This window comes from Aquaspirillum sp. LM1 (genome assembly GCF_002002905.1).
Classification (GTDB): Bacteria; Pseudomonadota; Gammaproteobacteria; order Burkholderiales; family Aquaspirillaceae; genus Rivihabitans.
Window position 1 is genome coordinate 3,100,993 of sequence record NZ_CP019509.1, and the last position, 57,504, is coordinate 3,158,496.

Sequence of the window (57,504 nt, forward strand, 5' to 3'; positions counted from 1 at the left end):
ACACGCGTGGGCTGGCGCTGAACGCCGCGCAAAAGCTCAATCATTTTCCCGCCACCCCGCTGGTGTGTTTGTCGTGGTTTCAGGGCATGGACATCGGCTTGATCGAATCCACCGAGGGCGGCACGCGCTGGCGGCCACTGGATGCTGCGCTGACCTGGTCGGGCAGCCAGTCCCACCCACTGGTCAGTTGGTCGCCCAGCGTGGGGCGCGCCGGCATGGCGTGTTTTCCGGTGGATGTTGCCCACGCGCTATTTGGCGTGGACCCGCACAACCTGCTGGACCGCTTTGCCCCGGCGCAGGCAGTGCTGGACGCCTCGTGGCAAGGCTTGCTGGACGATTTACTGGCCAGCGCCGACGAGTACGCTGCGCTGGCGGCGCTGGAGCGCCATCTGGCCCCACGCTGGCAAGCCCTGCGCCAGCGCGCCGATCCGGCTCCATCGCTGGCGCAGATTGGTCGCCACTGGGTGCAGCGGCTGGCCTGGCAGGCCATGCAATGGCGCGACAGCCACGGCGAACGCCAGATCGAACGGCGCATCAAGCGCTACAGTGGCCGCTCGCTGCGGGAATGGCGCATGCTGGTAAAAACCGAAGGCGCGCTACTTGCCGGCCTGCAACGCCACCACGCCGGCCTGCCGCTGGACCTGGCCGCGCTGGCGCACGACCAAGGTTTTGCCGACCAGGCCCACCTGAGCCGCGCCACCAAGCGCATCACCGGGTTTTCCCCGGCGGAATTCGCCCGGCGGTTTATCGAAGATGAATCGTTCTGGGTGTATCGGTTGTGGGTGTGAGCAAGGCTCAGCGGTAGATTTCGCTGCGCTTGCCCAGGCGCAGCACCAGCACACGCAATACCTGGTCTTCGATTTGGCATATCACCCGCATATCGCCCACCCGATAGCGCCATAGCCCATTCAGCGGCCCTTGCAAGCGCTTGCCCGTGGCGCACGGCGCGTCCTGGCCGACAATATGCGCATCCAGAGAGTCCATGATCCGTCTGGCCACTGGCTTGTCGAGCTTGCGCAAGGCGGTTAACGCGGTCTCGGTGTATTCAACCTTCCTGTCCGAGCTCACGCCGCACCGCCTCTGCGCTGTACACGCGCTCTTGCCCTTGCTGAACGCGCTTGAGCACTTCGGCGGACAGATAATAGTCCTCCATGTCCTCCACGCCCTGGGCGATGATGTCCTGTAACTGCTCGCGCTTGCTGCGCCCGGTGCGCGCCGCCAGCGCTTCGAGACGTTGCTCGATGTCGGGGGTGAGCTCCACTACGGTGCTCATGTGTGCGTTCTCCTGCGGGATTGTGCCGCGCCATCAAGAACATGGAGCGGTTTCTGGCAGTGTATCGCAGTGGGGAGCGAAGGCAAGGAAACAGAGAGGATGGCGCTTCTGTCCAATGAGCGGCTAACTTTAAGAAAAAGGCCGGAAAAAAAGCGCTACGTAAAAAGTGTTGCTGAAAAAGTGCTGACAATCTTGCGCCGTTCTGTTTACAGATGTAAACTGTTTGTATCTTATACCCCGTATATACTGCGTGGTAAGCCTAGTAACGATCTCTCGCAAAAGTACATCGTTACTAGGGTGGTGATTAGTTAAAGAACCTGACTGATCAAGCTATGGCAAAGTTGAGCCAACTGCACATACACTTCAGCGCTTACCAGCTGCTCCAACAGCTGGGCCAATGCACTGATCAGTTGCCAGATTTCATAGATTGAATCGATGGTTCGAAAAAATGCATCGACTTTCGGGCTGAATAAAAACTTGAGTGTCAAATCTACTCCTTAATAGGGGGCTGATGCTAAGGGTTAATGTACCCCTCTGGGACCTAGATTTCAGAGGGATTTTGCGCTTTTTTGAGCACATACCCCAAGTATACTGAGCTTCGCATGTGTCCGACAATCTGCGAGTAGCGCAGATGCCTGACAAATTTTTTGGTAAAGGTCACTGCACTCCCTCTGCGCAACGTTCCAAATCTCGTTTTTTTCCTCTCTTAGCGTAAGTATTTGTAGGTTGTGCTTTATCCTTTCGGTCAGCTCTGCCTTTGTGGCATCGGCGCAACAAGAGTCTTCTTGTGCCATGTATGTCGGCATTCCTTCAAGCATCTTGCGATCCTACTGCTGACTTAACAGCGAGGGTGCCAAACCTCCGCTTCTCGCCTTCCTCCCCCCTCAACACTCAATCCAATTCACCGCCAATCCCCCGCGCGCCGTTTCCTTGTATTTGCTGCTCATGTCCCGGCCCGTGTCGCGCATGGTGCGGATCACCCGATCCAGCGACACATGGTGCTGGCCGTCGCCGCGCAGGGCCATGCGGGCGGCGTTGATGGCCTTGATCGAGGCCATGGCGTTGCGTTCGATGCAGGGCACTTGCACCAGGCCGCCAATCGGGTCGCAGGTCAGGCCCAGATTGTGTTCCATGCCGATTTCGGCGGCGTTTTCCACTTGTTCCGGCGTGCCACCCAGCACTTCGGCCAGCGCGCCGGCGGCCATTGAGCAGGCCGAGCCCACTTCGCCCTGGCAGCCCACTTCGGCACCGGAGATCGAGGCGTTGAGCTTGAACAGGATGCCAATCGCCCCGGCGGTGAGCAGAAAGCGCACCACGCCGTCGGCGTTGGCCCCGGGCACAAAGCGGGTGTAGTAGTGCAGTACGGCAGGGATGATGCCGGCGGCACCGTTGGTGGGGGCGGTGACCACCCGGCCGCCGGCGGCGTTTTCTTCGTTGACTGCCAGCGCGTATAGATTCACCCAGTCCAGCACGGTCAGCGGGTCGCGCAGCGCGGCTTCGGGCGCGGCGCATAGCGTGCGGTAGAGTTCGGCGGCGCGGCGGCGCACATGCATGCCACCGGGCAGCACGCCTTCGCGCTGGCAGCCGCGCGCCACACAGGCTTGCATCACTTCCCATAGCGTCAGCAGGCCGGCGCGCACGCTGGCTTCGTCGCGCCAGGCCAGTTCGTTGGCCAGCATGATCTGGCTGATCGGTTGCTGATGCTCGCGGCACAGCGCCAGCAGTTCGCGCGCGCTGGCAAACGGGTGGCGCAGTTGTTGTGGGCCGGGCGGGGCAAAGCCGCTGGTCAGCGCGGTATCGTCCACCACAAAGCCGCCGCCCACCGAGTAATAGGTGCGCGCGTCCAGCAGCGTGCCGCTGGCGTCGCTGGCTTCGCAGCGCATGGCGTTGGGGTGGTAGGGCAGGCTTTTGCGCTTGTGCAGAATCAGGTGTTCGCGCTCGATAAAGGCAATCGGGTGCTGGCCCAGCAGGCTGAGCTGGCCGCTGGCGCGGATGGCGTCCAGGATGGCCGGGGCGTGGTCGGGGTCGATCAGGTCGGGGCTTTCGCCATGCAGGCCCAGCATCACCGCTGTGTCGCTGCCGTGGCCCTTGCCGGTGGCACCCAGCGAGCCAAACAGCTCGACGCGCACTTGCGCCACGGCGCTCAGGCGGCCATCACGCGCCAGCCGGCTGACAAACTGGCGCGCGGCGCGCATCGGGCCGACGGTGTGCGAGCTGGAGGGGCCGATGCCGATTTTGAACAGGTCGAATACGCTGAGGGCCATGGGGGTGTCCTTGGGGCGGGGATAACGGTTGTTTCGGGGGGGGCTCCGGGGAGCAAAAACCCGTCGGCAGTGGAGTGGCCGGCGTCTGTCCGCCAGTGTAGCGGCTTGGGTGCGGGCTGGGCGCGTGGGGGCGACATGCAGGGTTGGCGATGCGACATGGCTGGCAGAAGGATTGGTGAGCGGCGCTTGGGAAAACGCTGAAAAAATCGTCATTTCCGCGCCGGTTTGAATGCAGGTTATTGATTTTGCTGGGTTTTACTTTTGGCGAAAACGGTTTTTCTGAATCAATCAGCGCGCCCTTAGTATTCCTGCTGCGGTTGCGGGCCGGCCATATTGGCTTGCACCCAGCCATTGCGGCCATTTTGCTTGGCCTGATACATGGCCAGGTCGGCGGCCTTGAGCAGTTCGGCGGGTGCCCGGCCATCGCTGGGCAGGTAGGCAATGCCGATGCTGGCGCTGATCTGATGCTGTCCGGCGGGGGTTTCCACCGGCTGTTGCAGCTGGCTGAGCACCTGCTCGGCCACGGCCACCGCCCGGTGGGCGGTCAGCGGCGGAGCCAGCAGCAGCACAAATTCATCACCGCCCAGCCGGGCCACGGTGTCGTGTGGACCAACGCAGTGGCACAGGCGCAGGGCCACTTCCTGCAGCAGGCGGTCGCCAATTTCGTGGCCGTAGCCGTCGTTGACCGGCTTGAAGCGGTCCAGGTCGATCAGCAGCAGCGCGCCTTCGCCGGGGTGTTCCTGGGTGTGGTTCAGCGCTTCGTACAGCGCGTCGGTCAGCCGGCGGCGGTTGGCCAGGCCGGTCAGCGGGTCGTGCTGGGCCAGCTCGGTCAGCTGGGCTTCGCTGATTTGCAGCCGGGCGTTGGCGTCGGCCAGCTCGCGGGTGCGTTCGGCCACCCGTTGCTCAAGCAATTGCTCAGACTGGCGCAGCGCCGCCACCATGGCTTCTTTGGCGGCCAGGGTTTCGCTTTGCGCCGATTCTTTGTCGGCGCGGGCCAGGTGAATGCGGTCGGCCAGGGCAAACGACAGCAGCAGCATTTCCAGCGCCGAGCCAATCTGGATGGCGTTGGTGGTGAGCATATTGGTGGGCACCCAGCCCAGGTTGCGCATGCCCATCACCACAATGCCAGCCAGCAGCAGCGACCAGGCGATCAAGAACCAGCGCGCCCCCCGGTTGCCGGCGCTCAGGCCAAACAGCGCGGCAAAAATGGTCACCACTGAAAACACAATGCCCTGCAGCGACACCAGAATGGCCACCCACTGATACGGCAGCACCAGCGGGGCCAGCGCCAGCAGGCCAAACATCCAGCCCAGCCCGCTGATGATCCGGTGGTAGCGGGGCGCGGTTTGCCGGGTGTGCAGGAACAGCCGGGTAAACCAGGCCCCAAACAGCCCGCACAGGGCAAAGCCGCTGGGCAGCGCCACATTGCCCCACGCTGGCCAGTCGGGCCACAGATACTGGTTGCCCAGGCCGTTGAGCGAAATCTGGCCAATGGCCATGCACACGGTAAACAGCACATAGGCCAGATAGGCCGGGTCGCGCAGCGACAGGTAAAGCAGCAGGTTGTACAAGGCCAGCGCCAGCAGCATGCCGTAGTACAGTGCCAGCAGGCCATACGCCGACTGGCTGAACACCAGCAGCGAGGGTTCGCTCCACACCATCACCGGCAGGGTGAGGGTGCCTTCGGAACGGACTTGCAGATAGACGGTGGTGGACTGGCCAGGGGCCAGGCGCAAGGGAAACAGAAAGTGCCGGTGCGGATAGGGGCGGTGGGCAAATGGCAGCAGATCACCAGTCTGGTACACCTGCTGGCCGTGCTGGTCGTGCAGATAGGCGGTGACCTGGTCCAGCGCGGGAAACCCCAGCTCCACCAGCCAGGTCTGGGCGCTGCCCTGCGCCGGAGCCTGCAGCGGAATGCGCAGCCAATAGGTGCTGCGCGAATAACCCAGATTAATGTCGTTATTGGCCCCCTCAGCCGGTTTGAAGCGGGCGGCCAGTTCCGGGCGCTGGATATCGCTTAGCCGATATTGGTGTTGTGGGTCTTCCAGCAGGTCGATATGTGCGGTGGCGCGCTGCCCTGGCGCTTGTGCCTCCAGTTGCAGCACACCGCCCGCCGTGGCGGACAGGCTGAACAAAATGGCAAGGCAGAATAACGCTACGCGCAGCAGGCAGGGCATGACGGCTGTTCCAGGTGGGATACCCGCGAGTATCGCGTAATCCTGGCCGGATGGCGACGGGAAAGGGCGCGTTGCGCAGAAGGGTTTGTTGCAGCGTTTTGAATTTAAAGGGGTTTTTGGTGCGGCGGCAGGCTGGGGCTGCGCGGTAAAACAGGCGGTGATGCAGGGGATGGCGCACCCGAGTGGGATCGAACCACTGACCTTCAGCTTCGGAAACTGACACTCTATCCAACTGAGCTACGGGTGCTTGCAAGCAAAAAGCCTGCGAATCATAGCCGATTTATTGCAATCAGTCCAGTTAGCGTCTTTGCCAATCGCCGGGGTTTCCGTATAATTCCCCTATTCTGATTGTCATTATTCTTTCTTTACTTTTTTTATGGGGCAGTAGCCAATGAGTAGCGCAAATAAGGGTAGCTCGTCGGGAGAGATGATTCGCGTCATCCTTTCCGTGCTTGTCTTGGTTGTTCTGAGTGTTTGGCTGCTGGCCAAACTGTTTACCAGCGGCATGGTGGTGGACGCGGAAACCATGTCCAAGGAAGCCATTTCCGCCCGACTGAAGCCGGTGGGTGTGTCGGTGGCCTCCGAAGGTGGCGCGCCGGGCAGCCGCAATGGCGAAACCGTGTACAAGGCCATTTGCGCGTCCTGTCACGCTGCCGGTCTGGCCGGTTCGCCGAAATTTGGCGATGCCGGTGCCTGGGCTGGCCGTATTTCCCAGGGCTTTGACCTGCTGGTCAAGCACGCGGTGGAAGGCATTCGCGGCATGCCGGCCAAGGGCGGTGCCACTGACCTGACCAACGACGAAGTGGCACGCGCCGTGGCCTATATGGGCAACGCAGCAGGCGGCAAGTTCACCGAACCGAAGGTGGAAGGTGCGGCTGGCGGCGACGCCAAGGTGGACCCGGCAGTCAAGGGCAAGGAAATCTACGGCAGCGTCTGCATGGCCTGCCATGACACCGGCGCGGCTGGCGCACCGAAAATGGGTGACAAGGCCGCCTGGGCTCCGCGTATCGGCAAGGGGCTGGATGGTCTGGTGGCTTCCGCCACCAAGGGCCTGAACGCCATGCCGCCCAAGGGTGGCTACTCTGGCAGCGATGCCGAGTTCCGCGCTGCCGTGGAATACATCGTTGGCAACTCCAAGTAATCTTTCCCTGGCCTGCTGACCGGCCAGCCAGATATAACGGATGCCCCACCACACCCCCGTGCCTGCTGGCCGGGGGTGTGGCGTTTTCAGCGTTCAGCCAACCGGCAAAGCCAACAAAAAAACGGCGTGCCCCAGGCACGCCGTTCAATGCAACACCCACACACGGTGGATTTAGCGGTCGAGACCGCCCACCAGCAGATACTTCACTTCCAGGTAGTCATCCATGCCAAAGTGCGAGCCTTCGCGGCCCAGGCCGGATTGCTTCACCCCGCCAAACGGCGCGGCTTCGTTGGAGATAATCCCGGTGTTGATGCCGATCATGCCGTATTCCAGCTGTTCGGCCACCCGCCAGATGCGGCCAATATCGCGGCTGTAGAAGTAGCTGGCCAGGCCAAATTCGGTGTCGTTGGCCATGGCCACCACGTCGGCTTCGCTGTCAAACTTGAACAGCGGGGCCAGCGGGCCAAAGGTTTCTTCCTTGGCCACTTTCATCGCCTGGGTCACCCCGGTGATGATGGTCGGCTCAAAGAAGCTGCCGCCCAGTGCATGGCGCTTGCCACCCGCCACCAGCGTGCCGCCCTTGGCCAGTGCATCGGCAATGTGTTCTTCCACCTTGCTCACAGCCTTGCTGTCGATCATCGGGCCTTGGGTAATGCCAGCCTCCAGGCCATTGCCCACCTTCAGCTGGGCCACGGCGGCGGCAAATTTCTCGGCAAAGGCGTCGTACACGCCCGCCTGCACGTACAGGCGGTTGGCGCACACGCAGGTTTGCCCGGCGTTGCGATATTTGGAAATCATCGCGCCTTCGACTGCTGCGTCGAGGTCGGCGTCGTCAAACACGATGAATGGCGCGTTGCCGCCCAGCTCCATCGACACTTTTTTCACCGTCTGCGCGCATTGGGCAATCAGTTCGCGGCCAATTTCGGTCGAGCCGGTAAACGAAAACTTGCGCACGATCGGGCTGGCGGTCAGCTCGCCGCCAATGGCGGCTGCCGAGCCGGTGACCACGCTGAACACGCCAGCCGGCACGCCGGCGCGTTCGGCCAGCACAGCAATGGCCAGTGCCGACAGCGGGGTTTGCGATGCCGGCTTGACCACAATCGGGCAGCCTGCCGCCATGGCCGGACCGGCCTTGCGGGTGATCATCGCGTTGGGGAAATTCCACGGGGTGACGGCGGCGCACACACCGATCGGTTCTTTCAGCACCACCACGCGCTTGTCGGCCTGGTGGGTGGGGATGGTGTCGCCGTACACGCGCTTGCCTTCTTCGGCGTACCATTCCAGATAACTGGCCCCGTAGGCAATTTCGCCCTTGGCTTCGGCCAGCGGCTTGCCCTGTTCGGCGGTCAGAATCACCGCCAGGTCTTCCTGGGCGGCCATCATCAGCTCAAACCAGCGGCGCAGAATCACGCTGCGTTCTTTGGCCGGCTTGCGCTTCCAGGCTGGCCAGGCGCGTTCGGCGGCTTCGATGGCGCGGCGGGTTTCCGCTGCGCCCATTTTCGGCACGCGTGCCACCAGCTCGCCGGTGGCCGGATTGGTGACGTCCAGGGTGGCACCGTTGTCGGCATCCACCCAGGCACCGTCGATATAACACTGCTGGCGCAGCAGTTCAGGGTCTTTCAGATTCAGCATGGCGGGGTTTCCGGTCAGGACAGACAAGCGGCCCGCCACAGGGCGGGCCGTCAGGCAGCAACAATCAGGCGGCGGCGTGGCGCAGGGCGGCTTCCATGATGCCCAGTGCTTCGTCGAACACGGCGTCTTCGATGGTCAGCGGGAACAGGAAGCGCATCACGTTATAGTACATGCCGCAGGTCAGCAGGATCAGGCCGTGCTGCAGCGCGTACTGCTGGGCTTTCTTGGTAAAGTCGGCGTCCGGGGTGTGGGCGCCCGGCTGCATGAATTCCACTGCCACCATCGCGCCCTGGCCGCGAGCTTCGACGATGTGCGGAATATCGGCCTTCAGGCTGTTCAGCTTGGCTTTCAGCTTGTCGCCCAGCAGCTGTGCGCGTTCGCACAGTTTTTCTTCGGTAATCAGGTCGATCACCGCTTCGGCTGCCGCCAGCGCCAGCGGGCTGCCGGCGTAGGTGCCGCCCAGGCCGCCAGGGGCCGGGGCGTCCATGATTTCGGCGCGGCCAGTCACTGCCGACAGCGGATAGCCGCCCGCCAGCGATTTGGCCATGGTCATCAGGTCCGGAATCACCCCGGTGTGGTCCATGGCAAACATTTTGCCAGTACGGGCAAAACCGGATTGCACTTCGTCGGCCACCAGCAGGATGCCGTGTTCGTCGCACACCTTGCGCAGCGCGGCCAGGAAGCTGTTCGGGGTGACATTGAAGCCACCTTCACCCTGCACCGGCTCGATGACAATGGCTGCCACGCGTTTCGGGTCGATATCACACTTGAACAGCTTTTCCAGGCCCTTCAGCGCGTCTTCTTCGCTCACACCATGCAGCGGGTTCGGGTACGGCGCGTGAAACACGTCGGACGGGAACGGGCCAAAGCCCAGTTTGTACGGAGCCACCTTGCCGGTCAGCGCCAGGGTCATGTTGGTACGGCCATGGTAGCCGCCAAAGAAGGTGATGATGCCCGGACGGCCCGTGTAGCTGCGGGCAATTTTCACCGCGTTTTCCACGGCTTCGGCACCGGTGGTGAAAAAAGCGGTTTTCTTGGCGTGGCTGCCCGGGGTGATGGCGTTGAGTTTTTCCGCCACCGACACATACAGCTCATAGGGCACCACCTGGTAGCAGGTGTGGCTGAACTTTTCCGCCTGGGCGGCCACGGCAGCGGCCACTTTTTCATTCAGGTGGCCGGTGTTCAATACCCCGATGCCGCCGGCAAAGTCGATGTAACGACGGCCTTCGATATCCCAGACTTCGGCGTTCTTGGCATGGTCGGCGTAAAAGCCGCACATCACGCCCACGCCACGCGGGGTGGCGGCGTCTTTGCGTTGTTGCAGGCTGGCGTTGGTGGTGGTGCTCATTGTGTGGGTTCTCCCGTGTGGCGGCGTTGCCGCCCCATGACATACGTTAATGGATGGTTGCCCGGAGCCTTGACATGCAAAAAGGCTCATGCCGCCTGAGGCGGTCTGCGGATAGTCTGCCGGCAACTGCCAGCGATTCCCTCTTCAAAACGGTGCTGCTTGCCGGGGCGGCGCTGATCTGCCTGCACCCTCCCGGCCATTTCATCCTGTGGTGGCGCTAGCGTCCACTGACAATCTGCGCATAATCCCTGGCCCAGCTGCTATACGGCATGCAGCGCGGCTGGCTGCGGCAATTGGCCTGCGGCGTGCGCCAGAAATGCAGCTCGGCAAAGCGGCCATAGTCGTTGTTGCGGCATACCGGGCTGCCTGCCGGGGCCGGGTGCCGGCACGCGGCTGGCGTGGCCGGGTTGGCCCCAAACCACTCGGCAACCGCAATCTGCACCGCTGGCCGCAGCGCGTAATTCATCCACTGATAAGCGCACACCGGGTGCGCCGCCTGACGGTGCAGCATCAGCGAATCGGCCCAACCAGTGGCCCCTTCCCTGGGCAGCACGGCCCTGACTGGCGCGCCCTGGCTGCGCAAGGCATTGGCGGTATAGCTCCAGCCGCTGCTGACTGCCAGGCCGCCCTGGCGAAAATCTTTGACTTGCTGTTCGGGGTCCGACCAGTAGCGCTGCACCCGCTCGCGTTGCCGGCGCAACAGCTGCAGCACGTCGGCGTATTGCTCGGGCGACAGCTCATAAGGGTCGACAATGCCCAATGCCGGGCGCTGCTTCATCAAGTACAGCGCTGCTTCGGCAATCGCCATCGGCCCGTGATACATCTGCACCCGACCCTGATTGCTCTGGCCGTCGGCCAAGGTCTGTGCTTCAAACAGCGCCGCCCAGCTATTGGGCGGCTGCGGATACAGCCGGGTGTCGTAGAGCAGCACATTCGGCCCCCACAGAAACGGCACCCCGTATACCTTGTCGGCCACATTCAGCCACGGCCCCTGGCGCAAGCGGGCGTCGATGCTTTCCCAGCCGATAATCCGGATCGGGTTGATTGCGGCCACCTTGTTGGCGAACACCAGCCGCAGGCTGGCATCGCCAGACGCGGTAACCAGATCGTGGCCGCCCTGCATCATCAGGTTGACCATCTCGTCCGAGTTCAGCGCCGTGCGCACGCTCACCTTGCAGCCGGTTTCCTGCTCGAACGGCGTCACCCAATCGTAGCGGGCGTCATTCTGGCCGCGCTCCATATAGCCCGGCCAGGCGATGATCTTCAATACGCCTTCGCCTGCCTGTGCGCTGCCCAATGCCCCCAGCAGCCCAATACCCAGCCAGCCGAGCATCTGCCTGATCCTGCGCATGGTTTTTGCTCCGTGATTCGCTTGATCTGGCTACTATCACGGAATTCCCGCTGGCTGCCAAGCGGCAATCCGGCCGGATTTGATTCATGCCAGATGCCCCCGCCGGCCAGGCCGGCACAGGCCAGTCAGTGGGTCAAGCGTGCTGACCCGAATGCTCCTGATTGTAGGCGTGCGTTTAAGAAAACGCCACAGTAAATCATAAAAATTTAAACACTCGGTGCAGCAGGTGTTCAAACCACGCGACAGAACGCCAGCCCAGATTCCGCCCCGGCTTTTTTTGCCATATTCCCGCACGCATAGTGCTTATCCACCGCCGCCACTGCCAGACGCCAGCAGGCTTGTGCTACCTTGATTTCATGCCTTGTTCCGAGTATTTGCACCATGATAGCCCGACCGATCCACTTCTATTTTCGCGGCAGCCTGCACCAGATCGCCGGCCCTTCGCCCACCCGCACTGTGCTGCAATACCTGCGTGAAGACCTGCGCCAGACCGGCAGCAAGGAAGGCTGCGCCGAGGGCGATTGCGGTGCCTGCACCGTGGCGCTGGGCGAGCTGGACGCCCATGGCACGCTGCGCCTGCGCGCAGTAAACGCCTGCATCCAGTTTTTGCCGGCGCTGGACGGTAAGGCATTGTTCACCGTCGAAGACCTGGCCGACGCCGACGGCCTGCATCCGCTGCAACAGGCGCTGATCGACCACCACGGCGCGCAGTGCGGCTTTTGCACGCCGGGCTTTGCCATGTCGCTGTTTGCCCACTATCAGCAACAGCCGGCCTGCCCCAGCCGCGCCGAGCTGGAAGACTGCCTGTCGGGCAATCTGTGCCGCTGCACCGGCTACCGGCCCATTATCGACGCCGCTCAGGCCGCCTGGCAGGTGCCGCGCCGCGCATGGGACAGCGCACCAATAGAAGCTGCCCTGCGCCAGCTGGCAGCGCTGCCACCACTGCATTACCGCGCCACCGACGGCAGCGAAAGCTTCAGCCCGCGCAGCCTGGCCGAGCTGGCGGCGCTGCGGCTGGCGCGGCCCGAGGCGCGGCTGGTGGCCGGTGGCACCGACGTGGGCCTGTGGGTGACCAAGCAGGGCCGCGCGCTGGGCGCGCTGATTCAATTGGGCGCGGTGACTGAACTGAAACAGATTGCCGAGGTGGACGGCCAGCTGGAAATCGGCGCCGCCGCGCCGCTGCACGACGCCTTTGCCGCGCTCAGCCAGTGGACGCCGCACTGGGCCGAGCTGGCGCGCCGCTTTGCTTCCACCCCGGTCAAGCACGCCGGCACGCTGGGCGGCAATATTGCCAATGGCTCGCCGATTGGTGACAGCATGCCGGCACTGATTGCCCTGGGTGCCACGCTGCGCCTGCAACGCGGCGACGTGTGCCGCGAGCTGGCGCTGGAAGATTTTTACCTGGCGTATCAGCGCACCGCGCTGGCCGAGGGTGAATTTGTCCGCGCCGTGCGCGTGCCGCGCCCGCTGGGCGAGTTCCGCAGCTATAAAGTGGCCAAGCGCCACGACCAGGATATTTCCGCCGTGGCCGCCGGCATGCAGCTGCACACCAACGCCACTGGCCAAGTGACCTTGGCGCGGCTGGCCTACGGCGGCATGGCCGCCACCCCGCGCCGCGCCGCGCAGGCCGAGGCCGCCTTGCTGGGCGCGCCGTGGAATGCCGCCAGCGTGCGCGCCGCCATGGCTGCGCTGGAGGGTGATTTTCAGCCGCTGAGCGACGCCCGCGCCAGCGCCGACTACCGCCGCCATGTCGCCGCGCAATTGCTGTGGCGCTTCTGGCTGGACAGCCAGGGCCAGCGCGAGCACCGGCTGGATGCGCTGGCCCCGATTGGCCTGGAGGGCTGCTGACATGCGCGCCGACACCCGACCCACGCCAGTAGGCCATGCCCTGCCGCACGAAAGCGCCGCGCTGCACGTCAGCGGTGCCGCCCAGTATCTGGACGACCAGCCCGAGCTGGCCGGCACCCTGCACGCCGCCATTGGCCAAGCCCCGTGTGCGCATGGCCGCCTGCGCGCCTTGCAGCTGGACGCAGTGCGCGCCGCGCCTGGCGTGCGCGCCGTGCTCACCGCGGCGGACATTCCCGGCGAGAACAATTGCGGCCCCATCCTGCACGACGACCCGCTGCTGGCCGGCGAGGAAGTACAGTTTTATGGCCAGCCGCTGTTTGTGGTGGCCGCCGACAGCCGCGAGCAGGCGCGTCAGGCGGCGCGGCTGGCGCAGATCGACATCGAGCCCTTGCCAGCGCTGCTCGACATCGACAGCGCAGTGGCCGCCGAATCCTGGGTGCTGCCGCCGTTTGACATGCGCCGGGGCGAGGTGGATGCCGCCTTTGCCGCCGCGCCGCACCAGCTTTCTGGCCGGGCGCGGCTGGGTGGGCAGGAGCATTTTTATCTGGAAGGGCAGATTTCCTACGCCCAGCCAGGCGACGACGACAGCCTGCACGTCTGGTGCTCCACCCAGCACCCCAGCGAGATGCAACAGCTGATTGCCCACGCGCTGGGCTGGCGCGCGCATCAGGTGACGGTCAGCTGCCGGCGCATGGGCGGGGCGTTTGGCGGCAAAGAATCGCAATCGGCGCAATGGGCCTGCCTGGCGGCGCTGCTGGCGGTGCGCACTGGCCGGCCAGTCAAGCTGCGGCTGGACCGCGACGAGGACATGAGCGCCACCGGCAAGCGCCATGGCTTTCAGTATCAATGGCAGGCGGCGTTTGCCGACGATGGCCGGCTGGCCGGGCTGAAGCTGGAGATGGCCTCGCACTGCGGGTTTTCGGCGGATTTGTCTGGCCCGGTCAACGACCGCGCCATCTGTCATCTGGACAATGCCTATTATCTGGATGCGCTGGCGCTGCGCAGCCTGCGCTGCAAAACCCACACCGTGTCCAACACCGCGTTTCGCGGCTTTGGCGGCCCGCAGGGCATGTTTTTGATTGAAACCGTGCTGGACGACATCGCCCGCCATTTGCAGCTCGACCCGCTGGCGGTGCGTCAGGCCAATTTTTACGACAGCGAGCCGGGCGGCGCGCGCAGCATCACCCACTACGGCATGCCAGTCACCGACAATATCGCCCCGGCGCTGGTGGCCGAGCTGGCCGAGCGCTGCCAGTATGCCCAGCGTCGCCAGGCGATTGCCGAATTCAACGCCGGCAGCGCCACGCTCAAGCGCGGCCTGGCGCTGACCCCGGTGAAGTTTGGCATTTCGTTTAACGCCACCCACTTCAACCAGGCCGGCGCGCTGGTGCATGTGTACACCGACGGCACCGTGCTGGCCTCACACGGCGGCACCGAAATGGGTCAGGGCTTGTACACCAAGATTCGCCAGATCGTCGCTGGCGAATTTGGCCTGCCGCTGGCCGATGTGCGGCTGGCCGCCACCGACACCAGCCGGGTGTCCAACACCTCGGCCACCGCCGCCTCCAGCGGCACCGACCTCAACGGCAAGGCGGCGCAGGCGGCGTGCCAGCAAATTAAGGCGCGGCTGGCGGCGCTGATGGTCGAGCTGGCTGGCGGCGGCAGCGCTGATTCGGTGATTTTTGCCGATGGCCAGGTGCGGCTGGCGGACTTCAGCCTGCCGTTTGCCGAGCTGGCCATGCGCGCCTACCGCGCACGGGTGCAGCTGTGGGACAGCGGGTTTTACCGCACGCCGGACATTCATTTTGACCCGGTCAGCAAGCTGGGCCGACCATTTTATTACTTTGCCTACGGCGCCGCCGCCTGCGAAGTGGCCATCGACACGCTGACCGGCGAAAGCCGGGTGCTGCGCGCCGACCTGCTGCACGACGTGGGGCAATCCATTAATCCGGCGCTGGACATCGGCCAGATTGAAGGCGGCTTTGTGCAGGGCCTGGGCTGGCTGACCAGCGAAGAACTGCACTGGCGCGCCGACGGCAAGCTGATGACCCACGCGCCGTCCACCTACAAAATCCCCACTGCGGCGGATGTGCCGGCGGTGTTCAATGTGGCGCTGTACGCCAACGCCAACCGCGAAGACAGCATTCACCGCAGCAAGGCGGTGGGCGAGCCGCCGTTCATGCTGGCGCTGGCGGTGTTTTTTGCCCTGCGCGACGCGGTGGCCGCCGCCCTGCCAGTGGGCGCGTCGGTGCAGCTGGATGCGCCGGCCACGCCAGAAGCCATTGTGCGTGCGCTGCGCGCCGGGAGCGGCGCATGCGCTGGCTGAACGCGCTGCTGGATGGCCTGGCCGCCGGCGAAGCCATGGTGTGGATCAGCGTGGCGCGCGTGCGCGGCTCCGGCCCGCGCGAGGTGGGCGCCAGCATGGTGGTCAGCGCACACAGCCAGGCCGACACCATTGGCGGCGGCCATCTGGAATGGCAGGCCATCGCCCAGGCGCGCCAACTGCTGGGCCAGCCGCGCCCGGCTGCCCGCGTCAGCCGCTACAATCTGGGCGCGCGGCTGGGTCAGTGCTGCTGCGGCGTGGTGTGGCTGCTGTTTGAAGTGATTCCCGCCGGTGCGCTGGCCGACTGGCAGGCGCGCGCCGCCCAATTGGCCACCGGCCAGGCGCTGTGGCGCGAACTGCACGCCGGCGAAGCCGCCTCGCGCTGGCGCTTGGCTGCGCCCACTGAGGCCAGCAGCGCGCTGGATGGCGATGAGCACCACTGGCGCTGGCACCAGCGGCTGGCGCGCGCGCCGTTTCCGGTGTGGCTGTTTGGTGCCGGCCATGTGGCGCAGGCGCTGGTGACGCAACTGCGCCTGCTACAGGCGCAAGTGCGCTGGATCGACCCGCGCGACGACGCCTTTGCCGGGCTGGATCTTACCGGGGTGGACGCGCGGGTGTGCGACGACCCGGCCAGCGAGGTGGCCGAAGCGCCGCCGGGGTGTTTTTATCTGGTGATGACCCACAGCCACGCGCTGGATTTTGCCCTGTGCCAGGCCATCTTTGCCCGCCGCGACGCGGCGTATTTTGGCCTGATCGGCTCGAGCAGCAAACGCGCCAGTTTTGAGCAAAAGCTGCTGGCGCGCGGGCTGGATGCCGCCCGGCTAGACGAGCTGACTTGCCCGATTGGCATTGCCGGCATCACCGACAAACAGCCGGCGGCGATTGCGCTGGCCGTTGCCGCGCAGATGGTGCAGCTGCACAATGCACGCCAATGGCTGAATCAGGCACATCCGCTGAGTCAGCCGACTGTTTCTTATCCGGAGTAAGCATGTCGCAGACCCCACCCCGTCTGACCCTGACCGGGATCAGCAAGCGTTACCCCAGCGTGGTCGCCAATGATGGCGTCAGCCTGTCGGTGGCACCCGGCGAGATCCACGCCATTCTTGGCGAAAATGGCGCGGGCAAAAGCACGCTGATGAAAATCATCTACGGCGCGGTGAAAGCCGACGCCGGCGAAATCCGCTGGAACGGCCAGCCGGTGACCATCGCCAACCCGGCGCAGGCGCGCAAGCTGGGCATTGGCATGGTGTTTCAGCATTTTTCCCTGTTCGAGACACTGACCGTGGTCGAGAACATCGCGCTGGCGCTGGATGCGCCCTTCGACCCGGCCGCGCTGGCGCTGCGGGTGCGCGAAGTGTCCGAGCGCTACGGCCTGCCGCTGGACCCGCACCGGCTGGTGCACAGCCTGTCGGTGGGCGAGCGCCAGCGGGTGGAAATCGTGCGCTGCCTGCTGCAAGACCCCAAGCTGTTGATCCTGGACGAACCCACCTCGGTGCTCACCCCGCAGGCGGTGCAAAAGCTGTTCGACACCCTGCGCCGGCTGGCCAGCGAGGGCGTGTCGATTGTCTACATCAGCCACAAGCTGCATGAAATTCAAACCCTGTGCGACAGCGCCACCATCCTGCGCGGCGGCAAGGTAACCGGCGAGGCGATTCCGCGTGAAGAAACCCCGGCCAGCCTGGCGCGGATGATGATTGGCCGCGAACTGCCGGTGTGCGAAGCGCCGCCCTACAGCGGCCCCAGCCGACCCATGCTGGAAATCCGCCAGCTCAGCCAGCGCAGCGACGACCCGTTCGGCACCTCGTTGACCGATGTCTCGCTGACGGTGAACGCCGGCGAAATCGTCGGCATTGCCGGGATTTCTGGCAATGGCCAGGCCGAGCTGCTGGCGGCGCTGTCCGGCGAAGCGCCCAGCGGCAAAAACACCGTCTGGCTGGATGGCGATGCCATCGGCCACTGGCATCCGGGCCGGCGGCGCGCCCACGGGCTGGCCTTTGTGCCGGAAGAGCGCCTGGGGCGCGGCGCGGTGCCGTCGCAATCGCTGGCGCACAACGCCCTGCTCACTGGCCATCGTCACGGCGGCATGCGCCGCTTTGGCCTGGTCAGCTATGCGCGCGCGCGCCAGTTTGCCCAGGAGTGCATTGCCCGCTTTGACGTGCGCTGCGGTGGCCCGCTGGCGGCGGCGCGCTCGCTGTCCGGCGGCAATTTGCAAAAATTCATTGTCGGGCGGGAAATCATGCTCAACCCGAAAGCCATGATCGTCGCCCAGCCCACCTGGGGGGTGGACGTGGGTGCGGCGGCATTCTTGCGCCAGACCCTGCTGGATTTGTCCCGCTCGGGCGTGGCGATTCTGGTGATTTCCGAGGAGTTGGAAGAATTGTTTGAAATCAGCGACCGCATTGCCGTGCTGGCCCAGGGCCGGCTGTCGGCAGCCGTGCCCAAGGCCGAGGCCGACGCCGAGTCGGTGGGCCTGCAAATGGCCGGCCTGTTCAACGCGGAGGCCAGCCATGCATCTGCTTGAACCCCGCCCGCAACCGTCGCAGCTGATGCGCTGGACCGCGCCGCTGATCGCCATCATCGCCACCCTGCTGGTGGGCTCGGGGCTGTTTCTGGCGCTGGGCAAAGACCCCGTGCAGTCGTTCAAGGTGTTCTTTGTCGAGCCGCTGGCCAGCAGCTACGGCTGGAGCGAGCTGCTGATCAAGGCCTGCCCGTTGATCCTGATCGCCCAGGGGCTGGCCATTGGCTTTAAGGCACGCATCTACAATATCGGCGCCGAAGGCCAACTGATTGCCGGCGCGCTGGCTGGCGGTGGCATTGGCATTTATGTGGGCGACAGCGGCGTGGCCTGGGCTCTGCCGGCCATGGTGCTGGCCGGCGCATTGGGCGGCGCGCTGTGGGGGGCGATTCCTGCCCTGCTGAAAACCCGCTTCAACGCCGAAGAAACCCTCACCACGCTGATGCTCAGCTATGTGGCCAGTTTTCTGCTGTCGTATATGGTCAACGGCCCGTGGCGCGACCCGGAGGGGATGAATTTTCCGCAATCGGTGATGTTTGCCGACGGCGCGCTGTTTCCCATCCTGCTGGAAGGCTCGCGGGTGAATGGCTCGGTGTTCATCACCCTGTTTGCCGTGCTGGGCTTCTGGCTGTTCAACGCCAGGAGCTTTCTGGCCTACCAGCTGGAAGTGGGCGGCCAGGCCCCGGCGGCGGCGCGCTATGCCGGGTTTTCCGCCCAGCGCACGGTGTGGTTCAGCCTGGTGCTGTCCGGCCTCACCGCCGGCCTGGCCGGCGTGGGCGAAGTGGCCGGCCCGGTGGGCCAGCTTAACCTGAACATCTCGCCCGGTTACGGCTTTGCCGCCATCATCGTCGCCTATCTGGGCCGCCTGCACGCGCTGGGCATCGTGCTGGCCGGCGCGCTGATGGCGCTGATCTACCTGGGCGGCGAAGCCGCGCAAGTGGCGCTGCAACTGCCGGCGGCGATTACCGGGATTTTTCAGGGCATGCTGCTGTTCTTCCTGCTTGGCGCAGACGCCTTTATCGACAACCGCCTGCGTCGGCGCAAGTAAGGGCGGGGCAGCATCAAGCGCCAGCGTGGCACGCCGTGGCCCGCCCTGGATTCCCGCCTGCGCGGGAATGACGCTATGGAGAGGGCGGCGGGTGAAATCGGCGGGGTGAAGTAGCCCGCAGCGGTAGCACAAACACACCACCGCCGGATTGACCCCCCTCACCGCGTCATCCCCGCGCAAACGGGGATCCAGAAGCATCCACAACGTGCCGCCCTTGGCAGGATCATCCGACCAGGGCAGGGCGTGAAGAGAAACACTGCACGCCGTGGCCCGCCCTGGATTCCCGCCTGCGCGGGAATGACGGTATGGGGAGGGCAGCGGGTGAAATCGGCGGGGTGAAGTAGCCCGCAGCGGTAGCACACCGCCCCGGATTGCCCCCCTCACCGCGTCATCCCCGCGCAGGCGGGGATCCAGAAGTATCCACAGCGCCCTGCCCTTGGCTGGATCACCCGACCAGGGCGGGGCGTGAAGAGAAACACTGCACGCCGTGGCACGCTCTGGATTCCCGCCTGCGCGGGAATGACGGTATGGAACGGGCAGCGGGTGAAATCGGCGGGGTGAAGTAGCCCGCAGCGGTAGCACACCGCCACCGGATTGACCCCCCTCACCGCGTCATCCCCGCGCAGGCGGGGATCCAGGAGTATCCACAACGTGCCGCCCTTGGCAGGATCACCCGACCAGGGCAAGGCGTGAAGAGAAACACTGCACGCCGTGGCACGCTCTGGATTCCCGCCTGCGCGGGAATGACGGTATGGAGAGGGCAGCGGGTGAAGTCGGCAGGGTGAAGTAGCCCACAGCGGTAGCACACCGCTGCCGGATTGACCCCCTCACTGCGTCATCCCCGCGCAGGCGGGGATCCAGGAGTATCCACAACGTGCCGCCCTTGGCAGGATCACCCGACCAGGGCGGGGCGTGAAGAGAAACACTGCACGCCGTGGCACGCTCTGGATTCCCGCCTGCGCGGGAATGACGGTATGGAGAGGGCGGCGGGTGAAATCGGCGGGGTGAAGTAGCCCGCAGCGGTAGCACACCGTCACCGGATTGATCCCCCTCACCGCGTCATCCCCGCGCAGGCGGGGATCCAGAAGTATCCACAACGCACGCCCGTGGCGCTGCCACAGACTGAACTGAAACCGTTTTACCCGGCTGCGACAGCAGCCGGACACAGACGCGCGCCGCTGGCTTGAGGCGGCGCGCCAGGAGACTCAAGCAATGATGGATTCGATGATTCCAGTGCTGGCTGGCACGCTGGCGGCGGCCACGCCGCTGATTTTTGCCGGGCTGGGCGAGCTGGTGGCCGAGCGCAGCGGGGTGATCAACCTTGGTGTGGAAGGCATGATTTTAATCGGCGCGATTGCCGGTTTTGCCGCCGCCGCCGAAACCGGGCTGGGCCCGGCGGCTGGCCTGCCGGCGGGCGCGCTGGCCGGTATGGGCGCGGCGCTGGTGTTTGCCGTATTCGCCCTGTCGCTGGCCGCCAATCAGGCCGCCTGTGGGCTGGCACTGACCATTTTTGGTATTGGCCTGTCGGCGTTTATTGGCCAGCACTATGTCAGCTACAGCCTGCCGGGGCTCAAGCCGCTGTCGATTCCGCTACTGTCCGACATTCCGGTGATCGGCCCAGTGCTGTTTCATCAGGATGCCGTGGTGTATCTGTCGCTGGCGGCGTTTGCCCTGGTGGCGTGGACCTTGGCCAAAACCCGGCTGGGCCTGCTGCTCAAAGCCGTGGGTGAATCGCCCGAGGCGGCACACGCCATTGGTTACCCAGTGCTGGCCATCCGCTATGGCGCGGTGCTGTTTGGCGGGGCGATGGCCGGGCTGGCCGGCGCGTATCTGTCCACCGTGTACACCCCGCTGTGGGTGCAGAACATGAGCGCTGGGCGCGGCTGGATTGCCGTGGCGCTGGTGGTGTTTGCCGCCTGGAAGCCGGGCCGCCTGCTGCTGGGCGCGTATCTGTTTGGCGCGGTGACCATTCTGCAATTTCACGCCCAGGGCCTGGGTATTGCCCTGCCGGTGCAACTGCTGGCGGCGCTGCCCTACCTGGCCACCATTGTGGTGCTGGTGCTGATCTCGCGTGACCGCCGGCTGTTGCAACTGAACCTGCCGGCTTCGCTGGGCAAGCCCTACCTGCCTTAATTCCGCCATGGGCCAGCGGTGCGCCGTTGGCCCGGTTTTTCCCTTTACTCGCGCTTGTGCCGCACGCCGCTTGGCGTGCGGCGGGCCGGCGCGTGCGCTGCTGACGAGAACGCCATGACCTCTGCCTTTGCCACCCAGCTGATTCGCGGCCACATCCTGCATTTTCTGGCCGACCCTGGCGAACACGACGCCGCCGACAGCTACCAAAGCCTGCCCGACGGCGCGTTGTGGATTGTCGATGGCCGCGTGGCCGACCTTGGCCCCTGGCCCGAACTGCGCGCACGGCGCACGCCCGACGAGCTGGCCAGCGCCGAATGCTTTGACTACGGCGACCACCTAGTGCTGCCCGGCCTGGTGGACACCCACTGCCATTATCCGCAATCCGGGGTGATCGCCTCATTTGGCCGCCAGCTGCTGGACTGGCTGAACGACTACACCTTTCCCGCCGAAGCCGCCTTTGCCGACCTGCAAGTGGCTGAAGCCGCTGCCGACTATTTTGTCGAACGCCTGCTGGCACACGGCACCACCACCGCCTCAGTATTCGCCACCGTCCACCCGCAATCGGTAGACGCCTTTATGGCCGCCGCCGAACGCCGCCAGCTGCGCATGCTGTGCGGCAAAGTGATGATGGACCGCCACGCCCCGCCGGAACTGTGCGACACCGTGGCCTCCGCCGAGCGCGACAGCCTGGCGCTGATCGAGCGCTGGCACCGCCGTGGCCGGCTGCGCTACACCCTGACCCCGCGCTTTGCCCCCACCTCCACCCCCGAGCAGCTGGCGCTGGCCGGCGCGCTCTACCGCAGCCAGCCTGACCTGCATGTGCAATCGCATCTGGCGGAAAACCCCAACGAAATCGCCTGGGTGGGCCAGTTGTTTCCGCAGCGCCGCGACTACCTGGACGTCTACGCTCACTACGGCCTGCTTGGCCCGCGCACCATTTACGGCCACTGCATCCACCTGGCCCCGGTGGAAATCAGCGACATGGCCACCACCGGCACCGCCGCCGCCTTCTGCCCCACCTCCAACCTGTTTCTCGGCAGCGGCTTGTTCAACCACGCCGCCGCGCTGGACGCCGGCATCCGCGTGGGCCTGGCCACCGACGTGGGCGGCGGCACCTCGTTCAGCCTGATCCGCACCCTGGGCGAAGCCTATAAAGTCTCGCAAATGCTCGGCCGCCCCCTGCCGCCGCTGCGCGCCTGGTGGCTGGCCACCCTGGCCGGCGCCCGCGCGCTTTATCTGGATGAACACATCGGCAACTTCCTGCCCGGCAAAGAAGCCGATTGCGTGGTGCTGAACCCGATGGCGACACCGGAACTGGCGTATCGGTTGCAACATGGCGGGAGCTTGAGCGAGCAGTTGTTTGCGCTGATGGTGTTGGGGGATGAACGGTGCGTGGTGGCGACGCATGTGTTGGGGAGGGTGGGCGAACTAGCTAAAACTCAATTTGAATTAAAAGCAAAATAGAGGTATAGTTGCATAAATATACAATTACACCTATTAATCAACGAAAAGCAAGGCTGCAAGAAAGCAGACTTTATGCCAACAAACCAAATGGGCATGAAATGAATAAGTTTCACTTAAACATACCAGACAATTTAAATGACAAATCTTTAATTAAGTTCTTCTGTGGCTGGAGGTGGCACGCAGACCCAGTAGCCCCAATAGAAGTTAATTTTAAAGGCTGTAATTTTATCGCCCCATATGCTGTAACACTTTTTGCTATCTATCTTTTGTGGCTAAAAGAAGCGAAAAGAAAATCTGTGAGAATTCATGTTACCGAGAGCAGTGTCGCAGGAAATTACCTTGTTGAAACAGGCTTTCTTGAGATTATAAACAAAAAACCAAACTTGGAGAACGTTGAACAGTCAAATAGAACAGTTAAGCTAACAAGAATTAAAAGCAGTGCAGAAATCCCAGCCTTTGCTGCAAAAGTCATGGAAATTCTTCATATAGAAGACGAAGAGCTAGAAGGCGCAGTTAAATATTCATTAATTGAGCTTTTGCGTAACATTGTTCAGCATTCTGGTAGCTCGGTAGGCGGCATTGCAATGGCGCAATACTATCCAAACAGCGGTTTGGTTAACATATGCGTGGCAGATATGGGGGTAGGCCTTAAAGACAGCTTGACAGAAGCCTACCCAGAGCTCAATACAGATTTACAAGCACTCAAGCTAGCTACCATGCCCCATGTCTCCAGAACATTTGGCCCTGAAACATATTCAACCATGCGAGATAATGCAGGTCTTGGGCTTTTCTTTATTAAGCAAATTGCATCACTTGCTAACGGCAGTTTCTTTCTTGGTTCAAAAAATGCGCTTATGGATTTATGGGGCGATGAAAAAGGCACTCAAAAAAAGACATACCAGACAGCGAAAAATGGTGGATGGCCAGGAACTTTTGCATACCTCCAATTAAGAAGAGATTCAATCGCAGAATTTAACGAAATTCTTACTGTTTGCCGGAACATGGCAGCAGAGGCCAGAAAATACCCAGCAGAGTTAGCCCTAGACTTTATTGAGGAGGTACCAGATGAACCAGGGTTGATAGTAGTCAATGTAGTAGATTTTGAGGAGAATGTTGAAGAAGCATCAAAATTTCGAGAAACAATCATATTGCCCAGTATTAACAGTGGAGCTATGGTTGTTCTAAACTTTAATAAAGTGCGTTTTGCCACTCAATCTTTTGTTCATGCTTTAATGTATAAAGTAATTCGTGATGGGCAGCAAATTGGTTCGACCTTATCAATTGCGAACTGCACCAATGCAACTCGTGAAGCTATTATGGCAGTGGCCGCGTATGCAAAAACCACTCCTCACGAATTAGCATAACGCCCCCAAAGCTGGAGCTCTGTATTTACTGAACCACAGTACCTTCTAGAGCATGCTCTGAAATATCCCATGATAGTAAAAACATAAGCCCCATGGAGAACCGCAAACCTTACCTATCCGATGTCAGCGACGAAGAATGGGCGTTCGTCGCGCCGTACTTGACCCTGTTTCCCCTGGACGCAGGGCAGCGCAAACACTCACTGCGCGAGGTGTTCAACGCTGTGCGCTACGTGGTGCGCTGTGGTTGCCCATGGCGCATGCTGCCCAATGACCTGCACCTGCCGCCATGGTCATTGGTTTATCAGCAAATGCAGCGTTGGCTGAAAGCCGGTTGCTTTGAAGAGATGGTGCATGACTTGCGTGTGTTGCTGCGCCTGGCCGATGGCCGCAAAGCCCATCCGTCCGCCGTTATCATCGATTGCTGCACCATTCAGTCCACGCCCAGCAGCACAGGCACAGGCTACGATGGTGCCAGTGAGGCAGTGCATACGGTGTCGAACTGCACGTAGTCAAGCTGTCAGAAGCCAAGCGGGGCTGTGTGCTGCTGCCGCGCCGCTGGGTAGTTGAGCGCAGCTTTGGCTGGGCCGCTCGCTTCCGGCGTTTGGCCAGAGACTACGAGAAGCTGCCGCAGACTCTGGCTGGATTACATTACGTGGCGTTTGCCATGTTGATGCTGCCGCACCTGTCTAATGTTATTGGCATGGTTCAGAGCATGCTCTAGAACGGATTAAAATGCACTCTAAACAGAGGATAGACTTATCTCGAAACCTCAAATAAAAACCTCCGGAAAACAGTTTTACTTACTTCTTTTTCTTGGATTAATCGCCATCTTGAGCTGGGGGGCTTGGCGGCTATTGATTGTCGCAGAGTCTAGTGTTGGCTTTACCAATCATGGTACAAGCCGGGTCAGCATTTATAAAATCACCCTCAATGGGCAATCTATCTATGCAGGCCCATCACGACACCATGATCCTGGTGTCAAGACGTCTGAGCATGGCCATTATTTTGGCTTTTTTAAGCCACGGGGCAAGTTGGGTATGAGGATCTACTTCACCGATGATGAGGGGCATAGGCGCACTGCCACACATGAATTAGACCATGGCACTGGGCGATATATATTTTGGTGTGCGATAGACAACCATTACGTACTCAGTTGTGTTCATGATGATATTTTTGATTTTGGTCATTAATTCGCAAGCCCAGAAAGTTCTGTGTCGTCTTGTTGGATTATTCTGTCCAATATTCCTGCTCATGCCAAGTTGTACTCACTGTAGTGAAATAAAACCATGTGGACTCATGCTTCAAAAACAAAAATACTGAAAACCATTTTACATCAGTCAATCACTTGGTTTGTGTCCATAATGTGCTCGCTTGCCTTTGTGGCCGGATGGGTTTTCCTGGTGATGACCCTGGCTGCTCATTACTACGAGCTGCGCCACCCCATTCCCATTGGTGAAGATGATTTAGGCCTTGGCCTCATGGTTGTTTTATGGGGTGCGATGGCGCTTTTGCTGGCGATTCCATTCATGTTCTGGCTGAGCTGCCGGATATATCGATTCATCTCGAAAGCGTTCAGGAAAACTGGGTGCCGCACAAAATAATCACAAGCAATGGCCTGTTTATACAATATCCATTTCGAGTGAATTTGCCTTGGCGGCCTACTGGGGGCGCACTGATTTATTCAGAAAAATCGTTTCTGCCAAAATAAAACCAAGCAAAATCAACATCCTGGATTCCCGCCTTCGCGGGAATGACGGTTTTTTCAGTGTATCCTTTAATGCGGCGCATTCGGGTTCCGATGCGCCCACCCCGTCAGCCGCCGCTCCACCAGCGCAAACAGTTCATACATCACCACCCCCATCACGCCGATCACCATCAGCCCGGCAAACACCAGCGGCATGTTCATCGACGAGCTGGCCGACATCATCAGGTAGCCGATGCCCAGGTTGGAGGCCACCGTTTCGGAGATCACCGAGCCGACAAAGGCCAGGGTGATGGCCACTTTCAGCGAGGCGAAGAAATACGGCAGCGAGCGTGGCAGGCCCACTTTGAACAGGATGTCCAGCCGGCGGGCACCCAGTGAGCGCAGCACGTCTTCCAGCTCGGGTTCCAGCGTGGCCAGGCCGGTGGCGACATTGACCACCACCGGAAAAAACGAAATCAAAAACGCGGTGAGGATGGCCGGTACGGTGCCGATGCCAAACCACACCACCAGCACCGGCACAAAAGCCACTTTCGGGATGCTGTTAAAGCCCACCAGCAGTGGGTAGCAAGCTTTGTACACCAGCGGCGAGGCCCCCACCGCCAGGCCCAGCGCCAGGCCAACGGCCACCGCCAGACCAAAGCCGGCCAGAGTGGTAAGCAGGGTTTGCGTGGCGTGCTGCATGATGGCCCCGGCGTACTCGTGGCCGCTGGCCCATACCGCACTGGGGGCGGGCAGCAGGTAGTCGGGCAGTTTGAAACCGATGCAGATCAGCTCCCACAGTACAAACAGCAAGGTGGTCAGCGCCCAGGGCGCGAGCTTGACCAGGGTGGAGGATTTCATGCTCATGAACAAAACATCCTTGTGTGGCGCTCAGTGGCGCTGTTGGCCGATATGCTCGCGCAGGGCGTGCACATGGTGGGCAAAGGCGTCGGTGTAAGTCAGGTCGAGGTCGCGCGGGCGTGGCAGGTCGATGGGCTGGCGCAGCAGCACGCGGCCTGGTCGGGTGCTCATCACATACACGGTGTCGGCCAGAAACACCGCTTCGCGCAGGTCGTGGGTGACCAGAATCACGGTGAAGGGTTTTTCCTGCCACAGGTCGCGCAGCATGCACCACAGCTCTTCGCGGGTGAAGGCGTCCAGCGCGCCAAATGGCTCGTCCAGCATCAACAGGCGCGGCTGGTGAATCAGCGCCCGGCAGATGGACGCACGCTGCTGCATGCCGCCGGACAATTCCCACGGATATTTGTCGGCGTAGCCGTCCAGCCCCACCCGCGCCAGCAGCGCGCGCGCCTGCGCTTCGTACTCGGCGCGCTGTTTGCGCAGCAGGCGGCGATGCGGCTCGACGATTTCCAGCGGCAGCATCACATTGTCCAGCGTGGTGCGCCACGGCAGCAGGTTGGATGCCTGAAACGCCATGCCGACAATTTTCAGCGGGCCGCTGACTTCGCGGTCATCGACAAACACATAGCCGTTGCTGGGTGGGCGCAGGCCCGACGCCAGCTTCATCAGCGTGGATTTGCCGCAGCCGGACGGACCGACCACGGCCACAAATTCGCCTTCGGCAATCGACAGGTTGACCCCTTCAATGGCCGGCGCGCCGCCTGCGGCATACGCCAGGCTGACCTCTTCAAACCGCACAAACGACATGCCGATTCCCCTTATTTCACCATCCGCTCGGCGCGTGCCGGCAGGAAGGCTGGGTTGAACAGTTCGGCGGCGGCAGGCACCCGTGTCAGGCCGTAAGCGTCGGCGGTTTCTGCCAGCGAGCGCTGCATGCGATCGGCGGTGACTGCGCCCAGGCCGTTGGCGCGCACTTCGGCAGTCAGCACGCTGTGGTCCAGCGCCAGTTTCAGCCGGCGGGTTTCCAGCGCCACATTGATCAACGGGTCACGCTCTTTCACATAGGCAATGGCGGCAGCCGGGTTGGCCAGGGTGTCTTTCAGTGCGCGGTTAAAGCCGCGCAGCACCGCGCTGACCGCCTTGGGATTCTCGGCCAGCAGCTTGGGGCTGGCGATGATGGCGTTGCCGTACAGCTCGACGCCGTGGTCCGGGTATTTCAGCGCGACGATGTCTTCTGGCTTTACCCCGCGTGCTTCCAGGTTGAGCACGCTGGTGAAGTAAAAGCCGGTGATGCCATCCACATCGCCGCGCGCCAGCAGGGTTTCCCGCAATGCGGGTTCGACGGTTTGCCATTTCACGCTGGCCGGGTCCAGCTTGTTGGATTTGGCAAACGCTGGCCAGGCTTTGCGCCCGGCGTCGAATACCGGCGCGGCCAGGGTTTTGCCCACCAGATCCGCCGGCTTGCTGATGCCGGTTTTTTTCAGGGTCAGCACCGCTGCCGGGGTGGCGTTGTACACCATATACACCGCCTGGATTTTCGAGCCGGGGGTTTTTGCGTCGTATTCCACCAGGGCATTAAAGTCGGCAAAACCCATGTCGTAAGCGCCAGTGGCCACGCGGGTGACTGCGCCCGCCGAGCCCGAGCCGGAATCAATTTCCACGTCCACGCCTTCGGCCTGGAAATACCCTTTGGCCTTGGCCAGTAAAAACGGTGCCGACGGGCCTTCAAATCGCCAGTCCAGGGTGAATTTTACCTTGGGCAAAGGGTCGGCCAGGCTGGGGGCGGCAATCAGCGCCAGGCTGGCGGCCAGAAACCAACGGCGGCAGACATTCAGACGGGTGAGCATGGAAATCTCCAGAAGGGTGCGGAAAGCCCTTGCTGGTGCAAGTGGTGTGCCAGTGGCTATGGTGCTGTTTTTATTGAATAAAATTGGCTATTGAATTCACTTGTCAATTTATTGGCTTGAATTGACTGCTAAATGGCCGGGGTATGCATTAAAACCGTGCCTTGCCATGGTGCATGGGTGGTTTTTTTGCGCCATTCGGGTGCGTTAATCCGGGGTATTTTAAATCAGGCAGGCTGGGTATATTCAATTGCCCATACTGAGGGGATTATCTGTTTTTGCTTATGCCGGCTATATCTGCGCCTGGGCAGAAAATCCGGTTAAATGCGTCACATCGACCGCATGTTGCCGCGCAGCATGGTGTGCCGAGCACACATTGCCCACCCCATCACGGCAGCGCCTTCTGTCTGCCTTACCAGGAGAATTCCATCATGGCTTTCCGTTCCGCCCCGCTGCTTGCCTTATCCCTGCTGGCTGCTGCTTCGTCTGCCCTGGCGGCTGACTGGAGCGATACGTCCATTGGCTATCGCTACGGCAAGCAGTTTGCCGAGCCGTTCAACCAGAAAGACATCAGCAAGAGCATCATCAACCTCACCCACGCCAGCGGTTACCAGTATGGCAGCAACTTCTTCAACGCCGACCTGCTGCTGGCCGACAAAAACGACCCGGCCAGCGTGGGCTCGAATACCGGTTCGCAAGAAGTGTATGTGGTGTACCGCCACACCCTGGATCTGGGCAAGGTGACGGGCGCTAACCTGAAATTCGGCCCGGTGCGCGGCCTGGGCTTGACCGCTGGCTTTGACATCAACACCAAGGACGACGCCGGCTACAACTCGAAAAAACGCATGTGGATGGCTGGCCCGACGGTGATGTTTGACGTGCCGGGCTTTTTGAACATGAGCCTGCTGCAGCTGTGGGAAAGCAACGCGCCGTACAATGGCTATAGCAAAACCAGCGTGGAGCGCTACAGCTACGATGCCCACCCGATGCTGAACCTGGCCTGGGGCATTCCGTTCTCCATTGGATCGCTGCCGCTGTCGTTTGAAGGCTACGCCAACTTTATCGCCGCCAAGGGCAAAAACGAATTTGGCGTGGGCACCAAACCCGAAACCAATATCGACATGATGCTGATGTACGACCTCAGCCCGCTGGTCAACGCCCAGAAAAAAACCTTCCGCGTTGGCCTGGAATACCAATACTGGCGCAACAAGTTTGGCAACGACCACAAGGGTACCGCCGGTAAGGGGGCCTTTGCCAAAACCCCGATGATCCGGGCGGAATATCACTTCTGAGCCCGCGCGGGGCGTGTCTGGCCATGTGCTGGCCACGCCCCGCCAGTGTTACCGGCAAAAAGACCACAGCGCCGACCACGCCAGCACATGCTCCGGCTGCAAGTAAGCCAGAAACCCCTGGTAACACCCATACAGCAGCGCCATTCCGCCCAGCACTTTCAGCACCCGGCTCATGCACATGGGCGCAGGCTCAGGGCGGCTGGCCGGGATACGGGCTGGTCGTTGATCGGCCAGTGCAGCAGCGCTGCCACGCCGCCCAGGCCGATGCCGACCAGCCACACCAGGTCATACGAACGGGTGGTGTCGTATAAATACCCGCCCAGCCATACCCCAAAAAACGCGCCTAACTGGTGGCCAAAAAACACCAGGCCAAACAGGGTGGTGAGGTATTTCACCCCAAAAATTTGCGCAATCACGCCATTGGTCAGCGGCACTGTGCCCAGCCAGACAAAGCCCATCGCCAGGCAAAACAGATACAGGCTGGCGTGGCTCAGTGGCAGCACAAAAAACAGCGCCATCACCCCGGCCCGCAGCACATAGATGGCCGCCAGCAGATAGGTGCGGCGAAACATCCCGCCCAGCCAGCCACAGCAATAAGTGCCCAGCACATTGCTTAGCGCAATCAGCGCCAGCCCCACCACCGCCGCATTGCCCGACAAGCCTTTGCCCAGCAGATACGCCGGCAGGTGCAGGGCAATGAATGCCAGCTGAAAGCCACAGGCAAAAAAGCCCAGGCTGAGCAACCAGAACCCGCGATGCTGAAAGGCCTCGCGCAGGGCGGTGCGCAGGCTGTGCTCCGGCCCGGCACGCGGGCCATCATCCGGCAGCGCATCACGCAGTGGCCAGGCCAGTGGCAGAGCCAGCGCGCAGCATAGCGCCAGCGCCAGCAGCGCACCCGACCACGACAGCTGGTCAATCAAGCCTTGCACCAGCGGCACCATGGCAAACTGACCCAGTCCGCCCAGCGCACCCGCCACACCCAGCGCCCAGCCGCGACGGCTGGGGGGCACCATGCGGCTGAGCGCGCCGTACACCACGCCAAACGACGTGCCGGACAGGGCAATGCCAATGCACAGCCCGGCAGACAGGGTCAGCTCAAGCGGTGTGGCCGCCAGGCGCATGCCGGCCAGGCCCAGTGCGTACAGCAGCAGGCCCGGCACAATCACCCGGCGCGCGCCAAACCGGTCTGCCAGCATGCCGGTAAACGGCTGGGCCAGCCCCCAGACCAGATTCTGCACGGCGATGGCAAAGCCAAACACCTCCCGGCTCCACTGGTGATCCAGGGTCATGGGCAACTGAAACATGCCGCCCGCGTGGCGAACGCCCAACGCCAGCCCCATGATCACGCCGCCCGCCAGCACCCACACCCAGGGCTGGTCATGCCATCTGCCGGGGGGATGGCTGGCGCGGGAGGGGGTGGGGTCTGCATGTGTGCTGTGCATGTTTATCTCTGCTATGGCGGGAGGTAAAAGCCCATTAGAATGGAGTTTCCCGGCAGGCTCAATTGAGTTTTTTGCCCTTATCCATGAGGTTTGATCATGTCAGTCAGCCTGTCGAAAATCCCGTCCATCGACCTGTTGCGCGGCTTTGTCGCCGTGGGGCGGCGCATGAGCATTACCCAGGCCGCCACCGATCTGTTTCTCACCCAGTCGGCGGTCAGCCGGCAAGTGCATGGTCTGGAAACCGCGCTGGGGGTGAAGTTGTTTGACCGCGTGCATCGGGCCATCCGCTTCACGCCGGAAGGCGAGCGGCTGTTTCTGGTGGCCGACAGCGTGATGCAGCAATTGCAGGACGCCATCGGCGCGCTGGAAGACCGCCAGCGCCAGCGGCCCGTCACGCTGACCGCCAGTGTGGGGTTTGTCGGTTTGTGGCTGCTGCCGCGCCTGGGGCGTTTTCAGCAGCTGCACCCCGAGGTGGAAGTGCGCCTGTCCGCCAGCAACCAGATCATCGACCTGCGCAAGGAAGGGCTGGACATCGCCATCCGCTACTGCCCGCAAGCCAGCCTGCCCGCCGGGGCCATCCGGCTGTTTGGCGAAACGATTTTCCCGGTGGCGCACCCCAGCCTGGGGCTGAGCGCGCTGGATACGCCGGCACTGATTGCCGAATCGACCCTGCTGGAATTTGAAGGCGACCCCTCACCCTGCTGGCAATGGTTTTGCTGGCTGGAAGCGCAAGGCTGGGCTGGCGTCCGGCCCAAGAGCATTGTCCGCTTCAACCTGTACGATCAAGTGATTCACGCCGCCGTGGCCGGGCAGGGCATTGCGCTGGGGCGCGGCCAGCTGATCCAGCCGATGCTGGATGATGGCCGGCTGGTGGCACTGAGCACCCCGCAGCCGGGGCCGGCGTCGAGCAAGGTGTATTGTCTGATCGAGCGCGACGATGCGCCCACCCGGCAGGCGCAGGCGCTGAGAGACTGGATTTGCGCCGAAGCGCGGGTCACCGATGCGCTGTAACGGCGCACTGAACAGGGGAAGGTTACGCTTTAGCCAGCCCCGCTGGAGAATGTCACCTGGGCAATCCAGTGCTGTTGCCGTCTGGCCAGCCTGGCCGACAGGCTTTCGCCATCAAAATGGCTGACGCTGTATCGAAGCCGCGCGGGGTCGAGGTGTTGCAGCGTGTTCACATTGACCACGGCAAACAGCTGGCCATCAATCAGGCTGGTGGCCACCGGCACATCGCTGCATTCGCTGCAGGTATGGAACTGTGTGGTGTGGCTGGCAAAGGTATGCTGGAACACCCTGGACGGGCGCTGGATGGTGACATGGAGTGTGGCTGATGGGTGCGATGTCCACACCGCCGCGTGCGCGGAGCAGAACGTACAACGGCACACCCGTGCCGGGATTTCCGCTGGATCGGGCGTCCATTCCAGCGTGAATGTCATATTGCCGCATTGGCAGCTGCCGTTAAGTTGCATGCAAGTCTCCCCGGTTTTTGTGCGCATCATCACGGTTCTTGCGCCCATCCGGGCTAAAATGGCCGGCCTTATCCCCCCTGATGGAGTTGGCCATGCGCCCTGAATCTGTCAAAACCTGGCTGCAAGCCCTGCAGGCCAGGATTGTCACCCAACTTGAAGCGGTTGATGGCCAGGCGTTTCGCCGCGATGGCTGGGAGCGTCCCACGGGCGGCGGTGGCCTGTCCTGTGTGATCGAAGAAGGCGGCGTGTTCGAGCGCGGCGGGGTGAATTTCTCGCACGTCACCGGCCCGTCGCTGCCGCCCTCGGCCACCGCCGCCCGCCCCGAGCTGGCTGGCCGCGCCTTTGAAGCCATGGGCGTGTCGCTGGTGTTGCACCCGCGCAACCCCCATGTGCCGACGGTGCATATGAATGTGCGTTATTTTGTCGCCACAGCCGAAGGCCAGGAGCCAGTGTGGTGGTTTGGCGGCGGCATGGATCTCACCCCGTATTACGGCGAGGTGGACGACGCGGTGCATTTTCATCGCACCTGCCAGCAGGCGCTGCAGCCATTTGGCGAGCACTATCATCCGCAGTTCAAAGCCTGGTGCGACCGCTATTTTTTCCTCAAGCACCGTAACGAACCGCGCGGCGTGGGCGGGATTTTCTTTGACGACCTCAACGAAGGCGGTTTTGACCACTGCTTTGCCCTGACCCAGTCGGTGGGGGAACACTTCGTCAACGCCTACCTGCCCATCGTCGAACGCCAGCGCGGTCAGGCCTACAGCGAGCAACAGCGCGACTGGCAAGCTTACCGCCGTGGCCGTTATGTCGAGTTCAATCTGGTGTTTGACCGAGGCACCCTGTTTGGCCTGCAATCCGGCGGGCGCACCGAATCCATTTTGATGTCGATGCCACCCATCGTCAAATGGCGCTACGACTGGCAGCCAGAGGCCGGCAGCGTGGAAGCGCAGCTGATGAGCGAGTTTCTGATTGGGCGAGACTGGGTGTAAGCATTGGGGCGATGCCTGGCCTGTCGGGGCAGCCTGGATGTGATCCCCGACTGCACGCCGCCAGCCCGATACGACATGGGGGCTTAGCGCGCCACTTCCACCCGGTTGCGCCCGCCGCCCTTGGCGCGATACAAGGCGGCGTCGGCGTGCTGGTAGGCCTCGTGCACGTCGGCCAGCAGCACCGCCACGCCGGCGCTGATGCTGACCATCAGGCAGTGGCCGCCGTCCTCAAACGGCTGGCTGGCAATGCGTTCGCGCAGGTTTTCCGCCAGAATCGCCGCCTCGCTCAGCCGCATGGCCGGGCACAGCACCATGAACTCCTCGCCGCCGAGGCGGCCCAGCATGGCTTCTTCCGGCAGGTTGCGCAGAATGCGCTGGGTCAGCTCCACCAGCGTGGCGTCGCCACAGGGGTGGCCATAGTGGTCGTTGATGCGCTTGAAGTGGTCGATGTCCAGCAGAATCACCGCACCCATGGCGTGTTCGGCCCGCACGGTGATGGCCGCCCGGTTGAGTACGCCGGTCAGCGCGTCGTGGGTGGCTTCGTATTCCAGCCGGCGGGCCAGCTCGCCCAGCCGGCTGTTGAGCTGGTTCATTTCTGCTTCGCGGCGGTCAGACTGGCTGATCATCCGCCGGGTTTCCCGCACCATTCGCTCAAAGTGGGTAAGCAGCGTCAACAGCGCCTGCCGATAATCGGCGGCGCTGGCGTGGGGATTGGCCAACACCTGGCGGCTGGCATCGGCCACCAGGGTTTCCATGGCAAAGAGATCAAAGTCGGACATGGCAGATTGCCAGCTTAGTGGCTGATGATGACGATTTGATGACGTGTCATCTGCCACGCTCGCGCAGACCGCTTGCCAGGCGCGGTGCCTGAGCGCAGACCCGCCCGGTTTTGCTCAGAAGATGTTTAATATTCTAAACTCTCTGCGGCCATTCACCTGGCTATGGTAGCCTGTCAGGCCCATTTTGCCGGCTTTGGCCGCTTGCTGTTTAACAAGCTATTGCATGTTTTCGGTATCTGACCGAAGGCGCCGCACCAGCAAACCGCAGGGCCGGCTGTTCTGGAGTATTGATTGATGGAATCCCGTTCGCCCCGCCTGTGGGGCACTGTGTGCGTGCTGGTGTCGGCAACCGCGTTTGGCAGCATGGCCATTTTTGCCAAGCTGGCCTACGCCGCTGGCCTGACAACCTCTTCGCTGCTGTTTTTGCGCTTTACCCTGGCCGGGCTGTGCCTGCTGCCCATTGTGCTGATTGGCCGGCTGCCCTGGCCGCGTGGCAGCGCCTTGCTGGCGCTGCTGGTGATGGGCGGTGTGTGCTACACCGGCAATTCACAAACCTTTTTCATGGCGCTGAACTACGCGCCGGCGGGCACGGTGGCGCTGCTGCTGTATTTGTATCCGGTGCTGGTGATGCTGCTGTCGGCAGCGCTGTTCGGGGAAACGCTCACGGCACGCAAATGGCTGGCTGCCGGGCTGACTTTTTCCGGGCTGGTGGTCACCCTGGGGCTGGAATTGTCCGGCCAGCCACTGGGCATTGCCCTGGGGGTGGCGTCGGCGCTGATTTATTCCTGCTATATCCTGCTGGGCGGGCGCTTCACCACCGGCAGCCACCCGATTTCTTCGGCCTGCGTGGTGTTTCTGGCCGCCAGCGTCAGCAATGGGCTGATTGTGCTGGCGCAAGGCGATGGGCTGGTGTGGCCGCATAATGCCGCCGGCTGGCTGGCGCTGCTGGCGATTGCGTTGATTTGCACCGTGCTGGCGATTGTCGGGTTTTTAATTGGCATCAAGCGCATTGGTGCTACCCAGGCGTCGATGATTTCCACCTTCGAGCCGGTGGTTACCGTGCTGCTGGCCGCCGCCTGGCTGGGCGAAGCGGTCACCTTGTCGCAACTGCTGGGTGGCGTGCTGATTCTGGCTGGAGTGTGGCTGCTGTCGCGCCCGGCAGCCGAGGTGGCGGTCAGCGATATTCATGAGTGATGCCATGGCGCTGGCCGGATCTCGCGCCAGCGCAAAAACCTCCACGCCTGGCGCGTTGCGCCCTACGCCAGCAGGGCCTGCAATTCGCTGAAAAAGCGCTTGTCGCGCGCGTACTGTCCTTCGGCCAGGAAGGCTTTCTGCTGTTCCAGCGCCGCCAGAAAATTGCTGACAATGCGGCGATAGCTGTCGATTTCCTGCACCGGATAATTCGACCCGACGCTCTGGCCGTCAATCTGTAGGCCGTACACGGCACCGTGCATTGTCAGGCTGTAAGTCATCATCTCGCCGTCGTCCATATTGGCCGTGGCCTGAAACCAGGCTTCCTTGAAGCCAACCGGCGCATCTCGGGGCGGAAAGTGCATGGTGCGCGCTGCGCCGACTTCATCCACGCCGTCGTGGTTCAGGTCCACGCTATAGCCTTCCGGCAACAGCAGGTTCTGCGCGCCTTCTTCGCTCAGTTGAGTCGGGTCGATGGGGTCGGCCAGACAGTGGTTCTGCCGCACGGCCTCCAGCTCATCGGCAGACAGGCTTTGCAAAAACTGCCGGGCCTGGCTGATGCCACCGCTGCTATACGCCTTGTTCAGCACGCCCGCGTAGGTGGCTTGTATCTGTGTGCTGACGCCACGCAAGGCCGAGAGTTCGGTATGGGTCACGCCCAGAATGGCTTCCAGCGAAGCCGCTTTGGCCGGCGGGGCGCTGGCGCTCGGGTTGGTGGCAGGCGCTGCGGCGCTGGCAGTGTTCAGCGCCTGATAGGCCGACTGATAATTCTGGTAAAAACGGCTGTCTGGGGTGTCACGGTAACCGCGACGCTGGCTGGCCGTTATGGGGGTGCCGGTAGGTCGAATCTGCATGATGGGGCCTTTCTCACGGTAAATTTTGCCGCTGTCCCCGGCGATTTGCCGGTTTTTGCGGGGGTATCCCATGGGGGTGAGCCTAAACAGCAGAAAGCATGCCCGCAGCCCTGACCTGCCGTCGGCGGTCAGCTGGGCGAACAAGACGAAGCCGCGCATACTGCAGGTTTCTCTGAAGTGGGCCTGGATCTCGCCGTGACGTTGCGCAAAATCATCCATATCGACTGTGACTGCTTTTTTGCGGCGGTGGAAATGCGCGACCACCCGGCCTGGCGGAACATTCCGCTGGCAGTAGGGGGTGCCGCCGATGCGCGTGGGGTGATTGCCACCTGCAATTACCCGGCCCGCCAGTTTGGTGTGCATTCGGCCATGCCGTCAGCGCAGGCGCTCAAGCGTTGCCCACAGCTGAAAATCGTGCCCGGCGACATGCCGCGCTACCGTGAGGCGTCGCTGGCGGTGCGGGCAATCTTTGCCCGCTATACCGATCTGGTTGAACCGGTGTCGCTGGATGAAGCGTATCTGGATGTCACCGGCCAGCCGCATTGCCAGGGCAGCGCCACGCGCATGGCCGAGGCAATCCGGGCGGCCATTCGCCATGAAGTGGGCATTACCGCATCAGCCGGCATTGGCCCGAACAAGATGCTGGCCAAGATTGCCAGCGACTGGAACAAGCCGGACGGCCAGTGGCTGATTCGCCCGCAGGAGGTGGCGGCATTCATGCCCGGCCTGCCCGTGCAGCGGCTCAACGGCGTGGGCCCGGCCACCGCCGCCCGACTGGCGGCGCTGGGGGTAAGCGACTGCGCCGGACTGCAAACCCTGACGCGCGATGCGCTGATCCAGCAGTTTGGCCGCTTTGGCGAGCGGCTTTACCACATGGCGCGCGGCGAAGACGACCGCCCGGTGCGCAGCGAACGCGTGCGCCAGTCGCTCAGCGTGGAGCGCACCTATCCGCAGGATCTGCCTGACCTGGCTGCCTGTCAGGCGCGCCTGCCCGACCTGCTGGACGCCCTGCAGGCGCGCCTGAGCAACTGGCTGGCCAGTGGTGGCCAGTTTCGCGGCGCGTGGGTGAAAGTGCGGTTTGCCGATTTTCGCCAGACTACCGTCGAAGATGCACAGGCCATGCTCAGCCTGTCCGCGCTGTCCGGCCTGTTGCAGCAGGCGCTGGCGCGCGGTGCTCAGCCGGTGCGCTTGCTTGGCGTGGGCGTGCGCCTGAGCGCCCCCACGACGCATCCTCAGCAGCTGGAATTGTTTGCTGTGCAGGGCTGACCCCGCCTACCCACGTGTCACCCTGCGTAAAAACGCCCCACCTGGCCGTTGGCCGTCCACTTTCTGCGTGATTCAGCCATCGTTGGCTTGTCGGAACAGCATGCGTCTGCTAATACGTATAAATACGGTATTGTATTTATCCATTTTCTTCTACGTGCATGCCATAAACCCCGGCATCCTCCTGCCATCAGGCGTGATGCCAAACAATGTGAGTCCTGTAATGAATATCGCCAAGCGCATGATTTTGCTGATTTGTCTTTCTGCGGCTGGCTTGCTGGCCATTGGGCTGGTGGGCCTGTTTCAGATGAATACCATCCATGAACAGCTGGATGAAACCGGCACAAATGTGGTGCCCAGCCTGATCAAACTGGCTGAAGCTGAAAACACCTTCATGTCCTTGCGCACCCAGGTGCTGTATCACCTGCTGATGGAAGACACCGCCAGCCTGGCCGAACAGGATCGCACGCTGGAACACACCCGGCAGCAGCTGGAAACGACACTGAATGGCTACCAGGCCTTTGTTTCCGACACCAAGGATCAGCAGTATCTGAACGACAGCAAGGCATTGCTGGCCAAGTACCTGGCCGAGACAGCGCCGTTTCTGGCCAAATCCCGGCTGAACCACAAGCAGGAAGCCGTCAGCCAGATGCGTGCCAGTCAGGCAATGCAGTTGGCCTTGCAGCTGAGCAAAAACCTGAAAAACCACATCGACTACAATAACAGCCTGGCCCAACAGCAGATGCAAGTGGCCAGGCGGGCTTACCAGCAGGCCATCATCGAAGTGATCGTGCTGATGCTGGTCACGGGTCTGGGCACGATACTGCTGGGCTGGCAAACCTACCGTTACACATTAAATCATCTGCATAAACTGATTGATGCATTTACCCACATTGAAAAAAACCTGGATTTCACCCACCGACTGCAACAACTGGGCAACGATGAAGTTTCCACCGTGGGTAGCGCATTCAACCGCTTGCTGGACAAGCTGCAAAACAGCTTTCGCTCGATTACCACTCAAGTACAGTCGGTTTCCAGCGTAGCAGAAAAAATGTCGGCTGCCTCGGCACAGATGAGCAGTGCCTCCAGAATGCAAAGCGAATCCGCCGCCAGCATGGCGGCCACCATGGAGCAGATGACGGTCAGCATCAACCATGTGGCCGATCGTGCCAGCGAAGCCGATCAGTTGTCCTGTCAGTCTGGCTCGCTGGCCAGCGCCGGCACCCAGGGGATTGAAACCACGGTAAAAAGCATTAACCACATTGCCCAGACCGTGCGTGAGGCGTCCAGCCATATCAGCCAGCTGGAACACAATAGCGAGCGGGTCAGCAGTGTGGTGGCGGTGATCAAGGATGTGGCCGAGCAGACCAATCTGCTGGCGCTGAACGCGGCGATTGAAGCCGCCCGCGCTGGCGAGCAAGGCCGTGGCTTTGCCGTGGTGGCCGATGAAGTGCGCAAGCTGGCCGAACGCACCAGCCAGTCCACCCGGGAAATTTCGCAAACCATCAGCGACATGCAGCAAGGCGCGCAACTGGCAGTGTCCAGCATCCGCACCGTGGTAGGCCAGGTGGAAAGCGGCGTTTCGCATGCCGAACAGGCCAACCAGACCATCCAGGCCATGGGCGACAGCGCGGGTGAGACGGTCTCCATGGTGGCCGATATCAGCAAGGCCATCCGCGAACAAAGCAGCGCCAGCACCAGCATTGCCCAGCAGGTGGAAACCATTGCGCAGATGGCCGAAGAAAACAGTGCCGCGTCGCAATCCACCACCAACACCGCCCAGCAACTGGCCCGGCTGTCGGCGGTGATGTTCCAGGAAGTCAGTCAGTATCGGGTGTAGGGGGTGGGGGTCATGGTTTCAAGGCGGGTGGCCGCATCATGCGGGTCGTGGTGACACCGCCTGCGGCTACATCCTGAAACGCTCCACCTGGTTTTTCAGTGCCACGGCAATGCCATTCAGGTGCGCGGCGTTGATGGCGGACTGGCGGATGGTTTCACTGGTTTCTTCCACCATGCCAGCCACTCGCTGCACCTGGCCGGCAATGGCGTGGCTGGTGCTGGTTTGCGCCTGAGTGGCGGCGGCAATGTCTTCCACCCGCTGCACGGTGCGCGCGGCACCGTCGCGGATGGCTTGCAGGGCGTCGGCAGCCTGGTTGGCCAGGGTTTCGCCGTCGCTCACTTCTGGCAGGGCGGCATCCATGGCCGACACAGCAGCGTCGGTGTCGTGCTGAATGGCGCTGATCAGGCTTTCGATTTCCACCGTGGCCCCGGCGGTGCGTTCGGCCAGCTTGCGCACTTCATCGGCCACCACGGCAAACCCCCGTCCTTGCTCGCCAGCGCGGGCGGCTTCAATCGCGGCGTTCAGCGCCAGCAGGTTGGTCTGGTCGGCAATGTCCTTGATGGCCGAGGTCATGGCGGCAATCTTGTCGGCGCGGGCGTCAAGCACGCGAATTTTGGCCGAGGCGTCGCTCACCGTGGTGGAAATGCCCACCATGCGGGCGGCGGCGCTTTGCACCAGCTGAACGCCCTGCTGCGACAGGCGCAGCGCCTGGTCGGCGTCGTCGCGGCTGGCCTGGGCGGTGCGGGCAATCTGGCCGGCGCTGTCGATAAAGGCGTTGACGCTGTCGGTCAGCGCGCTGGCGGCATGGGCTTCCTGCTGGGCGGCGTCGGCCATGCTGGCCGAGGCGCGGCTGGTTTCGTCACCGTCCAGCGCCAGTTCCACCGCCTGTTTGTCGATGGCTTCCAGCAGCGCGCGCAGCGCCTGCACCATATCATTGAGCGTGGCCAGCAGGCTGCCGGCAGGTGCTTGGATATGCACGGTCAGATCGCCATCGGCTACCCGGCGCATCATTTGCCGGGCAGCACGCGGCTCGCCACCCAGCTCGCGCGACAGGCTGGCCAGCAGGCGCTGAATCAGCACCATGGCCACCAGCAGGCTGACGGCACCCAGTGCCAGCACCACTTTGACGGCGTGGTCGGCGTCGGCCAGGGTGCGGGTTTTCACCTGTTCGGCCAGCTTGCGTTGCTCGCCCAGCGCCGCCAGCAGCTGCTTGCGCAAGGCCCGCCAGGCCGGGGTTTCGCTGCTGTTGAGCAGCTGGATGGCAGCGGCGCTGTCCTGTCCGGCCAGCTTGCGCACCTGGTCCAGCGCCAGTCGGCGCTGCTGCTGTTGCTGGGCCAGGCTTTGCCACAGCTTGTCCTGTTCCGGGCTGGTGCGGCGGGCGCTGTCCAGCGCCTGGTCAAACGCGGCCAGCGCGGCGTCCAGATTGCTGTGGCCCTGCGGGTTGCCGTGGTCAAGAATCACATTGCGCAAGGCCTGGCCAGACTGCAGCCCCTGGGCGTACATATCGTCCAGCGCCTGCAGGGTTTTCAGGTCGCGGTCAACAAACTGGCTGGTGTTGTGCTGGGTGGCCAGCAGGGCAAACGAGGCGTAGCCCAAGCCAATAAAGGCCAGCACCAGCGCGCCGGCCACCATCAGCATGATGCGAAGGCGAAAGGTCATGAAGAAGTTCCGTTGGTGAGCGAAGCCATCACGTGCGCCAACAGCCTGGCACCGTAAAATTAAGGAAAAGTGATAGTGTACGTGAACTGTCTTAGCCACATGATGAAGATGGGTATTTCTACGGTAAAAAGCCACACCGGCCAGCAAGGCGGGGTGTGGCCATGGCACCAGACAGATGAAGATCAGTGTGCTGAACGCACCACCAGCACCGGCAGGTAGCTTTCCCGCATCACATACTCTGCCACGCTGCCCAGTAGCGCATGGCGCAGGCCATGGCGGCCATGGGTGCCCATCACAATCAGGTCGGCATCAATTTCTTTGGCATGCACCAGCAAGGCGTGGGCAATGTCCTTGCCGCCTTCCCAGCAATGGCGCACTGCCGGATGTACCGGCCCGGTGTGGCTGGCCGCTTGCGCCAGCGCCGGGGCCAGAATGGCCTCACCCTGGGCATCGGCCTGGGTGGTCAGCCGGCTGGTGTCGTGGCTGCGTGGCTCGTCCACTGCCACTTCCAGCAGGTTGATCACGGTCACCAGATGCAGCTCGGCCTGGTGAATGCCGGCCAGTTTCAGGGCTTCGTCCAGCGCACGCGGGGTGCTGTGGCTGTTATCGATGGCCACCAGAATGCGTTGATACATAAGAACAACTCCTGTGCGGACGGGCCAGGGCCGGCGTCCGCAAAATCACGGCAAAAGGGGCAGGCAGCACAACGGAGTGCCTCAGGCAAACGTTTCATCCGGGGCCAGATAGCGCCATTGCCCCGGTGGCAGGTCTCCCAGCATCACCTTGCCAATGCGGATGCGCTTGAGGCCCACCACGCGCAGGCCCACCAGGTCGCACATGCGGCGAATCTGGCGCTTTTTGCCTTCGCGCAAGATAAAACGCAGCTGGTCTTCGTTCTGCCACCAGACCTTGGCCGGGCGCAGGCGCTGGCCATCCAGCACCAGGCCATGGTTCAACCGGGCCAGGTCTTGTGCCGACAAGCTGCCGCTGACCCGCACCAGATATTCTTTTTCGACATCGGAATGCTCGCCGATCAGGGTTTTGGCCACCCGGCCATCCTGGGTCAGCACCAAGAGGCCGGTGGAGTCGATGTCCAGCCGCCCGGCGGGTGCCAGCCCGCGCAGGTGTTCACGCTGAAAGCGCTGTGGCGCGTGATCGCCGGCCCAGCGCCGTTCCGGCACCACCAGCGTGACCGCCGGTGCATAGCCTTTTTCGGCCTGGCCAGACACATACCCCATGGGCTTGTGCAGCAGAATCGTCACCCGGTCATCCTGTGCACCGCTGGCCTGACGCGACAGCTCGATGCGGGCGTCAGGCGTCACCTTCATGCCCAGCACGGCCAGCTCGCCATCCACCTTGACCCAGCCTCGTTCAATATAGCTGTCGGCCTCGCGGCGGGAACACAGGCCACGATCAGCCATCAGTTTGGACAAACGCAACACAGTGGGCTCGGACATACACGGGTCTTTCAGGCAAAACGCCATTGTAACGCAGCCGGGCCAGCATACCGATGGGCGCAGCACCGCCCTGGCCACCGCACGGGGTGAAAAATTTCTGCTGGCCCGCACAATCACACTGGCAAGGTGCTTCACCATGACATACCATGCAAAGCGTGTATGCAAAACACCAAAAAAATCAAACGATTATTTTATTTGTCCTTCCCTTCCGGAGCACTTGCCATGCTGAATCGACTGAGTATCCGTGTGCGCCTGGCCATTCTGGCTGTCATGGCATCGCTGGCGCTGGTGGCGCTGGGCGGCATCAATTACTGGCAAACCCGGCAGCTCACCCATGCACTGGAACAGGCCACCCTTGGCCAGGGCAAGATCCGCAATCAGGGCGAAGCCGACATGATGCACGACGCCATACGTGGCGATGTGCTGGAAATGTACTACCAGGCCAACCAGCCAGACGCCACCCCCGCTGCCCTGCAGGAAGTGCGTCAGTCGCTAAGCGAACACAGCAAAACCCTGCGCGAGCGGGTGGCCAGCACCGCCAGCCTGCCGATGAGCGCGCAGGAGCGCAAGGAGCTGGATGCCCTGCGCCCCGACCTGGACGCCTATGTGCGCGAAGCCGAGCACACCCTGGACATTCTGGCGCGCAAGGGCGACGCCAAGGCAGCGTTTGTCGCATTCTCGCAGCGCTTTGACGCGCTGGAAAAAAGCATGGGCGCATTCAGCACCACACTGGAGCGCACCAGCCAGGTGGAGCAGGACGCCGCCCGTGAAGTGGCCGAACATACCGGGCAAAGCCTGCTGCTGGCGCTGCTGGCGTGCATGGCCAGCCTGATTTGTCTGGATATCCTGATTGGCCGCAGCATCACCCGCTCGCTGGATGGCATCCGCCAGTTTCTGGCCGGGCTGGGCAATCGTCTGGATCAGCGCCTGCACAGCCAGGGCAAGGATGAAGTGGCCGACATTGCCCATGCCATCGACCATATGCTCGACAAGCAGGCTGACACCATCCGCCTGATCCAGCATGCCGCCGACACCCTGCGCCAGGCCTCTGGGGCGGTGTCCAGCCAGTCACAAACCGCCAATGCCCGTGGCCGCGACATCGGCCAGACCATGGCCGGGCTGACCGCTGCCACCGAGCAGATGCGCGCCGGCATTGCCGCCATGGCCCACGCCATTGCCGGCCATGCCCAGGTGGTGGCCCAGGCCAACCAGGCCAACCACAGCGCCGAAGCCGCCATGCTGGCCTCGCGCGATTCCGGCAGCGAGCTGGTCAGCGCCACCCGCAATCTGGCGGGGATGATGACCGAGCTGAATCAGGCGGTGGGGCGGATTGGCGAAGTGGCCAGGGTCATCAGCGACATTGCCGATCAGACCAACCTGCTGGCGCTGAATGCCGCGATTGAAGCCGCCCGCGCTGGCGAGCAAGGCCGGGGCTTTGCCGTGGTGGCCGACGAGGTCCGCAAGCTGGCCGAGCGCACCACCAGCAGCACCGGCGATATCACCCAGATCATCCAGACCATCCGGGTGTCCACCGACCATGCTGCCCAGTCGATGTCGGCGCTGTCCGGGCAGGTGGAAGACGGCATGAGCGCGCTGGACCAGGCGCGTCAGGCGCAGGAAACCATCACCTGCCATATGCGCGACATTCATCAGGTGGCCGATGAAGTGGCCGGTACCACCCGCCAGCAGGCCGCCGCCATGGACGACACCGCCCAGGGCATGAGCCAGATTCAGAGCAGCCTGGCGGTGTTGCAGCAAGTGGTGGAGCAGCTTGACCAATCCGCCGGGGTGCTGGCCGGTGAAGCCAGCCAGCTGGCCAGCCATGCCGGCACCTTCCAGACCGGGCGTACCGAACGCGGCAGCGCACCGGCCAGCTTGCGCCCAGCCAGCGTGCGTATCTGAAGCCGGGGGGTCAGGCGGGTATAATGGCCAGCGTCTGTTAACCTGCCGTGAGCCGCCATGACCCTGCCCGCCCCCCATCCCCGCGTGGAAATCCGCTATTGCACCCAGTGCCGCTGGCTGCTGCGTGCTGCCTGGATGGCGCAGGAATTGCTCACCACCTTTGACGGCGACCTGGGCGAGGTGGCGTTGATTCCCGCCACCGGCGGGCTGTTCAGCGTGCATCTGGATGGTGTGCTGCTGTGGGACCGCAAAACCGAAGACGGTTTTCCCGACATCAAGCTGCTGAAACAAAAGGTGCGCGACCAGATCGACCCGGCGCGTTCGCTTGGGCACAGCGACCGGCCAGGGCATCCACCGGCCTGATTCGGCCCGCTCGCCCATTGCCGGCACCGCTCATATGAAAACCCCCAACCCGGCAGATCCCGCTGCGGTGTTGGGGGGTTGGTTTTTGTCGCCCAAGGCGGCAACAGCTGGCTGGCGTGAGCGTTACACCACAAAGCGGCTGGCGGTGTCGCGCAGCGAGCTGGCCAGTTCTTCCAGGCGCTGGGCCGAGCTGGCGCTTTCGCGGGTAGCGGCGCTGTTTTCTTCGGCCATGCGCGCAATCAGCTCAACATTGCCCGACAGCACATTGGTGGCGTCGCGCTGCTGGTTGAGCACTTCGGCAATGCTGCCCACCGAATCGGTGGCGGCGGCCAGGCCGTTGTAGATTTCACCCATGGCCTGGCTGGCACCATTGGCCTGCTCCACCCCGCGTCCCACCTGGCTGGCCGCACTGGCCATGCCGCTGACCGCGCCGGAAGCGCTGTCCTGCACTTGCTGGATCATGCCGGCAATTTCGCTGGTGGCCACGGCGGTACGTTCGGCCAGCTTGCGCACTTCATCGGCCACCACGGCAAAGCCGCGCCCTTGCTCACCGGCTCGGGCAGCTTCAATGGCGGCGTTGAGCGCCAGCAGATTGGTCTGGTCGGCAATTTCACGAATCACCGCCACAATGCCGGAAATCTGCTGTGATTTCTCGGCCATGGCATGAATGCCGGACGACGCTTCCTGCACCAGCGAGGCAATCGACTGCATTTCATCGGCGGTGCTGCTGATGGCTTCGCGGCCAGCGTGCGAGCGGGTACTGGCGTCGCGGGCAATCTGCTTGGTGGTGGTGGCGTTTTCGCTGACGCCAGAAATGCCCGTGGACAGGGTTTCCACCGCCAGCGCCATCGACGAGGCCGATTCGGCCTGTTCCATCGAGCGCGACGCCACTTGCGACGAGGCGACTGACACCTGCTGGGCGGCAGCGGCCACTTCCAGCGAGTTTTGCTGGATATTGCCAATCACTTCACGCAGGCCGTCGCGCATTTGCGCCAGGTCGGCCAGCAGGCTGTTACGGTCGCCGGGTTTGACTGGCACATGCGCCGACAGGTCGCCCTTGGCAATCTTGCGCATCACTTCGCTGGCGGTGTGCGGCTCGCCACCCAGTGGCACGGTCACGCTGCGCACAATCCAGAAACCGGTAAAGCACGCCACCACGCACGAGCCCAGGGTCACGCTGAACAGCAGCACGCGCAGGGTGTTGGCAGCGGTTTCAGCGGTGGAGGCATTGGCGTCAAAATGCTGGTTTTGCTGGTCGACCAGGTCTTCCAGTTTTTTCATGTACGCCACCAGCGGGCCGGGTGCTTCGGTCTTGAAAATGGTGTGGCCTTCTTCAAACTTGCCTTCTTCAAACAGTTTGAAGGCTTTGAAGTACACATCGGTATAGGCCTTGCGCTTGGCCACCAGGTCAGCCAGAAATTCCTTTTCGGCAGGCTCGGTCATCAGGGTGGCCAGTTTTTCAAAATTCTTGGTGATACGGCCACGCTGTCCCGGAAACTTGGCCTTGACCTCGGGCAGCAGCGCCGGATTGTCAAACATCAGGAACATGCCGTTGTTGAACTGGTTGGCAATGTAGATGATGTCGGCGGCGGCGCGGGCACGCTCCCAGTCTTTATCCACCATTTGTTTCATGGTGCTCTGGCTTTGTGTCAGCCCGTAAACGCCCAACGCGGCGGTAACCAGCAATGAAAGCACCATCATGCCAATACCAAGCATTAGCCTGGCAGATAGAGTCATGCGTCCCATGGTGAGAATCTCCGGTAAAGTCTCAAAGAAATAGGCGTGAAATCGTAGGTATATATACGTAGTTCCTGTGCTGGCAGGTCTACTTTTTTCATTTTTGTGGGGATTGTAACATCACCATAGCACATGTTGCGTTGCAACAAAAGCGGCTTAAGCCCTGTGCGCCACAGAAAAAATCCAGTGAATTTACAGATGCTTGCGCGCCAGGATAAAGAACTCGCGGTTACCATCACCACCGGCAATCGGACTATGCATCCATCCTGTACAGTGCAAGCCCAATTCGGAAACGAGCGCACGCATGCGTTTTTCCACATCGGCATACAAGGCAGGATTCTTGACCAGGCCACCCCGGCCAATGCCCGCCCGGCCCACTTCAAACTGGGGTTTGACCAGGTGCAGCAGATGCCCCCCCGGCTGCAACAACGGCACCAGCGGCGGCAGCGTCAGCGTCAGGGAAATAAACGACACATCGCCCACAATCAGGGAAAATGCTTCGCCCTGATTGGCCGCCCGCAGCGCGGCCTCATCCGGTGCTCGCGCATTCACGCCTTCAAACAGGGTGACTCTCGGGTCGGCCTGCAAACGCGGATGCAACTGGCCATGGCCCACGTCGATTCCCACCACCCGGGCCACGCCGGCCTGCAGCAGGCAATCGGTAAAGCCGCCAGTGGAAATCCCCACGTCCAGCGCGCAAAGCCCCTCTACGGCCAGCCCGCTTTCTGCCAGCGCACCCGCCAGCTTGAGCCCGCCACGTGAGACAAAGCGATCGTCGGCATGCGCTTCCACGTACAAGGGGGTGTCGTCATCCAGCCGGGCGCTGGGCTTGCTGACACGCTGGCGCGGCTCGCCCTGATACACCCGCCCGGCATCGATCAGGTGTTGCGCTACCGTTCGGGACGCCGCCAGCCCACGGCTGACCAGCAGGAGATCCACCCGCGCCATAAAAACCTTACCAAATGAGAATTGTTTCAAACCACGCCAGACCCGGCAGCCTTGTGCCCAGAAGCAAGGCCTGCGCATGGCCAATCAGCCACAAAGCCATGGCCACTGGGGCCAGAAGGCCGGACAAGACACGCAGCCTGACTGCGTGGGGGGAAGGCGAAAACGCCGTTATTGGAGCATGCTACGTAGATTTACGCAAGGTAAAACCGGGCCAAATGGGCCTGGGTTTGCGCCACTGCCACAGCCAGGCCACACCGGGCGGGCTGTGGTGTGGCAATCCTGCCACGCTCAGGTTACAAATGCGCACGCACGGCAGCATCCAGCTGGGCTTCGCTGACTTTTCCGCTCAAGCGGGCAACAATATTGCCGTTTTTGTCCAGAATCAAGGTAAACGGCAGGCCGCCCAGCTGATTGCCCGCTGCGCGCATCAGGTTCAGCGCACCACTGTCGGCCAGCAGCACCGGGTAGCGGATATTGAACTGCTGAACAAAATTGCGCACCGCCACCTTGTCGTCAATGGCGACACCCACCACCGCCAGCGGCGCGGCACCATAGCGGTCGGCGTACTGGTTGAGCAGAGGCATTTCTTCGCGGCATGGCGCGCACCAGGTGGCCCAAAAATTCATCACCACCACCTTGCCGCTCCAGGCCTTGCTCAGCGCCCGGGGTTTGCCGCTCATATCCGGGTAGCTCACCCCGTCCAGCGCCGAGGCGGCCTGGGCGGCACCCGCCAGCGTCAGCAGCATGGCGCTGCCCAGCGCCAACAGGCTGCGGCGATTGATTGTGTATGACATTCCTGCTCCTTCCAGTCAAAATCCCGGCATTGCGCATGACCTGCCTGGCTGGCGGTGGCCGCGCGACGCTATATATAAGGAAAACCCATGTCCGTTCTTGTTTGCGGCTCACTGGCCTACGACACCCTGCTGCACTTTGAGGGCGCGTTCAGCGACCATCTGCTGCCCGACCAGCTGCACAAACTGTCGGTGTGTTTCAAGGTGCCACGCCTGCGCCGCGAGTTTGGCGGCTGCGCCGGCAATATTGCCTACACCCTGCAGGCGCTGGGTACCCCGCTACGCATTCTGGCCAGCGTGGGCGAAGACTTCGCCCCGTACCAGGCCCATCTGGACGCCCTGGGGGTGGACACCGGGCTGGTGCGCACAGTTCCGGGCCAGTATACCGCGCAATGTTTCATCACCTCCGACCAGGCGGATAACCAGATTACCGCCTTCCATCCGGGGGCCATGGACAATCCCCCCGCTGCGCACCCGGCAGACGCCGGCCCGCTTCAACTGGCCATCCTCGCGCCTGGCGGCCCGGCGACCACCTGCCAGCTGGCGGCAGAACTGAGCGCATTGGGCGTGCCGTTCATGTTCGACCCCGGCCAGGAGCTGCCGCTGTTCGAGCAAGATGCCCTGCTGGCGCTGATTGCGCAGGCACGCTGGCTGGCACTGAATGACTACGAATCCGAACTTCTCTGCCAGCGCACCGGTCTGAGCGTGGCCGAACTGGCCAGCCAGGTGGCCGGGCTGGTGATTACCCGGGGCGGCCAGGGGTCGGATCTGTACGCCGACGGCCAGCATTGGCACGTGCCGGTGGCGCAGGCCGATGCCATTGTCGATCCCACGGGCTGTGGTGATGCCTACCGTGCCGGGCTGTTGTATGGCCTGGCGCAGGGCTGGTGCTGGCTGGATTGTGGCCGGCTGGCCAGTGTGCTGGGTGCCATCAAGATTGCCAGCCGGGGTGGGCAGAACCACCCGCTGGCCCCAGACGCCATCCGGCAGCGCTATGTCGCCGCGTTTGGCGTGGCATGCCCGCTGTAATCGCCATGGCGGGTGATCAACACCGGGCAGTGGATTTTCTGTCTGCTGCTTGAAAAACCCGCCGGACTCCGCCATCTAGCCAAGATGTTTCCTGCAGTCAGGCCGGCGATCCCGTGCGCTGCCGGAAAAATCGCAAACTTTGTGTGCTAGAACGGCTGGGCCGGGCCGCCTGTATGGGCGTCCGGCCAACTGTTTTTTTGCCGCCACCGAGAAAGGCACATCATGCCCGTTCCTTGCCTGACCACCGCCCTGACCGGCCCGCTTAAAGATCTGGAAACCCGTATCCTGTCGGCCCAGCCGCAGATCGAGCACTGGTTTCGCAGCCAGTGGACACAGTACACCCCGCCGTTTTACGGCTCGGTGGATTTGCGCAACAGCGGCTTCAAGCTGGCGCCGGTGGACATGAACCTGTTTCCCGGCGGCTTTAATAATCTGAGCACGGATTTTCTGCCGCTGGCGGTGCAGGCCACGCAAAGCGCGCTGGAAAAAATCTGCCCCGAGGCACGCAGCGTGCTGCTGGTGCCGGAAAACCACACCCGCAACACGTTTTATCTGCGCAATGTGGCCGCGCTCAAGCAGATTCTGGAGCTGGCCGGGCTGAAAGTGCGCCTGGGCAGCCTGTCGCCTGATATCACTGCCCCCACCGTGCTGGAACTGGGCGATGGTGAAACCCTGACGGTGGAGCCGATTGTCCGCCACGGCCACCGGGTCAGCCTGGGTGATGATTTCAACCCCTGCGTGGTGCTGCTGAACAACGACCTGTCCGCCGGCCTGCCCGATCTGCTGAAACACCTGGACCAAGCAGTGCTGCCGCCGCTGCATGGCGGCTGGGCCGTGCGCCGCAAGAGCAACCACTTTGCCGCCTATGACCAGGTGGCCGACGATTTTGCCCAGCTGATCGGGATTGATCCGTGGTTTATCAACCCGCTGTTCCGCTCGTGCAAGGGGCTGGACTTCCACGAGCGCCAGGGCGAAGAACAACTGGCCGACGTGGTGGATAGCCTGCTGACCCGGATTGGCGAGAAATATCGTGAACACAAGATTGACGCCAAACCGTTTGTGATTGTCAAAGCGGACGCAGGCACTTATGGTATGGGCATCATGAGCGTCAAGGACGCCCGCGAGGTGATCGGGCTGAACCGCAAGCAGCGCAACAAGATGGCGGTAATCAAGGAAGGCCAGGAAGTCAGCGAGGTGATCGTGCAGGAAGGGGTGTACACCTTCGAGCAGGTCAATGAAGCGGTGGCCGAACCGGTGGTGTACATGATTGACCGCTACGTGGTGGGCGGTTTTTACCGGGTACACACCGGGCGTGGCGTGGACGAAAACCTTAATGCACCTGGTATGCACTTTGTGCCGCTGTCGTTTGAAACTGCCTGCCTGCCCGACCGCAAAGGTGAGCCAGACTGCCCGCCCAACCGCTTTTACGCCTATGGCGTGGTGTCGCGGCTGGCGCTGCTGGCGGGTGCGGTTGAACTGGATGCCACTGACCCCTTGCGCGACTGACGCGCTGGAGCCCTGCTATGCGAATTGCCTTTATTGCCGACCCGCTGGCGTCGTTCAAAATCTACAAAGACTCAACCTTTGCCATGATGGAAGAGGCCAGCCGGCGCGGCCACGCGCTGTACGCGCTGCAAGCCGACGACCTCTACGTGGCCGCCGGCCAGGTCCGCGCCCAGGTCAGCCCGATCACGCTGACCGGCCAGGCCGACGCCTGGTTTGTCCGTGGCGCACCCAGCGACTGCGCCTTGAACGAATTCGACGCCGTGCTGATGCGCAAGGACCCGCCGTTTGACGCGCAATACCTGTACGCCACCCACTTGCTGTCGCTGGCCGAAAGCCAGGGCGCGCGCGTGTTCAACCGTGGCCAGGCCCTGCGCGACTACAACGAAAAACTGGCCATCCTGAAGTTTCCTGAATGGACCGCGCCCACGCTGGTCAGCCAGCAGCCAGCCATCTTGCGCGCCTTTGTCGCCGAGCAGGGCGACACCATCCTCAAGCCGCTGGACAGCATGGGCGGCGACGGGATTTTCCGCGTCAGCCCGCACGACCCCAATCTGTCGGTGATTCTGGAAACCATGACCGAGCGCGGCCAGCGCACCATCATGGCCCAGCGCTACCTGCCGGAAATTGTCGATGGCGACAAGCGTGTGCTGCTGATTGACGGCGAGCCGGTGCCGTACTGCCTGGCGCGCATTCCGCAGCCAGGCGAAACCCGTGGCAACCTGGCGGCAGGGGGCCGTGGCGAAGCCCGCCCGCTGACCGCACGCGACCGCGCCATTGCCGAGGCACTGGGCCCGCGCCTGAAGGCCGAAGGGCTGCTGCTGGTGGGGCTGGATGTGATTGGCGAGCGGCTGACCGAAGTGAATGTCACCAGCCCGACCTGCTTTCGGGAAATCATGGACCAAACCGGCTGCAATGTGGCCGGCCTGCTGCTGGATGCGCTGGAGCGCCAATGTGTTGCTTGAAGATATCGGGAATGATGGCGGCACTGGCCTTGCTGGGCAGCCTGTTGCTGAGCGGCTGCGAGCAAGGCCCCACATTATGGCAGCAGGAAAGCTATGTGTTTGGCACCCGGGTGCAGATCACCACGGCTGATGTGCCGGAGTCCGTGGCCCGCCCGGTGGTCAGCGCCGCGCTGGCGGATCTGGACCGCTGGCATGTGCGTCTGCATGCCTGGCGTGACGACAGCGAGCTGACCCGGATCAACCGGGCGCTGGCTCAAGATCAATGGACACGCACCGACCCGGAAGTGTTTGCCCTGCTGCGCCAGGCTCAGCAGATGTCCTCTGCCGCCGAGGGGCTGTTCAACCCGGCCATCGGCCAGCTGGTGGCATTATGGGGTTTTCATGCCGACAGCTTTGCTCCGATTACGCCGGATCCGGCGGCCCTGCGCCGGCTGATTGCCAGCGCCCCACAAATGAGCGATGTGCAGCTAGATGGGGGACAGGTGCGCAGTCGTAACCGCAATGTCTCGTTCGATCTGGGCGGCATGGCCAAAGGCTGGGCGCTGGACCGGGTGGCCGAGCGCCTGCGCGAAGCGGGCATTAAGTCTGCCTTAATCAATATCGGCGGTAATATCCTGGCGCTGGGCAGCAAGGGCGATGAACCGTGGAAAGTGGGCCTGCAGGCCCCCAGGGACAACCAGGCCATGGCGGTGATTGTGCTGCGCGATGGTGAGGCGCTGGGCACTTCGGGCGATTATCAGCGCTATTTCGAGCTCAATGGCGTGCGTTACTGCCATTTGATTGACCCGCGCACCGGTAGCGCCGCCTGCCAGCGTCAGGCCGCCACCGTGCTGGTGGAAAACGGCCTGGATGCCGGCCTGCGCTCCGATGTGGCCAGCAAGCCGCTGTTTTTTGCCTCGCGCACCGACACCGCCCGGCTGGCTGCCCGCTTTGACATCCGCGATGTCATGCTGGTGGAAACCGACGGCCACGCCTGGCTGAGCCCGCGCATGCATCAGCGCGTGCAATGGCTGCAACGTCCGGCCAAGGTGGACACCCTGAGTGGGTTTCCCTCCTGACCGCTTTTTTTGAGATGACAGTGTGACCCCACCGACTGAAAGCCCATTCAAGGGCAAAACCGGCCTGCGCCGGCTGATCAATGCGCTGGGCTACTCGCTGGACGGCCTGCGCGCCGCCTTCCGCCACGAAGCCGCCTTCCGCCAGCTCAGCCTGCTGGCCGCGCTATTGCTGCCGCTGGCGCTCTGGCTGCCGGTCACTCCGGTGGAGCGTGCGCTGATGATGGCCGCGCCGCTGGCCACGCTGATTATCGAACTGCTGAATTCTGCCATCGAAGCCGCAGTGGACCATACCTCGCTGGACCGCCATCCCCTGGCCAAGCGCGCCAAGGACATGGGCAGCGCCGCGCAATTGCTCGGGCTGGTCAACCTGGCGGTGGTGTGGGGGGGGATTTTATATGGGCACTGGGCTTAGCAATGCGCGGATTGATGCAGGACAGCACTTTTTCAACAAGCCAAACCCAGTAAAATCAATCACCTGCAAGCTATTTTTCACAAAACCAGGGGTTCCCCCTGTGTTTTTCTGGGCAGTGACTCAGGACACAATCAGCCACGTTTGACTATTCAGGCGTGGCTGATCGGGACATGGCGGGGTTCAGCGTCGGCTCGGCAGTTCGTTCTGCGCCAGATCATCCCGGCGCAGATACACCACACCGGGAAACACCAGAATATGCTGCTCGGTCAGCGTGGCCACCTGCTCGCTTTCGCCAACAAACTCAAACCAGCAGCGGCTGGAACACAAAAACCGGTATACCGGCCAGCCGGAACGGTAAAACATCAGCTCGCGACAGCGAAAATGGTCGAGTGGCAGCAGCGAATGGCTGCGAACCGGCTCGAATAGCATGCTTAATGCATCTTCATCGCCTTCGCCCGCCACCAGCCGCGCCACCCGCTCGCTGTCGGCCAGCCGCGCGCCCCACATCAGGGCCAGCAGGCACACCGGCAGCAGCAGCCAGTCGCCATCCAGCAAAAACAGCACAGCCATTACCCCGGCACCGGTCAGAAAAAACCGGCTATCCCATTGCATGCGGTTCATGATTCACCTCCTTGACGGTGCCTTTGCCCAGGGTCTGGTAGCGGCAACATCTTTTCAGCCTAGTTCATTTTGCGCGCAGCTGAGCGGACAAAAACTGTCAGCCGTGCGCACGCGGGGGGTTACTTCCTGAATGAAGGGTAAGCAAAAAACCGGCCCGATCCGCTGCCGGTAGCACAAGCGTGGTAAGCTGCCCGCCTCACCCGGCATGACCCCACTTCGGCCAGGCCAGCGCGATGGCGTCATGACGCCTGTCGGCTGCTGTCGCTGCCGTCTTCCGCTGCACCCATCCTTCCCCTTCTTCTTGTCAAATCAAGCTTTTGCCCCGCTGCTGGCCGGGCAGGACACGACAGGCGGCGCGGCGTTAACAGAAAGCCCTTCATGCCTGGTTATCAAGTCAAGGTGGAAACCCTGACGATTGGCGGCGCGGAGTATCAGATTCGCTCCCTGCTGGATTTACAACAATTTTCCGACCCCGATGGCGAAGCCGAACGACTGGGCATCTCCTCGGCCACCTGGCCGCTGTTTGGCCTGGTCTGGCCGTCGGCGCAAGTGCTGGCGGCGGCCATGCACACCCAGCCGCTGGAGGGGCGGCGCGTGCTGGAAATTGGCGCTGGCCTGGCGCTGGCCAGCCTGGTGCTGCACCAGCGTGACGCCGATGTCACCGCCAGCGACTGCCACCCACTGGCGGCGCAGTTCATGCGGGAAAACCTGAAACTGAACCAACTGGGGCCAATGGTGTATCAAACTGGCCACTGGGCGGGCAGCAACCCGGCATTGGGGCAGTTTGAGCTGATTATCGGCAGTGATGTGCTGTACGAACGCGACCAGCCGGAGCAACTGGCCGGGTTTATCGATTGCCATTCGTCGGCCAGTGTGGAAGTGATGATTGTTGACCCCGACCGGGGCCAGCGCAGCCGTTTTTGCCAGGCCATGTCCGCGCGCGGCTACCGCCATCACGCCCGCCGCGCCGACTGTCAGCTGCCTGGCGGTCAGGCGTATCGCGGGCGGTTTCTGTATTTTTTGCGTGGCGACGCCAGTACGTCCGACCCGCTGCCGGGCTAAGCCAGCCGCTGGCGTTCGGCTAGCCGAATGGGCGAACGCCGCGCTGTTCGGTTTTCCGTTTTGTCTCTGAGGTAGAAGCTCAGAAATCCGCAAAAAATCAGCCTATTATGAAAATCCATTTGCGCCGGAACACATGGCATCGTTTATGCATTAATCCGCTGCCGCCCAGCCTGATCCTGGCTGAGGCCACCCGCATGCTGCAGGCCCGAGTGGGCCGCGCAATGGCAACGACAAGCGACATAAATTTCCTACAGAGGAACTGTCTGATGATGATCCAAACCCTGCGTCTGACTGTACTGACCGGCGTGCTGTTCTCCGCCGCCGCCCTGGCTGCCGACAAGCCGAATGTGATGATTCTGGCCACGGGCGGCACCATTGCCGGCACCGGTGCCACCTCGACCACCACCGTGGGCTACACCGCCGCCAAAGTGGGCGTGGAACGCCTGATTGAAGCGGTGCCCGAGCTGAAAAACGTGGCCAATGTCAAAGGCGAGCAGGTGTTCCAGATCGCCAGCGAAAACATGACCAACGACCACTGGCTGAAACTGGGCAAGCGCGTCAATGAACTGCTGGCCCAGCGCGACGTGGACGGCATCGTCATCACCCACGGCACCGACACCCTGGAAGAAACCGCTTACTTCCTCAACCTGACCGTGAAGAGCAAGAAGCCGGTGGTGCTGGTGGGTGCCATGCGCCCGTCCACCGCCATCAGCGCCGATGGTCCGATCAATCTGTATAACGCCGTGGCGCTGGCCAGCAGCCCGGATGCCGCAGGCCGTGGCGTGCTGGTGTCGCTGAACGACCAGATCAACGCCGCCCGCGAAGTGACCAAGAGCAACACCATGACCACCGACACCTTCCGCAGCGCCGACCTGGGCGCGCTGGGCTATATGGTGTCGGGCAAGCCGATGTTCTACCGCGCCACCACCCGCAAGCACACCACCGACAGCGAATTTGACATCAGCAAGCTGAACAAGCTGCCGGCAGTGAATGTGGTGTACAGCTACGCCAATGCCACCCGCATTGCCGTGGACGCTTTTGCTGCCGCTGGCGATGAAGGCATGGTCCACGCCGGCACCGGCAATGGCAGCCTGTCCACCCCGGTGAAGGCCGCGCTGACCGAAGCCCGCAAGAAGGGCATGATTGTGGTGCGTAGCTCGCGCACCGGCACCGGTATCACCGCCCGCAATGGCGAAGCCAACGATGACGAACTGGATTTTGTGGTTGCCGACAACCTGTCGCCGCAAAAAGCCCGCATCCTGCTGATGCTGGGCCTGACCAAAACCCACGACACCAAGGCACTGCAACGCATGTTCATGATGTATTGATTGATGGTCTGACTCTCCCGGTATTCCTCCTGCATCCCTCTCGGGTCTGGGCACAGATGGGGGGCGGCCACAGGCCGAAACAGATGTGCTAACCCAGCCCGATTTTCCTGCCCCGCCGGCTCTCCCCGGCGGGTTTTTTTGCTGGAACAGGGCTACAGCGCTGCCATCGGCACGGTGTGCCCCCCCGCGCAGTACAATACCGCCCTATTGATTTCCTGATGCTTGCCGACCCCATGCCCACTCACGACCCCTACCTCTGGCTGGAAGACGATTCCGCCGCCACCCGCGCCTGGTGCGCCGAGCAACAGGCGCACACCGCCGCCCAGCTGGATGCCGACCCGCGCTTTGCCGCGCTGGCCGACGAAGTGCTGGAGCATCTGCGCGACGACGAGCGCGTGCCGTTTGTCGAGGCGCATGCCGGCTGGTGGCACCACTTTTTGCAAAGCCCGGCGCATCCACGCGGGGTGTACCGCCGCATTCGCCCCGACGACTACCGCGCCAACCGCGATGCCTGGGAAGTGTTGTTTGATCTGGACGCGCTGGCCGCCGCCGAAGGGGTGGACTGGCATCTGGCCGGGATTGACCATTGCACCGAACGCCCGGCGCGCTGTTTGCTGTCGCTGTCCGCTGATGGCGGTGACGCCGCCTGCCTGCGCGAATACGACCTGGACGCGCGCGCCTTTGTCGCCGAGGGCTTTCAGCTGCCGCCCGGCAAGCACAGCGTTACCTGGCGCGACCCGGACAGCCTGTACGCCGCCGTGGTGCTAAGCGAGGCCGACGCCACCGCCTCGGGTTACCCACGCGAAGTCAAGCTATGGCAGCGCGGCCAGCCGTTTGCCCAGGCGCACAGCCTGCTGAAGGCCGAGCGCAATGCCCTGGCGGTCAGCGCCTGGCGCATGCTCAACCCGGACGGCGGCGAGCCGGTGGACATCATCGAAGAAGCGCTGAGCTTTTACCGCACCCGCTACTGGCGCGTGCTGCCCGACCTGAGCCGGCAGGCGCTGCCCTTGCCGCCCAAGGTGGACATCGACGGCGTGGTGGCCGGCCAGCTGATTGTGCGACTGAACCAAGCGTGGGGCGAGCTGGACGCCGGTGTGTTGCTGGCGCTGGACTGGCAGGCGCTGTGCGCCGGTGAAATCGACCCGCTGCCCTTGTTCACCCCCGGCCCGCGCCAGTCGGTGGATGGCGCGCTGGCCGGGCGCAGCTGTTTGTTTGTGCATGTGCTGGACGAAGGCGTCAGCCAGCTGTGGGTGTTCACCCCCACTGCCGACGGCTGG

Annotated in this window: 50 protein-coding genes, 1 tRNA gene and 1 pseudogene (2 of these 52 cut by a window edge); 28 read left to right on the forward strand and 24 right to left on the reverse strand. The window is 62.6% G+C overall.

Translation table 11 applies throughout. The annotated features are described in order from the left end of the window. A protein-coding gene (locus tag BXU06_RS13455; RefSeq protein WP_077300641.1) for a helix-turn-helix domain-containing protein crosses the window boundary here: on the forward strand, positions 1-788 show its 3' portion. Its footprint begins 124 nt before the window's first position; the window shows 788 of its 912 coding nt (coding positions 125-912); its start codon lies beyond the left edge, outside the window; it ends in the stop codon at positions 786-788. Positions 789-795: 7 nt separating this feature from the next. Here the strand turns inward: BXU06_RS13455 and BXU06_RS13460 are convergent, their stop codons facing one another. The 6 genes from BXU06_RS13460 to BXU06_RS13485 all read right to left on the reverse strand — a co-directional run bounded on the left by BXU06_RS13460 (position 796) and on the right by BXU06_RS13485 (position 5,961). Then, complete coding sequence (locus BXU06_RS13460) at positions 796-1,068, reverse strand: type II toxin-antitoxin system RelE/ParE family toxin (protein WP_077300644.1); 273 nt, start codon at positions 1,066-1,068, stop codon at positions 796-798. Continuing rightward, on the reverse strand, positions 1,046-1,273 hold the full coding sequence (locus BXU06_RS13465) for a TraY domain-containing protein (protein ID WP_077300647.1): 228 nt from the start codon (positions 1,271-1,273) through the stop codon (positions 1,046-1,048). The genes BXU06_RS13460 and BXU06_RS13465 overlap by 23 nt, the downstream gene beginning before the upstream one ends. 308 nt (positions 1,274-1,581) lie before the next feature. Further along, the gene (locus tag BXU06_RS13470) at positions 1,582-1,761 is read right to left on the reverse strand and encodes a hypothetical protein (RefSeq protein WP_077300650.1); all 180 of its coding nucleotides are present in this window, start codon (positions 1,759-1,761) and stop codon (positions 1,582-1,584) included. Between the two features lie 396 nt (positions 1,762-2,157). Continuing rightward, positions 2,158-3,537 (reverse strand): L-serine ammonia-lyase, encoded by a 1,380-nt coding sequence (locus BXU06_RS13475; RefSeq protein ID WP_077300653.1) that lies wholly within the window; start codon positions 3,535-3,537, stop codon positions 2,158-2,160. A gap of 299 nt (positions 3,538-3,836) precedes the next feature. Continuing rightward, the gene (locus BXU06_RS13480) at positions 3,837-5,714 is read right to left on the reverse strand and encodes a diguanylate cyclase (RefSeq protein ID WP_077300656.1); all 1,878 of its coding nucleotides are present in this window, start codon (positions 5,712-5,714) and stop codon (positions 3,837-3,839) included. Between the two features lie 170 nt (positions 5,715-5,884). Beyond that, positions 5,885-5,961: transfer RNA gene (locus BXU06_RS13485), tRNA-Arg, on the reverse strand. Between the two features lie 144 nt (positions 5,962-6,105). Here BXU06_RS13485 and BXU06_RS13490 point away from each other — a divergent pair. Continuing rightward, positions 6,106-6,855, forward strand: a complete 750-nt coding sequence (locus BXU06_RS13490; protein WP_077300658.1) for a cytochrome c5 family protein — start codon at positions 6,106-6,108, stop codon at positions 6,853-6,855. Positions 6,856-7,026: 171 nt separating this feature from the next. On the opposite strand, the gene gabD is transcribed toward BXU06_RS13490, so the two are convergent. The 3 genes from gabD to BXU06_RS13505 all read right to left on the reverse strand — a co-directional run bounded on the left by gabD (position 7,027) and on the right by BXU06_RS13505 (position 11,186). After that, complete coding sequence (gabD, locus tag BXU06_RS13495; protein ID WP_077300661.1) at positions 7,027-8,487, reverse strand: NADP-dependent succinate-semialdehyde dehydrogenase; 1,461 nt, start codon at positions 8,485-8,487, stop codon at positions 7,027-7,029. Positions 8,488-8,551: 64 nt separating this feature from the next. Continuing rightward, complete coding sequence (gene gabT, locus BXU06_RS13500) at positions 8,552-9,835, reverse strand: 4-aminobutyrate--2-oxoglutarate transaminase (protein WP_077300664.1); 1,284 nt, start codon at positions 9,833-9,835, stop codon at positions 8,552-8,554. 217 nt (positions 9,836-10,052) lie between these two features. Then, positions 10,053-11,186 (reverse strand): ABC transporter substrate-binding protein, encoded by a 1,134-nt coding sequence (locus tag BXU06_RS13505; RefSeq protein ID WP_077300667.1) that lies wholly within the window; start codon positions 11,184-11,186, stop codon positions 10,053-10,055. Positions 11,187-11,567: 381 nt separating this feature from the next. Here BXU06_RS13505 and xdhA point away from each other — a divergent pair, with 381 nt between their 5' ends. From xdhA to BXU06_RS13555, 10 genes and pseudogenes are all read left to right on the forward strand, one after another. Continuing rightward, a complete protein-coding gene (gene xdhA / locus BXU06_RS13510; RefSeq protein WP_077300670.1) occupies positions 11,568-13,034 on the forward strand; it encodes a xanthine dehydrogenase small subunit in 1,467 nt (488 codons plus the stop codon). Between the two features lies 1 nt (position 13,035). Next, positions 13,036-15,360 carry a xanthine dehydrogenase molybdopterin binding subunit gene (gene xdhB, locus BXU06_RS13515; protein WP_077300673.1) on the forward strand — a complete coding sequence of 775 codons (2,325 nt, stop codon included), beginning with the start codon at positions 13,036-13,038 and terminating at the stop codon, positions 15,358-15,360. After that, complete coding sequence (gene xdhC, locus BXU06_RS13520) at positions 15,348-16,343, forward strand: xanthine dehydrogenase accessory protein XdhC (RefSeq protein ID WP_077300676.1); 996 nt, start codon at positions 15,348-15,350, stop codon at positions 16,341-16,343. The genes xdhB and xdhC overlap by 13 nt, the downstream gene beginning before the upstream one ends. Before the next feature lie 2 nt (positions 16,344-16,345). Beyond that, complete coding sequence (locus BXU06_RS13525; protein WP_216352480.1) at positions 16,346-17,878, forward strand: ABC transporter ATP-binding protein; 1,533 nt, start codon at positions 16,346-16,348, stop codon at positions 17,876-17,878. Continuing rightward, positions 17,865-18,920, forward strand: coding sequence for an ABC transporter permease (locus tag BXU06_RS13530; RefSeq protein ID WP_077300679.1), 1,056 nt, complete (start codon positions 17,865-17,867; stop codon positions 18,918-18,920). The genes BXU06_RS13525 and BXU06_RS13530 overlap by 14 nt, the downstream gene beginning before the upstream one ends. Positions 18,921-20,132: 1,212 nt before the next feature. Continuing rightward, on the forward strand, positions 20,133-21,053 hold the full coding sequence (locus BXU06_RS13535; RefSeq protein WP_216352481.1) for an ABC transporter permease: 921 nt from the start codon (positions 20,133-20,135) through the stop codon (positions 21,051-21,053). Between the two features lie 114 nt (positions 21,054-21,167). Beyond that, positions 21,168-22,517: a guanine deaminase gene (gene guaD / locus BXU06_RS13540; protein ID WP_077300682.1), complete on the forward strand. Its 1,350-nt coding sequence runs from the start codon at positions 21,168-21,170 to the stop codon at positions 22,515-22,517. Positions 22,518-22,525: 8 nt separating this feature from the next. Then, positions 22,526-23,881, forward strand: a complete 1,356-nt coding sequence (locus tag BXU06_RS13545; protein ID WP_216352482.1) for an STAS-like domain-containing protein — start codon at positions 22,526-22,528, stop codon at positions 23,879-23,881. A gap of 92 nt (positions 23,882-23,973) precedes the next feature. Next, positions 23,974-24,602 (forward strand): annotated as a pseudogene (locus tag BXU06_RS13550) (transposase). A gap of 565 nt (positions 24,603-25,167) precedes the next feature. Beyond that, positions 25,168-25,482: a hypothetical protein gene (locus BXU06_RS13555; protein WP_077300688.1), complete on the forward strand. Its 315-nt coding sequence runs from the start codon at positions 25,168-25,170 to the stop codon at positions 25,480-25,482. A 173-nt stretch (positions 25,483-25,655) separates the two neighbouring features. Here the strand turns inward: BXU06_RS13555 and BXU06_RS13560 are convergent, their stop codons facing one another. The 3 genes from BXU06_RS13560 to BXU06_RS13570 are packed head-to-tail and all read right to left on the reverse strand — an operon-like array spanning position 25,656 to position 28,273. Beyond that, complete coding sequence (locus BXU06_RS13560) at positions 25,656-26,432, reverse strand: ABC transporter permease (RefSeq protein ID WP_216352483.1); 777 nt, start codon at positions 26,430-26,432, stop codon at positions 25,656-25,658. A gap of 24 nt (positions 26,433-26,456) precedes the next feature. Beyond that, positions 26,457-27,233, reverse strand: a complete 777-nt coding sequence (locus BXU06_RS13565) for an ABC transporter ATP-binding protein (RefSeq protein WP_077300691.1) — start codon at positions 27,231-27,233, stop codon at positions 26,457-26,459. Positions 27,234-27,244: 11 nt separating this feature from the next. After that, positions 27,245-28,273, reverse strand: coding sequence for an ABC transporter substrate-binding protein (locus tag BXU06_RS13570; RefSeq protein WP_077300694.1), 1,029 nt, complete (start codon positions 28,271-28,273; stop codon positions 27,245-27,247). 428 nt (positions 28,274-28,701) lie between these two features. Here BXU06_RS13570 and BXU06_RS13575 point away from each other — a divergent pair, with 428 nt between their 5' ends. Then, on the forward strand, positions 28,702-29,562 hold the full coding sequence (locus tag BXU06_RS13575) for an outer envelope protein (protein ID WP_077300697.1): 861 nt from the start codon (positions 28,702-28,704) through the stop codon (positions 29,560-29,562). A 48-nt stretch (positions 29,563-29,610) separates the two neighbouring features. Here BXU06_RS13575 and BXU06_RS18410 read toward each other — a convergent pair whose 3' ends face one another. Together BXU06_RS18410 and BXU06_RS13580 are read right to left on the reverse strand one after the other, a co-directional pair. Continuing rightward, entirely contained in the window at positions 29,611-29,736 is a 126-nt protein-coding gene (locus BXU06_RS18410; protein WP_256364048.1) for a hypothetical protein, read from the reverse strand. Continuing rightward, the gene (locus BXU06_RS13580; protein ID WP_077300700.1) at positions 29,733-31,004 is read right to left on the reverse strand and encodes an MFS transporter; all 1,272 of its coding nucleotides are present in this window, start codon (positions 31,002-31,004) and stop codon (positions 29,733-29,735) included. Before BXU06_RS13580 ends, BXU06_RS18410 begins: the two co-directional genes overlap by 4 nt. 96 nt (positions 31,005-31,100) lie before the next feature. Here BXU06_RS13580 and BXU06_RS13585 point away from each other — a divergent pair, with 96 nt between their 5' ends. Further along, complete coding sequence (locus tag BXU06_RS13585; protein WP_077300703.1) at positions 31,101-32,015, forward strand: LysR substrate-binding domain-containing protein; 915 nt, start codon at positions 31,101-31,103, stop codon at positions 32,013-32,015. 29 nt (positions 32,016-32,044) lie between these two features. On the opposite strand, the gene BXU06_RS13590 is transcribed toward BXU06_RS13585, so the two are convergent. Next, on the reverse strand, positions 32,045-32,476 hold the full coding sequence (locus tag BXU06_RS13590) for a GFA family protein (RefSeq protein WP_216352484.1): 432 nt from the start codon (positions 32,474-32,476) through the stop codon (positions 32,045-32,047). Positions 32,477-32,562: 86 nt separating this feature from the next. Between BXU06_RS13590 and hemF the strand changes: the two genes are divergently transcribed. Beyond that, on the forward strand, positions 32,563-33,465 hold the full coding sequence (gene hemF, locus BXU06_RS13595; RefSeq protein WP_374754333.1) for an oxygen-dependent coproporphyrinogen oxidase: 903 nt from the start codon (positions 32,563-32,565) through the stop codon (positions 33,463-33,465). A gap of 83 nt (positions 33,466-33,548) precedes the next feature. Here hemF and BXU06_RS13600 read toward each other — a convergent pair whose 3' ends face one another. Continuing rightward, positions 33,549-34,244 carry a GGDEF domain-containing protein gene (locus BXU06_RS13600; protein ID WP_077300712.1) on the reverse strand — a complete coding sequence of 232 codons (696 nt, stop codon included), beginning with the start codon at positions 34,242-34,244 and terminating at the stop codon, positions 33,549-33,551. A 294-nt stretch (positions 34,245-34,538) separates the two neighbouring features. Between BXU06_RS13600 and BXU06_RS13605 the strand changes: the two genes are divergently transcribed. Then, complete coding sequence (locus tag BXU06_RS13605; protein WP_077300715.1) at positions 34,539-35,438, forward strand: DMT family transporter; 900 nt, start codon at positions 34,539-34,541, stop codon at positions 35,436-35,438. Positions 35,439-35,500: 62 nt separating this feature from the next. Here BXU06_RS13605 and BXU06_RS13610 read toward each other — a convergent pair whose 3' ends face one another. Further along, positions 35,501-36,289 (reverse strand): hypothetical protein, encoded by a 789-nt coding sequence (locus BXU06_RS13610; protein WP_150125212.1) that lies wholly within the window; start codon positions 36,287-36,289, stop codon positions 35,501-35,503. 195 nt (positions 36,290-36,484) lie between these two features. On the opposite strand from BXU06_RS13610, the gene dinB reads away from it, so the two are divergent. Both dinB and BXU06_RS13620 read left to right on the forward strand, forming a co-directional pair. Further along, on the forward strand, positions 36,485-37,555 hold the full coding sequence (dinB, locus tag BXU06_RS13615) for a DNA polymerase IV (protein WP_253189466.1): 1,071 nt from the start codon (positions 36,485-36,487) through the stop codon (positions 37,553-37,555). 220 nt (positions 37,556-37,775) lie between these two features. Then, a complete protein-coding gene (locus tag BXU06_RS13620; protein WP_077300721.1) occupies positions 37,776-39,392 on the forward strand; it encodes a methyl-accepting chemotaxis protein in 1,617 nt (538 codons plus the stop codon). Between the two features lie 66 nt (positions 39,393-39,458). On the opposite strand, the gene BXU06_RS13625 is transcribed toward BXU06_RS13620, so the two are convergent. From BXU06_RS13625 to BXU06_RS13635, 3 genes are all read right to left on the reverse strand, one after another. Continuing rightward, entirely contained in the window at positions 39,459-41,051 is a 1,593-nt protein-coding gene (locus tag BXU06_RS13625) for a methyl-accepting chemotaxis protein (RefSeq protein WP_077300724.1), read from the reverse strand. Between the two features lie 182 nt (positions 41,052-41,233). Continuing rightward, a complete protein-coding gene (locus BXU06_RS13630) occupies positions 41,234-41,686 on the reverse strand; it encodes a universal stress protein (protein ID WP_077300727.1) in 453 nt (150 codons plus the stop codon). A gap of 81 nt (positions 41,687-41,767) precedes the next feature. After that, entirely contained in the window at positions 41,768-42,508 is a 741-nt protein-coding gene (locus tag BXU06_RS13635; protein ID WP_077300730.1) for a pseudouridine synthase, read from the reverse strand. Between the two features lie 222 nt (positions 42,509-42,730). Between BXU06_RS13635 and BXU06_RS13640 the strand changes: the two genes are divergently transcribed. After that, a complete protein-coding gene (locus BXU06_RS13640) occupies positions 42,731-44,410 on the forward strand; it encodes a methyl-accepting chemotaxis protein (protein WP_171982222.1) in 1,680 nt (559 codons plus the stop codon). 57 nt (positions 44,411-44,467) lie between these two features. Next, entirely contained in the window at positions 44,468-44,773 is a 306-nt protein-coding gene (locus BXU06_RS13645; RefSeq protein WP_077300736.1) for a SelT/SelW/SelH family protein, read from the forward strand. Between the two features lie 123 nt (positions 44,774-44,896). On the opposite strand, the gene BXU06_RS13650 is transcribed toward BXU06_RS13645, so the two are convergent. The 3 genes from BXU06_RS13650 to BXU06_RS13660 form a co-directional block, all read right to left on the reverse strand. Beyond that, complete coding sequence (locus tag BXU06_RS13650; protein ID WP_077300739.1) at positions 44,897-46,519, reverse strand: methyl-accepting chemotaxis protein; 1,623 nt, start codon at positions 46,517-46,519, stop codon at positions 44,897-44,899. 183 nt (positions 46,520-46,702) lie between these two features. Then, on the reverse strand, positions 46,703-47,458 hold the full coding sequence (locus BXU06_RS13655; protein WP_077300742.1) for a TlyA family RNA methyltransferase: 756 nt from the start codon (positions 47,456-47,458) through the stop codon (positions 46,703-46,705). Between the two features lie 293 nt (positions 47,459-47,751). Further along, a complete protein-coding gene (locus BXU06_RS13660) occupies positions 47,752-48,252 on the reverse strand; it encodes a TlpA disulfide reductase family protein (RefSeq protein ID WP_150125213.1) in 501 nt (166 codons plus the stop codon). A gap of 87 nt (positions 48,253-48,339) precedes the next feature. On the opposite strand from BXU06_RS13660, the gene BXU06_RS13665 reads away from it, so the two are divergent. From BXU06_RS13665 to BXU06_RS13685, 5 genes are all read left to right on the forward strand, one after another. Continuing rightward, positions 48,340-49,278: a carbohydrate kinase family protein gene (locus BXU06_RS13665; protein WP_077300747.1), complete on the forward strand. Its 939-nt coding sequence runs from the start codon at positions 48,340-48,342 to the stop codon at positions 49,276-49,278. Positions 49,279-49,500: 222 nt separating this feature from the next. Then, positions 49,501-50,784, forward strand: coding sequence for a glutamate--cysteine ligase (gene gshA / locus BXU06_RS13670; RefSeq protein ID WP_077300750.1), 1,284 nt, complete (start codon positions 49,501-49,503; stop codon positions 50,782-50,784). A 17-nt stretch (positions 50,785-50,801) separates the two neighbouring features. Continuing rightward, positions 50,802-51,746: a glutathione synthase gene (gene gshB / locus BXU06_RS13675; protein WP_077300753.1), complete on the forward strand. Its 945-nt coding sequence runs from the start codon at positions 50,802-50,804 to the stop codon at positions 51,744-51,746. 11 nt (positions 51,747-51,757) lie between these two features. Next, positions 51,758-52,804: an FAD:protein FMN transferase gene (locus tag BXU06_RS13680; protein ID WP_253189468.1), complete on the forward strand. Its 1,047-nt coding sequence runs from the start codon at positions 51,758-51,760 to the stop codon at positions 52,802-52,804. Positions 52,805-52,826: 22 nt separating this feature from the next. Continuing rightward, entirely contained in the window at positions 52,827-53,216 is a 390-nt protein-coding gene (locus tag BXU06_RS13685; RefSeq protein WP_077300759.1) for a diacylglycerol kinase, read from the forward strand. 180 nt (positions 53,217-53,396) lie between these two features. Here the strand turns inward: BXU06_RS13685 and BXU06_RS13690 are convergent, their stop codons facing one another. After that, on the reverse strand, positions 53,397-53,837 hold the full coding sequence (locus tag BXU06_RS13690) for a hypothetical protein (RefSeq protein ID WP_077300762.1): 441 nt from the start codon (positions 53,835-53,837) through the stop codon (positions 53,397-53,399). Between the two features lie 378 nt (positions 53,838-54,215). On the opposite strand from BXU06_RS13690, the gene BXU06_RS13695 reads away from it, so the two are divergent. The 3 genes from BXU06_RS13695 to BXU06_RS13705 form a co-directional block, all read left to right on the forward strand. Next, a complete protein-coding gene (locus tag BXU06_RS13695) occupies positions 54,216-54,899 on the forward strand; it encodes a methyltransferase (RefSeq protein WP_077300765.1) in 684 nt (227 codons plus the stop codon). A gap of 266 nt (positions 54,900-55,165) precedes the next feature. Further along, positions 55,166-56,227: a type II asparaginase gene (locus BXU06_RS13700; protein WP_077300768.1), complete on the forward strand. Its 1,062-nt coding sequence runs from the start codon at positions 55,166-55,168 to the stop codon at positions 56,225-56,227. Positions 56,228-56,445: 218 nt separating this feature from the next. Then, a protein-coding gene (locus tag BXU06_RS13705) for a prolyl oligopeptidase family protein (RefSeq protein WP_253189469.1) crosses the window boundary here: on the forward strand, positions 56,446-57,504 show its 5' portion. It continues 987 nt past the right edge of the window; only the first 1,059 of its 2,046 coding nucleotides appear in the window; its start codon is at positions 56,446-56,448; its stop codon lies beyond the right edge, outside the window.

Bases quoted from the DNA above. Each gene is read 5' to 3' on its own strand.
- BXU06_RS13535 (WP_216352481.1), top strand. From the start codon at position 20,133: ATGATGGATTCGATGATTCCAGTGCTGGCTGGCACGCTGGCGGCGGCC.
- BXU06_RS13580 (WP_077300700.1), bottom strand. From the start codon at position 31,004: ATGCACAGCACACATGCAGACCCCACCCCCTCCCGCGCCAGCCATCCC.
- BXU06_RS13560 (WP_216352483.1), bottom strand. From the start codon at position 26,432: ATGAGCATGAAATCCTCCACCCTGGTCAAGCTCGCGCCCTGGGCGCTG.
- BXU06_RS13605 (WP_077300715.1), top strand. From the start codon at position 34,539: ATGGAATCCCGTTCGCCCCGCCTGTGGGGCACTGTGTGCGTGCTGGTG.
- guaD (WP_077300682.1), top strand. From the start codon at position 21,168: ATGACCTCTGCCTTTGCCACCCAGCTGATTCGCGGCCACATCCTGCAT.
- BXU06_RS13700 (WP_077300768.1), top strand. From the start codon at position 55,166: ATGATGATCCAAACCCTGCGTCTGACTGTACTGACCGGCGTGCTGTTC.
- BXU06_RS13680 (WP_253189468.1), top strand. From the start codon at position 51,758: ATGATGGCGGCACTGGCCTTGCTGGGCAGCCTGTTGCTGAGCGGCTGC.
- BXU06_RS13635 (WP_077300730.1), bottom strand. From the start codon at position 42,508: ATGTCCGAGCCCACTGTGTTGCGTTTGTCCAAACTGATGGCTGATCGT.
- BXU06_RS13600 (WP_077300712.1), bottom strand. From the start codon at position 34,244: ATGTCCGACTTTGATCTCTTTGCCATGGAAACCCTGGTGGCCGATGCC.
- BXU06_RS13625 (WP_077300724.1), bottom strand. From the start codon at position 41,051: ATGACCTTTCGCCTTCGCATCATGCTGATGGTGGCCGGCGCGCTGGTG.
- BXU06_RS13665 (WP_077300747.1), top strand. From the start codon at position 48,340: ATGTCCGTTCTTGTTTGCGGCTCACTGGCCTACGACACCCTGCTGCAC.
- BXU06_RS13645 (WP_077300736.1), top strand. From the start codon at position 44,468: ATGACCCTGCCCGCCCCCCATCCCCGCGTGGAAATCCGCTATTGCACC.
- BXU06_RS13570 (WP_077300694.1), bottom strand. From the start codon at position 28,273: ATGCTCACCCGTCTGAATGTCTGCCGCCGTTGGTTTCTGGCCGCCAGC.
- gabD (WP_077300661.1), bottom strand. From the start codon at position 8,487: ATGCTGAATCTGAAAGACCCTGAACTGCTGCGCCAGCAGTGTTATATC.
- BXU06_RS13475 (WP_077300653.1), bottom strand. From the start codon at position 3,537: ATGGCCCTCAGCGTATTCGACCTGTTCAAAATCGGCATCGGCCCCTCC.
- BXU06_RS13630 (WP_077300727.1), bottom strand. From the start codon at position 41,686: ATGTATCAACGCATTCTGGTGGCCATCGATAACAGCCACAGCACCCCG.
- BXU06_RS13490 (WP_077300658.1), top strand. From the start codon at position 6,106: ATGAGTAGCGCAAATAAGGGTAGCTCGTCGGGAGAGATGATTCGCGTC.
- BXU06_RS13655 (WP_077300742.1), bottom strand. From the start codon at position 47,458: ATGGCGCGGGTGGATCTCCTGCTGGTCAGCCGTGGGCTGGCGGCGTCC.
- xdhB (WP_077300673.1), top strand. From the start codon at position 13,036: ATGCGCGCCGACACCCGACCCACGCCAGTAGGCCATGCCCTGCCGCAC.
- BXU06_RS13565 (WP_077300691.1), bottom strand. From the start codon at position 27,233: ATGTCGTTTGTGCGGTTTGAAGAGGTCAGCCTGGCGTATGCCGCAGGC.
- BXU06_RS13555 (WP_077300688.1), top strand. From the start codon at position 25,168: ATGTGGACTCATGCTTCAAAAACAAAAATACTGAAAACCATTTTACAT.
- BXU06_RS13610 (WP_150125212.1), bottom strand. From the start codon at position 36,289: ATGCAGATTCGACCTACCGGCACCCCCATAACGGCCAGCCAGCGTCGC.
- BXU06_RS13575 (WP_077300697.1), top strand. From the start codon at position 28,702: ATGGCTTTCCGTTCCGCCCCGCTGCTTGCCTTATCCCTGCTGGCTGCT.
- BXU06_RS13465 (WP_077300647.1), bottom strand. From the start codon at position 1,273: ATGAGCACCGTAGTGGAGCTCACCCCCGACATCGAGCAACGTCTCGAA.
- xdhC (WP_077300676.1), top strand. From the start codon at position 15,348: ATGCGCTGGCTGAACGCGCTGCTGGATGGCCTGGCCGCCGGCGAAGCC.
- gshA (WP_077300750.1), top strand. From the start codon at position 49,501: ATGCCCGTTCCTTGCCTGACCACCGCCCTGACCGGCCCGCTTAAAGAT.
- BXU06_RS13480 (WP_077300656.1), bottom strand. From the start codon at position 5,714: ATGCCCTGCCTGCTGCGCGTAGCGTTATTCTGCCTTGCCATTTTGTTC.
- BXU06_RS13585 (WP_077300703.1), top strand. From the start codon at position 31,101: ATGTCAGTCAGCCTGTCGAAAATCCCGTCCATCGACCTGTTGCGCGGC.
- gabT (WP_077300664.1), bottom strand. From the start codon at position 9,835: ATGAGCACCACCACCAACGCCAGCCTGCAACAACGCAAAGACGCCGCC.
- BXU06_RS13660 (WP_150125213.1), bottom strand. From the start codon at position 48,252: ATGTCATACACAATCAATCGCCGCAGCCTGTTGGCGCTGGGCAGCGCC.
- BXU06_RS13525 (WP_216352480.1), top strand. From the start codon at position 16,346: ATGTCGCAGACCCCACCCCGTCTGACCCTGACCGGGATCAGCAAGCGT.
- xdhA (WP_077300670.1), top strand. From the start codon at position 11,568: ATGATAGCCCGACCGATCCACTTCTATTTTCGCGGCAGCCTGCACCAG.
- BXU06_RS13505 (WP_077300667.1), bottom strand. From the start codon at position 11,186: ATGCGCAGGATCAGGCAGATGCTCGGCTGGCTGGGTATTGGGCTGCTG.
- BXU06_RS13530 (WP_077300679.1), top strand. From the start codon at position 17,865: ATGCATCTGCTTGAACCCCGCCCGCAACCGTCGCAGCTGATGCGCTGG.
- gshB (WP_077300753.1), top strand. From the start codon at position 50,802: ATGCGAATTGCCTTTATTGCCGACCCGCTGGCGTCGTTCAAAATCTAC.
- BXU06_RS13690 (WP_077300762.1), bottom strand. From the start codon at position 53,837: ATGAACCGCATGCAATGGGATAGCCGGTTTTTTCTGACCGGTGCCGGG.
- BXU06_RS13650 (WP_077300739.1), bottom strand. From the start codon at position 46,519: ATGGGACGCATGACTCTATCTGCCAGGCTAATGCTTGGTATTGGCATG.
- BXU06_RS13590 (WP_216352484.1), bottom strand. From the start codon at position 32,476: ATGCAACTTAACGGCAGCTGCCAATGCGGCAATATGACATTCACGCTG.
- BXU06_RS18410 (WP_256364048.1), bottom strand. From the start codon at position 29,736: ATGAGCCGGGTGCTGAAAGTGCTGGGCGGAATGGCGCTGCTGTATGGG.
- BXU06_RS13640 (WP_171982222.1), top strand. From the start codon at position 42,731: ATGCTGAATCGACTGAGTATCCGTGTGCGCCTGGCCATTCTGGCTGTC.
- BXU06_RS13620 (WP_077300721.1), top strand. From the start codon at position 37,776: ATGAATATCGCCAAGCGCATGATTTTGCTGATTTGTCTTTCTGCGGCT.
- BXU06_RS13695 (WP_077300765.1), top strand. From the start codon at position 54,216: ATGCCTGGTTATCAAGTCAAGGTGGAAACCCTGACGATTGGCGGCGCG.